At 34.1% G+C, this 57,671-nt stretch carries 62 protein-coding genes (2 of these 62 cut by a window edge); 32 read left to right on the forward strand and 30 right to left on the reverse strand.

Going from position 1 to position 57,671, the window contains the following annotated elements; genetic code table 11:
• The 12 genes from BKH41_RS00265 to nikR all read right to left on the reverse strand — a co-directional run.
• Positions 1-266: the start of an NADH-quinone oxidoreductase subunit G gene (locus tag BKH41_RS00265; protein WP_095296653.1), read on the reverse strand. It extends 2,155 nt beyond the left edge of the window; only the first 266 of its 2,421 coding nucleotides appear in the window; it begins with the start codon at positions 264-266; the stop codon falls past the left edge of the window.
• A complete protein-coding gene (locus tag BKH41_RS00270; RefSeq protein WP_095296381.1) occupies positions 259-2,556 on the reverse strand; it encodes a 2Fe-2S iron-sulfur cluster-binding protein in 2,298 nt (765 codons plus the stop codon). The genes BKH41_RS00265 and BKH41_RS00270 overlap by 8 nt, the downstream gene beginning before the upstream one ends.
• On the reverse strand, positions 2,517-4,442 hold the full coding sequence (locus BKH41_RS00275) for an FAD-dependent oxidoreductase (protein WP_095296383.1): 1,926 nt from the start codon (positions 4,440-4,442) through the stop codon (positions 2,517-2,519). Before BKH41_RS00275 ends, BKH41_RS00270 begins: the two co-directional genes overlap by 40 nt.
• A gap of 1 nt (position 4,443) precedes the next feature.
• Positions 4,444-4,674 (reverse strand): NADH-ubiquinone oxidoreductase subunit E family protein, encoded by a 231-nt coding sequence (locus BKH41_RS00280; protein ID WP_095296385.1) that lies wholly within the window; start codon positions 4,672-4,674, stop codon positions 4,444-4,446.
• Positions 4,671-5,900 (reverse strand): NADH dehydrogenase (quinone) subunit D, encoded by a 1,230-nt coding sequence (gene nuoD / locus BKH41_RS00285; protein WP_095296387.1) that lies wholly within the window; start codon positions 5,898-5,900, stop codon positions 4,671-4,673. The genes BKH41_RS00280 and nuoD overlap by 4 nt, the downstream gene beginning before the upstream one ends.
• Position 5,901: 1 nt before the next feature.
• A complete protein-coding gene (locus BKH41_RS00290) occupies positions 5,902-6,699 on the reverse strand; it encodes an NADH-quinone oxidoreductase subunit C (protein ID WP_095296389.1) in 798 nt (265 codons plus the stop codon).
• Between the two features lie 10 nt (positions 6,700-6,709).
• Positions 6,710-7,219 (reverse strand): NADH-quinone oxidoreductase subunit B, encoded by a 510-nt coding sequence (locus BKH41_RS00295; RefSeq protein WP_095296391.1) that lies wholly within the window; start codon positions 7,217-7,219, stop codon positions 6,710-6,712.
• Complete coding sequence (locus BKH41_RS00300) at positions 7,201-7,590, reverse strand: NAD(P)H-quinone oxidoreductase subunit 3 (protein ID WP_095296393.1); 390 nt, start codon at positions 7,588-7,590, stop codon at positions 7,201-7,203. Before BKH41_RS00300 ends, BKH41_RS00295 begins: the two co-directional genes overlap by 19 nt.
• Before the next feature lie 186 nt (positions 7,591-7,776).
• The gene (locus BKH41_RS00305) at positions 7,777-8,565 is read right to left on the reverse strand and encodes a histidinol-phosphatase HisJ (protein WP_095296395.1); all 789 of its coding nucleotides are present in this window, start codon (positions 8,563-8,565) and stop codon (positions 7,777-7,779) included.
• 4 nt (positions 8,566-8,569) lie between these two features.
• A complete protein-coding gene (rsfS, locus tag BKH41_RS00310; RefSeq protein ID WP_095296654.1) occupies positions 8,570-8,902 on the reverse strand; it encodes a ribosome silencing factor in 333 nt (110 codons plus the stop codon).
• A 14-nt stretch (positions 8,903-8,916) separates the two neighbouring features.
• The gene (gene nadD / locus BKH41_RS00315) at positions 8,917-9,483 is read right to left on the reverse strand and encodes a nicotinate (nicotinamide) nucleotide adenylyltransferase (RefSeq protein ID WP_095296655.1); all 567 of its coding nucleotides are present in this window, start codon (positions 9,481-9,483) and stop codon (positions 8,917-8,919) included.
• 4 nt (positions 9,484-9,487) lie between these two features.
• Positions 9,488-9,925, reverse strand: coding sequence for a nickel-responsive transcriptional regulator NikR (nikR, locus tag BKH41_RS00320; protein ID WP_095296397.1), 438 nt, complete (start codon positions 9,923-9,925; stop codon positions 9,488-9,490).
• A gap of 218 nt (positions 9,926-10,143) precedes the next feature.
• On the opposite strand from nikR, the gene exbB reads away from it, so the two are divergent.
• The 12 genes from exbB to crcB all read left to right on the forward strand — a co-directional run bounded on the left by exbB (position 10,144) and on the right by crcB (position 21,841).
• The gene (exbB, locus tag BKH41_RS00325) at positions 10,144-10,566 is read left to right on the forward strand and encodes a TonB-system energizer ExbB (RefSeq protein WP_095296398.1); all 423 of its coding nucleotides are present in this window, start codon (positions 10,144-10,146) and stop codon (positions 10,564-10,566) included.
• A complete protein-coding gene (gene exbD / locus BKH41_RS00330; RefSeq protein WP_095296400.1) occupies positions 10,563-10,946 on the forward strand; it encodes a TonB system transport protein ExbD in 384 nt (127 codons plus the stop codon). Before exbB ends, exbD begins: the two co-directional genes overlap by 4 nt.
• Positions 10,912-11,613 (forward strand): energy transducer TonB, encoded by a 702-nt coding sequence (locus BKH41_RS00335; RefSeq protein ID WP_180762679.1) that lies wholly within the window; start codon positions 10,912-10,914, stop codon positions 11,611-11,613. Before exbD ends, BKH41_RS00335 begins: the two co-directional genes overlap by 35 nt.
• Before the next feature lie 45 nt (positions 11,614-11,658).
• Positions 11,659-12,297 (forward strand): phosphatase PAP2 family protein, encoded by a 639-nt coding sequence (locus BKH41_RS00340; protein ID WP_095296402.1) that lies wholly within the window; start codon positions 11,659-11,661, stop codon positions 12,295-12,297.
• Positions 12,298-12,495: 198 nt separating this feature from the next.
• Positions 12,496-13,593 (forward strand): histidinol-phosphate transaminase, encoded by a 1,098-nt coding sequence (hisC, locus tag BKH41_RS00345; protein ID WP_095296404.1) that lies wholly within the window; start codon positions 12,496-12,498, stop codon positions 13,591-13,593.
• A gap of 60 nt (positions 13,594-13,653) precedes the next feature.
• Complete coding sequence (fliF, locus tag BKH41_RS00350) at positions 13,654-15,354, forward strand: flagellar basal-body MS-ring/collar protein FliF (RefSeq protein WP_095296406.1); 1,701 nt, start codon at positions 13,654-13,656, stop codon at positions 15,352-15,354.
• Positions 15,355-15,363: 9 nt separating this feature from the next.
• A complete protein-coding gene (gene fliG, locus BKH41_RS00355; RefSeq protein ID WP_095296408.1) occupies positions 15,364-16,395 on the forward strand; it encodes a flagellar motor switch protein FliG in 1,032 nt (343 codons plus the stop codon).
• Positions 16,388-17,200 carry a flagellar assembly protein FliH gene (fliH, locus tag BKH41_RS00360; protein WP_095296657.1) on the forward strand — a complete coding sequence of 271 codons (813 nt, stop codon included), beginning with the start codon at positions 16,388-16,390 and terminating at the stop codon, positions 17,198-17,200. Before fliG ends, fliH begins: the two co-directional genes overlap by 8 nt.
• Before the next feature lies 1 nt (position 17,201).
• Positions 17,202-19,073, forward strand: coding sequence for a 1-deoxy-D-xylulose-5-phosphate synthase (gene dxs / locus BKH41_RS00365; protein WP_095296409.1), 1,872 nt, complete (start codon positions 17,202-17,204; stop codon positions 19,071-19,073).
• 230 nt (positions 19,074-19,303) lie between these two features.
• On the forward strand, positions 19,304-20,722 hold the full coding sequence (locus BKH41_RS00370; protein WP_095296658.1) for an acetyl-CoA carboxylase subunit A: 1,419 nt from the start codon (positions 19,304-19,306) through the stop codon (positions 20,720-20,722).
• 21 nt (positions 20,723-20,743) lie between these two features.
• Complete coding sequence (locus BKH41_RS00375) at positions 20,744-21,442, forward strand: uroporphyrinogen-III synthase (RefSeq protein WP_095296411.1); 699 nt, start codon at positions 20,744-20,746, stop codon at positions 21,440-21,442.
• 18 nt (positions 21,443-21,460) lie between these two features.
• Positions 21,461-21,841, forward strand: a complete 381-nt coding sequence (gene crcB / locus BKH41_RS00380; protein ID WP_095296412.1) for a fluoride efflux transporter CrcB — start codon at positions 21,461-21,463, stop codon at positions 21,839-21,841.
• On the opposite strand, the gene BKH41_RS00385 is transcribed toward crcB, so the two are convergent.
• Complete coding sequence (locus BKH41_RS00385; RefSeq protein WP_095296414.1) at positions 21,834-22,544, reverse strand: EI24 domain-containing protein; 711 nt, start codon at positions 22,542-22,544, stop codon at positions 21,834-21,836. The two genes, crcB and BKH41_RS00385, sit on opposite strands and share 8 nt — an antisense overlap.
• Before the next feature lie 124 nt (positions 22,545-22,668).
• On the opposite strand from BKH41_RS00385, the gene BKH41_RS00390 reads away from it, so the two are divergent.
• The 6 genes from BKH41_RS00390 (at position 22,669) to BKH41_RS00415 (ending at position 27,280) form a co-directional block, all read left to right on the forward strand.
• On the forward strand, positions 22,669-23,502 hold the full coding sequence (locus BKH41_RS00390) for a peptidyl-prolyl cis-trans isomerase (protein ID WP_095296415.1): 834 nt from the start codon (positions 22,669-22,671) through the stop codon (positions 23,500-23,502).
• 11 nt (positions 23,503-23,513) lie between these two features.
• On the forward strand, positions 23,514-24,440 hold the full coding sequence (locus tag BKH41_RS00395; protein WP_095296417.1) for a class II fructose-bisphosphate aldolase: 927 nt from the start codon (positions 23,514-23,516) through the stop codon (positions 24,438-24,440).
• A 10-nt stretch (positions 24,441-24,450) separates the two neighbouring features.
• Entirely contained in the window at positions 24,451-25,014 is a 564-nt protein-coding gene (gene efp, locus BKH41_RS00400) for an elongation factor P (protein WP_095296418.1), read from the forward strand.
• A 224-nt stretch (positions 25,015-25,238) separates the two neighbouring features.
• On the forward strand, positions 25,239-26,219 hold the full coding sequence (locus BKH41_RS00405) for a phosphatidylglycerol lysyltransferase domain-containing protein (protein ID WP_095296420.1): 981 nt from the start codon (positions 25,239-25,241) through the stop codon (positions 26,217-26,219).
• Positions 26,219-26,650 (forward strand): GNAT family N-acetyltransferase, encoded by a 432-nt coding sequence (locus tag BKH41_RS00410; protein WP_095296421.1) that lies wholly within the window; start codon positions 26,219-26,221, stop codon positions 26,648-26,650. Before BKH41_RS00405 ends, BKH41_RS00410 begins: the two co-directional genes overlap by 1 nt.
• A 123-nt stretch (positions 26,651-26,773) precedes the next feature.
• Positions 26,774-27,280, forward strand: a complete 507-nt coding sequence (locus BKH41_RS00415; RefSeq protein ID WP_095296423.1) for a DUF302 domain-containing protein — start codon at positions 26,774-26,776, stop codon at positions 27,278-27,280.
• Positions 27,281-27,295: 15 nt separating this feature from the next.
• Here the strand turns inward: BKH41_RS00415 and BKH41_RS00420 are convergent, their stop codons facing one another.
• From BKH41_RS00420 to recA, 5 genes are read right to left on the reverse strand one after another with little or no spacing between them, the layout of a single operon-like run.
• Entirely contained in the window at positions 27,296-27,784 is a 489-nt protein-coding gene (locus tag BKH41_RS00420) for a shikimate kinase (RefSeq protein WP_095296425.1), read from the reverse strand.
• Positions 27,784-28,380: an AMIN domain-containing protein gene (locus BKH41_RS00425; protein ID WP_095296427.1), complete on the reverse strand. Its 597-nt coding sequence runs from the start codon at positions 28,378-28,380 to the stop codon at positions 27,784-27,786. The genes BKH41_RS00420 and BKH41_RS00425 overlap by 1 nt, the downstream gene beginning before the upstream one ends.
• Complete coding sequence (locus BKH41_RS00430) at positions 28,377-28,637, reverse strand: hypothetical protein (protein WP_095296429.1); 261 nt, start codon at positions 28,635-28,637, stop codon at positions 28,377-28,379. The genes BKH41_RS00425 and BKH41_RS00430 overlap by 4 nt, the downstream gene beginning before the upstream one ends.
• Positions 28,634-29,914 (reverse strand): phosphopyruvate hydratase, encoded by a 1,281-nt coding sequence (gene eno, locus BKH41_RS00435; RefSeq protein ID WP_095296431.1) that lies wholly within the window; start codon positions 29,912-29,914, stop codon positions 28,634-28,636. The genes BKH41_RS00430 and eno overlap by 4 nt, the downstream gene beginning before the upstream one ends.
• A 10-nt stretch (positions 29,915-29,924) precedes the next feature.
• Complete coding sequence (recA, locus tag BKH41_RS00440; protein ID WP_095296433.1) at positions 29,925-30,971, reverse strand: recombinase RecA; 1,047 nt, start codon at positions 30,969-30,971, stop codon at positions 29,925-29,927.
• Between the two features lie 334 nt (positions 30,972-31,305).
• Between recA and BKH41_RS00445 the strand changes: the two genes are divergently transcribed.
• A complete protein-coding gene (locus BKH41_RS00445; protein WP_343286799.1) occupies positions 31,306-32,058 on the forward strand; it encodes a DNA/RNA non-specific endonuclease in 753 nt (250 codons plus the stop codon).
• 201 nt (positions 32,059-32,259) lie between these two features.
• Here BKH41_RS00445 and BKH41_RS00450 read toward each other — a convergent pair whose 3' ends face one another.
• From BKH41_RS00450 to tsaD, 3 genes are all read right to left on the reverse strand, one after another.
• The gene (locus BKH41_RS00450) at positions 32,260-32,544 is read right to left on the reverse strand and encodes a hypothetical protein (RefSeq protein ID WP_095296435.1); all 285 of its coding nucleotides are present in this window, start codon (positions 32,542-32,544) and stop codon (positions 32,260-32,262) included.
• Between the two features lie 778 nt (positions 32,545-33,322).
• Positions 33,323-33,490 carry a hypothetical protein gene (locus tag BKH41_RS09700; protein ID WP_180762680.1) on the reverse strand — a complete coding sequence of 56 codons (168 nt, stop codon included), beginning with the start codon at positions 33,488-33,490 and terminating at the stop codon, positions 33,323-33,325.
• A gap of 173 nt (positions 33,491-33,663) precedes the next feature.
• Entirely contained in the window at positions 33,664-34,713 is a 1,050-nt protein-coding gene (gene tsaD, locus BKH41_RS00455) for a tRNA (adenosine(37)-N6)-threonylcarbamoyltransferase complex transferase subunit TsaD (RefSeq protein ID WP_095296437.1), read from the reverse strand.
• Positions 34,714-34,772: 59 nt separating this feature from the next.
• Here tsaD and BKH41_RS00460 point away from each other — a divergent pair, with 59 nt between their 5' ends.
• The 4 genes from BKH41_RS00460 (at position 34,773) to ciaB (ending at position 41,204) form a co-directional block, all read left to right on the forward strand.
• Positions 34,773-35,771, forward strand: coding sequence for an agmatine deiminase family protein (locus BKH41_RS00460; RefSeq protein WP_095296439.1), 999 nt, complete (start codon positions 34,773-34,775; stop codon positions 35,769-35,771).
• Positions 35,772-35,783: 12 nt separating this feature from the next.
• Positions 35,784-38,084: a carbamoyltransferase HypF gene (gene hypF, locus BKH41_RS00465; RefSeq protein WP_095296441.1), complete on the forward strand. Its 2,301-nt coding sequence runs from the start codon at positions 35,784-35,786 to the stop codon at positions 38,082-38,084.
• 95 nt (positions 38,085-38,179) lie between these two features.
• Positions 38,180-39,190, forward strand: coding sequence for a hydrogenase expression/formation protein HypE (gene hypE, locus BKH41_RS00470; RefSeq protein WP_095296443.1), 1,011 nt, complete (start codon positions 38,180-38,182; stop codon positions 39,188-39,190).
• A 154-nt stretch (positions 39,191-39,344) separates the two neighbouring features.
• Positions 39,345-41,204 (forward strand): invasion protein CiaB, encoded by a 1,860-nt coding sequence (ciaB, locus tag BKH41_RS00475; RefSeq protein ID WP_095296445.1) that lies wholly within the window; start codon positions 39,345-39,347, stop codon positions 41,202-41,204.
• Positions 41,205-41,235: 31 nt separating this feature from the next.
• On the opposite strand, the gene BKH41_RS00480 is transcribed toward ciaB, so the two are convergent.
• Genes BKH41_RS00480 through rplI form a run of 5 tightly spaced genes read right to left on the reverse strand, consistent with a single transcriptional unit; the run spans position 41,236 to position 45,491 of the window.
• Positions 41,236-42,231, reverse strand: coding sequence for a L,D-transpeptidase family protein (locus tag BKH41_RS00480; RefSeq protein ID WP_095296446.1), 996 nt, complete (start codon positions 42,229-42,231; stop codon positions 41,236-41,238).
• A gap of 20 nt (positions 42,232-42,251) precedes the next feature.
• The gene (era, locus tag BKH41_RS00485; protein WP_095296448.1) at positions 42,252-43,154 is read right to left on the reverse strand and encodes a GTPase Era; all 903 of its coding nucleotides are present in this window, start codon (positions 43,152-43,154) and stop codon (positions 42,252-42,254) included.
• Positions 43,154-44,494: an HslU--HslV peptidase ATPase subunit gene (gene hslU / locus BKH41_RS00490; RefSeq protein WP_095296449.1), complete on the reverse strand. Its 1,341-nt coding sequence runs from the start codon at positions 44,492-44,494 to the stop codon at positions 43,154-43,156. Before hslU ends, era begins: the two co-directional genes overlap by 1 nt.
• Entirely contained in the window at positions 44,491-45,036 is a 546-nt protein-coding gene (hslV, locus tag BKH41_RS00495; protein WP_095296660.1) for an ATP-dependent protease subunit HslV, read from the reverse strand. Before hslV ends, hslU begins: the two co-directional genes overlap by 4 nt.
• An 8-nt stretch (positions 45,037-45,044) precedes the next feature.
• A complete protein-coding gene (gene rplI / locus BKH41_RS00500) occupies positions 45,045-45,491 on the reverse strand; it encodes a 50S ribosomal protein L9 (protein ID WP_095296451.1) in 447 nt (148 codons plus the stop codon).
• 57 nt (positions 45,492-45,548) lie between these two features.
• Here rplI and BKH41_RS00505 point away from each other — a divergent pair, with 57 nt between their 5' ends.
• Positions 45,549-46,190 (forward strand): SprT family zinc-dependent metalloprotease, encoded by a 642-nt coding sequence (locus tag BKH41_RS00505; protein WP_095296452.1) that lies wholly within the window; start codon positions 45,549-45,551, stop codon positions 46,188-46,190.
• On the opposite strand, the gene BKH41_RS10190 is transcribed toward BKH41_RS00505, so the two are convergent.
• From BKH41_RS10190 to ispG, 4 genes are all read right to left on the reverse strand, one after another.
• Positions 46,170-47,306 carry an SEL1-like repeat protein gene (locus BKH41_RS10190; RefSeq protein ID WP_095296454.1) on the reverse strand — a complete coding sequence of 379 codons (1,137 nt, stop codon included), beginning with the start codon at positions 47,304-47,306 and terminating at the stop codon, positions 46,170-46,172. The genes BKH41_RS00505 and BKH41_RS10190 overlap by 21 nt on opposite strands.
• A gap of 69 nt (positions 47,307-47,375) precedes the next feature.
• Complete coding sequence (locus tag BKH41_RS00515) at positions 47,376-48,581, reverse strand: 2,3,4,5-tetrahydropyridine-2,6-carboxylate N-succinyltransferase (protein ID WP_095296455.1); 1,206 nt, start codon at positions 48,579-48,581, stop codon at positions 47,376-47,378.
• A 144-nt stretch (positions 48,582-48,725) separates the two neighbouring features.
• The gene (locus BKH41_RS00520) at positions 48,726-49,640 is read right to left on the reverse strand and encodes an AEC family transporter (protein ID WP_095296458.1); all 915 of its coding nucleotides are present in this window, start codon (positions 49,638-49,640) and stop codon (positions 48,726-48,728) included.
• 103 nt (positions 49,641-49,743) lie between these two features.
• Positions 49,744-50,817 carry a flavodoxin-dependent (E)-4-hydroxy-3-methylbut-2-enyl-diphosphate synthase gene (gene ispG, locus BKH41_RS00525; RefSeq protein WP_095296460.1) on the reverse strand — a complete coding sequence of 358 codons (1,074 nt, stop codon included), beginning with the start codon at positions 50,815-50,817 and terminating at the stop codon, positions 49,744-49,746.
• Positions 50,818-51,017: 200 nt separating this feature from the next.
• Between ispG and BKH41_RS00530 the strand changes: the two genes are divergently transcribed.
• The 8 genes in view from BKH41_RS00530 to BKH41_RS00565 are tightly spaced (at most 44 nt apart) and all read left to right on the forward strand, a layout consistent with a single transcriptional unit that may run on beyond the window.
• Entirely contained in the window at positions 51,018-53,162 is a 2,145-nt protein-coding gene (locus tag BKH41_RS00530; protein WP_095296462.1) for a WD40 repeat domain-containing protein, read from the forward strand.
• 3 nt (positions 53,163-53,165) lie between these two features.
• On the forward strand, positions 53,166-53,525 hold the full coding sequence (gene hypA / locus BKH41_RS00535; RefSeq protein ID WP_095296463.1) for a hydrogenase/urease nickel incorporation protein HypA: 360 nt from the start codon (positions 53,166-53,168) through the stop codon (positions 53,523-53,525).
• A 1-nt stretch (position 53,526) separates the two neighbouring features.
• The gene (mua, locus tag BKH41_RS00540) at positions 53,527-54,114 is read left to right on the forward strand and encodes a nickel-binding protein Mua (RefSeq protein ID WP_095296465.1); all 588 of its coding nucleotides are present in this window, start codon (positions 53,527-53,529) and stop codon (positions 54,112-54,114) included.
• Complete coding sequence (gene lpxB / locus BKH41_RS00545; RefSeq protein ID WP_095296467.1) at positions 54,115-55,182, forward strand: lipid-A-disaccharide synthase; 1,068 nt, start codon at positions 54,115-54,117, stop codon at positions 55,180-55,182. It abuts the gene before it with no gap.
• 44 nt (positions 55,183-55,226) lie between these two features.
• Positions 55,227-55,718 carry a transcription elongation factor GreA gene (gene greA, locus BKH41_RS00550; RefSeq protein WP_095296468.1) on the forward strand — a complete coding sequence of 164 codons (492 nt, stop codon included), beginning with the start codon at positions 55,227-55,229 and terminating at the stop codon, positions 55,716-55,718.
• Positions 55,715-56,146, forward strand: a complete 432-nt coding sequence (gene dut / locus BKH41_RS00555; protein ID WP_095296470.1) for a dUTP diphosphatase — start codon at positions 55,715-55,717, stop codon at positions 56,144-56,146. Before greA ends, dut begins: the two co-directional genes overlap by 4 nt.
• A 19-nt stretch (positions 56,147-56,165) precedes the next feature.
• Complete coding sequence (locus BKH41_RS00560; RefSeq protein WP_095296472.1) at positions 56,166-56,813, forward strand: hypothetical protein; 648 nt, start codon at positions 56,166-56,168, stop codon at positions 56,811-56,813.
• Positions 56,800-57,671: the 5' portion of a PQQ-like beta-propeller repeat protein gene (locus BKH41_RS00565; protein ID WP_257875354.1), read on the forward strand. Its footprint extends 154 nt past the window's final position; 872 of the gene's 1,026 nt are visible here — the first part of the coding sequence; its start codon is at positions 56,800-56,802; its stop codon lies off the right edge, out of view. Before BKH41_RS00560 ends, BKH41_RS00565 begins: the two co-directional genes overlap by 14 nt.

Consider the following 57,671-nt stretch of genomic DNA (forward strand, 5'->3'; position numbering starts at 1 on the left):
TCATAAGTTTGCATAATTGCCTTTCTTTCGGCCATTATTTCAGAGGTGTGTGTGAAAATAACAGAGTTATTTTTAACCTTTGAATTGCAGCTGTAAATGCGTTTTCCATCCATTTCGGCCATACACATTTTGCAAGCAACCGTGGGGGAGCAGCCTGTCAAATAACAAATCGCAGGAATATAGATACCATTATTCCTAGCTACTTCAAGAACGCTTTGTCCTTCTTGGCATTCTATTTCTTGATTGTCTATTTTTATTTTAATCATCTTCATTCCATTGTTTGAGGGTGATTTGTTGATAGGGGTATTTTTGGTTTGAAATTGAGAATTTTGCGCTTTCAAAAATGGCAATCATTCCCTTAAGATAATCTTGTTCGACAAAATCACATATGAATTCTTTGCCATCAAGTAAAAAGGAAACTTTTTGGTCAGAGGAAATCTTATTGGCAATTCTGAATTGCTTAGAACCTAAAATTTTGGGAGATCCAAACCCTAAAAAATTTCCTGAATTTTTAGGAATATATAAAACAGATCCATTGGTTTCGGGTAGAAACTCAATGGTTTTAAGTTGGGTAGGAGTCTTTGAAATAAAAGATTTTGGAGTTAGTTCATATCCTCGGATCTCATTGCCATTTTTGTCAAATTGATTGGGCAAATCATCATAGAGAATGTTTTTAAATCCTTTTTCTAAGGGGAGTTGGTGGGTAAGCTCCATCAAAAACGTCTCTTTCATGCCAAAATTTTGAGCAATATCACAAATATCATAACCCTCATAAGGGAGTGAGGGTGTGAGTGGCAACAAATGATAGTCTGTATTTACAAAAGTTGCTTCAAGTTGGGATAAAGCTGGGATAATAAAATCATTTTTTGGAGCAAAGTCAGGATTTTCATTGTATGCAATGTCATCAAAAAGAGGATTGAGAGAAAAATCTCCTTGCGCCCTATAACCGACAACACCATCATTCTCATATTCGTCTTGATCAAGATTGCATATCAGAGAAATACCCACAGCATTCCCGCTTGGCGAAAGGACGATAATTTTTAAATGGGTATGTTTTTCGAGTAATCCAAGCATATGGGCAATCTCTTCAGAATGTGGATGATAAAAAAGTTCGTGACCGACAAATAGCGCAGGATTTTTGGATTTTTCCAATATTTGGGCCAAGTTTTGGATTTCTTCTTCACCAGCATTGGATTCTGAGCTCAAATAACCAATATCTAGGTTTTGAATAAAATCAAAAATTTCTTTTTCAAATGGGACATTTTTTAAGAATTTAGCCATCATTAAGGCTACAACACCTAATTCTGTGCCAACTTCATATTGAATATAGTCGTGTTTTTTTAGACGTTCATCAGGAATAGGGTGCAAGCATACGTATTTGGTTTTTTTGGTTGTGATAGTTTTGATAAGATGGCTTTTTAACACCGGCATTTCATCAAAAATAAAACTTCCCATCGTGATACAGAAATCAATATTTTCAAGTATATTATTTGTGCTATAAACAGGTGCGCCTGAAGTCGATTTGAGTTTGGTGATAAAGTTTTGATAAACTCTCCCGTCTTCACAGTAAAGTTTGAGACCTAATTTATTTTTAAGATAGTTCAAAACAAATGCTTCTTCATTGGTAGTTTGTGTCCCAATCCTAATGGAGCGAGCTTTTTTGAAAGCTTGGATTGCTTGTTGCAGTGCAGAATCATTTTTTTCTAAAACGGGTGCATTGACAAAATGATGCCTGCCTGAATGGCAGAGCTGAGCAAACTCCATTTGTGTTGTACTCCTATAAATTTTTTTATTTTTTGAAATATGAGTGGCTTGATTTGTATTTTTGACTTCATAAACGATATAACATCCCAATGCACAATTCATACACGAGCTAGGTATTTTTTCAAGCTCCCACGCATTGGATTTGTATTGGAATCTTTGTGAAATCATTGCCCCAGTTGGGCATACACTGACGCATTCATCACAATCTTCACAATAGTTTTCTTCGTTTAGACCTATTTTTGATTGGTATCCTCCAGTGATTACTTTAAGATAATTGTTCCCTACAATCTGGTTGCAAGTTCTAGCACAGCGTTCGCATAAAATGCAAAGACTTTCATCATAGATTTTATTTTTAAAAGATAAAAAATCATCTTGCTTTTGTTTGGCACCAAAAGTTTGAAATGGAATTTTGGTTTCGAGCACCTTATCTTGAAGTTCGCATTCTCCACTTTTGTCACATACACCACATTCTAATGGATGATTGATGCATAAAAATTTCATAATTTCTTGGCGGTATTGTTGCAATCTTGGAGTATTGGTATAGATTTTAGCTCCTGTGATGGCAGGGCTTTTGCACGAGGCAATAATATTGCCATTACTTTCTTCCACGATACACATCCGACATGCTCCTACAGGAGAAAGCTTTGGCAGATGGCAAAGGGTAGGGATATAGATTTTGTTTTTTCTAGCAACATCAAGAATGCTTTCACCCTCATTGAAAGAAAATTTCTGATCATTAATATGTATTTCCATTATACCACCGCCATTGCGATGTAATAACATCGCATACATCTTTGAGCTTCCTTGAGAGCATCTTGATTGGAAAGACCGCGATTAACTTCAAGAAAGCTATGTTTTCTTTCTTCTGCAGCCACTATTTGGTTGTGTGCGCGTTGTACTCCCTTTATCCATCCCTGAATTTTTTCGTCTTTGTTGAATACGCCGATTTTTCTGAGATAGTCTTCCATTTTTTCTTCATCGCTTAAGCTTGTTTCTCCAGTTTGGATATAGCGTTTTACAACACTTGCGACGCGTTTGCCTTGCCCAACGGCATTTACAATCGTGAGGGGACCGCTCACGCAATCACCACAGCCAAATACACCTTTTTTACTTGTTTCAAAAGTGCCAATTTCAGTTTGGAGAGTTCCCCATTTGCTTATTTGAATTTTCCATTCTTTAGGGAGATAGGAAAAATCAGGAGTTTGAGAGATTGCAGGGATCAGGATATCGCATTGAATTTTTATTGGGGCTTGATCAATTTTGATAAGCTCTCCTTTGGGTGAAGAAGAGGTTTTTTTAAGTTCAAATTTTATAATTTCAAGAGAGGTTATTTGTCCGTCTTGAGAATGGATGCAATCAACTGCAGAAAGAAATTCAAATTTTACGCCTTCTTCAAGACTTTCGTGATATTCTTCTTTAGAAGTATTCTTAATGATAGTTTCTTCATCTCGCCGATATAGCATTGTTACAGATTTTGCTCCAAGTCTTACTGCACACCTTACGACATCCATTGAAGTGAATCCGCCGCCGACGCAAACAATATTTTTTCCCTTAATATTTGGTAATGTTCCGATGTTAAATTTTTGAGCTAGATTGACTTCGTCCATAAACTTGATTGCAGGGATATAGCCTTTCAATTCAGGATTTTCATCGGGAATACCAAGCGTTTTTGAAATTCTTGCTCCTGTTGCCAAAATAATTGCTTGATGAGATTTTTCAAGCGCTAGCATTGAATTTTCATCCATCGGGCTGGAGGTGTGGAATCTGACACCGATTTTTTTAAGCATATCGATATCGTGATTGTAGTGAGAAATAGGCATTCGATAATCAGGAACCCCCACAGCCACTTCTCCTCCCAAAACAGGCAAGGCTTCATACACATCTGCTTTTATACCCTCTAAAGCAAGATAATATGCTGCACTAAGTCCGCCCGGACCTGCACCGATGATGGCAACTTTTGAATTTAAATCAGTTTCTTTTGGAATTTTTGGGTGTTGGTAGGGTAGATGCATATCGTATTCATAATCTGCACCAATGCGTTTAAGCTCCATAATACTGATAGGCTCATCCAATACCAAACGCCGGCAAGCGCTTTCACAAGGATGCGGGCATACTCTCCCACATACTTGAGCCAAAGGCATAGAACTTCTTGTAGCACTCAAAGAATTTGCAAAGAGCATATCTCTCACGCCTTCTATATAGCCTGGTATATTGACGTGTGAAGGGCAAGCATCTGTGCAAGGTGCAGTAATTTTGGAAATATAATGTTGGGATTGAACTTGTTTTTTGGGATTTAAAAAAATTTCTTTTTTTGACTCTAGCATTTGCAAAATCGGCTTTGGAGTTGTTTTGCCGATTTCACATTTACTTGCTGCCATCATCAGATGGCACACTTCTTTTAAATGTAAAATATCTTCAGAAGAGGTATTAGAATTATTTTGGATTTTATCAAGCAATTCATAAAGAACTCTCCCGCCATATTTTCCAGGTGTGCATCTCCCGCACGCTTCAGCATAGCATTGATATTGAAAGGCATAATTTTTGAGCATATCTAAAATATCAGTATTTTCATCAAATACTACAGCTCCATCCCACCCCACGAATGCTTTGAGATTATCGGTCTGAAGATCGTGTGGAAAATCTTGAGTTGGAATGGAGTAGGGAATGAAAGGATACATTTTACTTCCTTTTTTTCACCACAAGGGTCCAATCAACCTGATTAAATCTGATTGAATTCATTAACTCGTCCCCACGACTCTTGATAAATTCTGCGCTTTTGGGAACATTTGAAAAATCCCCGACTTCAAAAATAAAAATTCCAACTTCTCCATTTTGGAGTTCTGAATCAATGATTTCACCCATACGATCGTAAAAATCATTTTTCAAATGCCTTAAATCAAATCTTTTCATCTATCCACCTCGCCAAAAACTGCATTTGTAGAGCCGATAATAGCAACAGCATCAGCTAAATAATGTCCGATGAGAAGATCTTGCAATGCCCCGATATGAAAAAAACTCGGAGCCTTGATTTTGACACGATGCGGATATGGATTTCCCTCAGAGTGGATAAAAAATCCCAATTCACCCTTGGGGGATTCTGTGGGGGCATAAACTTCGCCTTTAGGTGGTCTCATTCCTTGAGTAACCAAGACAAAATGTTGCATTAAAGCATAATTTTGCGTCATAATATCTTCTTTGGGCGAAGAAATATAATCAGGAACTTTCGCCATCAGTAAAGTGCTAGTTTGTGGGTATATTTTTATAAGTTGTTTTAAAATTTTAATAGATTCTCTGATTTCTTGCATATAAAGCCTATATCTTCCGTAGCAGTCCCCACTATCTGTGATTGGGATATTAAAATCCAATTCTCCATAAAGTTCATAGGGCTCTTCCTTGCGAATATCATAACAAATTCCTGTCGCTCGGAGCATAATCCCACTCATTCCCCAGTTTTTCGCCATTTCTTGAGAAACTTTTCCTACATTTTCTAGGCGCGCTTTCCAAATGCGGTTTTTATCAAGCAATCCCTCTATGAGTGCGACAGTTTCATAAGTTTCACGAATGAATTTTTCAAGATTGTTACACCAATTTTGAGGTAAATCCAATGGGGCGCCTCCAATACGTATGGCATTATGAGTCAGTCTTGCTCCACAATAGTCTTCCATCAGATCTAAGCCATATTCTCTTGTTTTAAAACAATATAAAAACATTGAAAGTGCGCCTACATCCATAGCATGGACGCCGATAAAGAATATATGAGAAATGATTCGATTGAGCTCTAAAAGCATTGTTCGAATAACTTGTGCTCTATCAGGTATCTCTATATCCAAAAGTGTTTCAACCGCGTGTGCAAAGGCATAATTATTGCTAGTAGCAGCTGTATAATCAAGCCTATCGGTTGTAGGCATAAATTCATTATAAATCATATTTTCAGCAAGCTTTTCAATCCCTCGATGTAGATAACCGATATCAGGGGTAGCTTTAATGATTTTTTCTCCTTCAAGTTCTAAAATAAGTCGGAGTTGTCCGTGCGAAGACGGGTGTTGCGGACCAAAATTTACAATCATTTTGTCATCATCTTGCTCGAAGATAATATTTTCAAATTGAGGTTTTAATCGAGTATAGGTTTGCACCATTTTAACGCCTTTCTTTGAGCATTTTTGGTTTTTTAGAATCAAGATTTTTGACAAATGCAGCTTTAGCTTGTTTTTGGGTATTGAGGTTGAAGTTATTTTGCGTACCTCTTTCTTTCTCAAATCCGATTCTAGCAAAATTAAACGTATCTTTTTCGTCAATCCTAGCACTGTCTCTTTGTTCAGGTCCAATGATACTGCGGTATTCTTTGCCAAAAATCTTATCGATTTCATACCACGAAGCGTTTTCATCACCTTTTAGAGGATAGGATTTTAAAAGAGGATGTCCTACCCAGTCTTGAGGCATTAAGATACGATTTAAATGTGGGTGATTTTCAAAAATGATACCAAGCATATCATAAGCTTCTCTTTCAGTCCATAAGGCACATCGAAACTCTCCACTTAAAGATTCGATGGTTTCATTCGGGGATAAAAAACATTTGATACGGATACGTCTTTTATCTGAGTTATTTGAATAGACAGAGTGAAATTGATAAAACATTTCAAAGCGATTGTCTATAGCGAGCATATCAATTGCACTCATTTCGCTAAGAATGTCATAGCCTAAGGATTTAAGCTTTTTTACAATAGGAAGTAAATCAGATTTTTGAATCCAAAACACGCCAGTTCCAAGTTCAATATAGGCTTGATGGATTTTATGCTCATAGGATAAATGATTATAGAGGACCTCATAAGATGTTCCCCAAACAGGAAGCTTAGAGGTTTGTTTGGGTTGATAAAATTTATCAGTATGATAAGCTTTTTTTTGAATATCTAAACCGATTTTTTGTTGCCTAACCATATTTATCCTTTTATATGAAACGCTTAGGCGTTGTTTTATTAAAGGCTTTTTGTTTGCGAATTTTTTTCTGCAACACCATTAGGGCATATTGAAGAGTTTCAGGACGAGGAGCACACCCAGGAAGATAAATATCTACCGGAATGATTCTATCCACTCCTTGTACAGTTGCATAGGTGTTGAACATACCGCCTGTATTTGCGCAACTTCCCATTGAGATAACCCATTTTGGTTCAGGCATTTGATCATAAAGTCTTCGAGTAAATTCTGCGTGTTTTTTTGTAACCGTTCCTGCTATGATCATTACATCTGATTGTCTTGGTGAAGCACGAAATATGGTTCCAAAGCGATCGAAATCAAATCTTGAACCACCAGTTGCCATCATCTCGATAGCGCAACAGGCAAGTCCATATGTGAGAGGCCATAGAGAATTGCTTCTACCCCAATTTAAAAGATTGTCTATGGTTGTTAATGCAATCGGTAGGCCTGAGTTTTTTAAGTAGTTTATTTCATGTTGTGCCACGATAAAGCTCCTCTTTTCCAAGCATAGATAAATCCGATTGTTAAGAAAGCTATAAAGCTTAGCATTTCAACAAAACCAAATACTCCTAAAGCCTTAAAATCTACCGCCCAAGGGAACATAAAAATAACTTCTACATCAAACAAAATGAAAAGCATTGCCATAATGTAGAATTGATGAGAAATTCTGTTTTGTTGTTTGATCGGCAAGGGACCGCATTCGTAAGCGGCAAGCTTGAGTTTTTCATTCTTTTTATCGGCTAATTTTCTACTGATAAATCGCTGAATCCTTAAGGTAGTGTTGAAAGCCAAAAAAGTGAAAATAAAGAGTATAAAGACACCAAAATAAGGGTGTTCTAACATAGAGTAGTTCATTTTTGTAAATTCCTAAAGGTTTAGAAGTCTATTTCATTTATTGAATTGTATTGTTAAAATGGTTAAAAATAGACAAAAAAATTGTTATTTCTTAGAAAAAATGAATTTTGTTACGAATTTAAACATCAAAAAAAGTATTTAAATTATTTAAATTCCATTGATTCGGAATGGGAATCAAACAAGATTTTAGAAAGAAAGGGAGTAGGGCAATTTATTTCTAAAAAATATAGCTTTTTGGTAGCCTGCTTCTTTGGCTATTTTGACGCAATCTTCATATCCGAAACCAACTTCATCAAGATTGTGGGCATCGCTCCCAAATGTGATTGGAATCCCAATTTTTTTGGCATATTTTAAAATTTCAAGGTTAGGGTATTGTTCCTTGATGGGTTTCCTTAATCCTGCTGCATTGATCTCAAGAACCATTTCCGAATCTTTAATGGATTGAAGTGTTTCTTGAAGGTAGGGTTTTATATTCGTGGAAGGCTTATGTCCAAATATTTTCAGCAAATCAAAATGCCCAACAATTTGAAAAAACTTGCTTTGAGCCATTTTTTTGATTGCATTCAAATAGTTTATCCAGCATTCTTCCAAGTTTTTTTTGGCATATTCACCCATAAATTCTGGATTATCAAAACCCCACTCATCAAGAAAATGAATTGATCCGATGAGATAGTCACTTTGGCATTCTAAAACACTTTTTTCAATCAAGTTTTTTTTACCTTCAATAAAATCCACTTCAAGTCCCAATAAAATTTCAATTTTTCCTTTGTATCTTTCCTTGGCATCTGCGATCATTTTGCAGTATGTTTCAAGTTCTTCTAATTTCATTCTGTATTTTTCATCAAATCGCATTGGAGCGTGACAAGAGAATCCATAGACGTTTATTCCTAGATCAATAGCCTTAAGGATATATTCGTCTATGGATCCTGAAGCATGGTTACATAAAAAAGTATGATTATGTAGATCGATTCTCATAATTTTAAAAGAATTTTTGCTTTTGAATTTGAGTTAAAAACTCTTCAAGATTGAATTTTTTTCGATGATTTTCCGTAAATATATGGATCATAATATCGCCTAAATCAGCTATTAGCCAATCCTCGCTTTCTTCATCCGTGCTGTAAAAAACCTCGCCAATGGGTTTGAGTTCAGTTTTGAGCATATCAAGCAAAGAGTGGGAATGTTTTCCTGCCATTGCCGTGGCTATTACAACTTGATCTACAATATAATCTTTATTTGTCAGATCAAATATTTCAATATCTTGAGCTTTTTTTTCATCAAGCAGTGTTGAGATTTTTTGAATCCTTTGGTTGATCTTAGACGTTGGTGTCAATGTAACTCCTTATATGATTTGATAACTTCTGTTTTGATATTTTCAGGTAGATCTTTGGAAAATTGATTAATAGAAAGGTTTTTTTTGATTTGACTTGAGGAAATTTTATATTTTAGATTTGGAAGCGAAATTTTTCGGAGGGTTTCTAAAGTTTGTGCTTCATATCCTTCGCGTTCAATGATCACAAATTCAACCAATTCTTTGAGTTCTTCATATCGATGCCATTTGTGCAGATTGGGTAAGTTGTCTTCGCCGATAATAAAATATATTTTTTTGGGATTGAATTTTTCTTTGATATTTAAAACGCTTCGAATGCTTGCGATAGGTTTTTTTTGAATTATTTCCATATTGCTGACTTCAACTTTAGTTAGGTTTTTATTGAGTTGTACCATCCATTCATAACGTTCTTCAGCACTAAACAAGCAAGGTTTTTTAAAAGGATTTTGATAGGCTACGATTACAATAAGCTTATCAATGTCTAATTTTTCAAGTGCTGTTTGAATGATTTGAAGATGAGCGGTATGGGGTGGATCAAAACTTCCTCCGTAAATAGCGATATTCATTCCCTTATTTGTCTTTGTCAAAACTTAATGTTTTTGTAAGTTTAGCAAATTTCACGCCTTTTAGTCCTCCAATCTCTAAGCTCAGTTTTTGAATTTCTGAAGGAGAGCCTTTGAGGATGATGGTTTCGAGGCAATTATGATTATCTATATGCACGTGAGTATTACATAAGATGGCAGCCGTATTATGGTGCTGTACATCAATCATTTTTTGATTGAGTTCTCTTTGATGGTGATCATAGACGATGACTAAAACTGCAATGCTAGAATCAAGGGTTTGATTTTCCCAGTTGTCTTCGACAAGTTTTTCACGAATCATATCTCTAACGAGTTCAGAACGTGAGGAATATCCATTTCTAATGATGCGGCTATCAAGCTCATCTAATAAGTTTTGTTGCAAGGATACTGAGAATCTTATAATGGAATCTTGTTCTTTTGGGTACATTTTTCATATCTTTTAATAAAATTTTCAAATTCTTGATTATGATTTTATCCAAAGTTTTATTTAAAAATCAAACATAGAATTTTAGGGCATAATAAGTCCAAAATGCCATAAAGGATAATTTTTATCATTTATTAATATTGAAAATTATTATTAAAGTGCTACAATAACACTTGAAAAAATAAATCAATTCAATAAAATTTTCTAAGGATTGGAGACAAATGGAGTTTCTTAAGTTACATATTGATCACATTGTATTTGCGGTTTTAGGGCTAATGAGTTTTTTAGCTGTTTGGCTAACAATAGAACGAATTCTTTTTTATTGGAAAATTGACATTAGTAAATATGAGGATCTTGATTTGCTTGATGTTGATTTGACAAAAAATCTTACGACGCTTTATATTATCTATTCAAATGCCCCTTATATAGGTCTTCTTGGAACTGTAGTTGGTATTATGATTACTTTCTATGATATGGGGTTAAGTGGTGGAATGGATGCAAAATCAATCATGGTAGGGCTTTCTTTGGCGTTAAAAGCAACGGCAATGGGTTTGCTTGTGGCTATTCCTGTGCTGATGATTTATAATGCTTTGTTGAGAAAAGCAGATGTGCTTTCAAATCGTTATAAGGCTTTGAAAAAATGAGAATTAAAAAAGGTGAAGGATTAAATATTGTTCCTTTCATTGATATTATGTTGGTGCTTTTGGCTATTGTTTTGAGCGTTTCAACTTTCATTGCGCAAGGAAAAATAGCCATTGATTTGCCTGAGGCCGATTCTGCGCAAAAGCAAAATAATGATGATAAAAAAGTGACCATTGTCGTGGATGCTAACAATACCATCTATGTCGATGACAAGCCTAATACGTTGGAAGAATTAAAAACCTTGATTGATAATACAGATTCAAAGACACTCGTTGAATTAAGAAGCGATAAAGATTCTAAGTTTGAAACTTTTGTGAAAATTATAGATTTACTTAAAGAAAAAAATCATGAAAATTTTGCTATTTCTACGAAAACAAATTGATTCTCCGAGTAAGATCGGATTTTTAATTGCCGTTTTGATTTATGCCGGTGCGTTTGCATTGGTTTTTGGCTCATTTAATAGTACTGAGCTCAAGCAAGATGGCACCAACACAGTAACGATGAGTTTGGCAAGTATCAATACTTCAGCAATGCACAAGGCTCATTCTACATCTGCTCCCAAACCCAAACCTAAACCTAAACCTAAACCTAAACCAAAGCCTAAGCCAAATAAGAAAAGTCTCAAACCTGTTAAAAAAGAGCCTGAAGTTAAACCAGAAGAAGATGTCAAAGAAACCACACAACAAGATTCTAAGGACAATGAAAAACAAGAATCTTCAAATACGACTTCAGAAGGTGCTCAAGCTGAAGCATTGGCTTATAACGAAGGAGTGAGTGATGAATTCTTGACAAAAATTCAGATGGCTATCAATAAGAAAAATAAATACCCTAGAATTGCTAGGATCAGAGGATTAGAAGGAGAGGTTCTTGTAGAGTTCATATTGAATGTTGATGGTACAATGCAAGGACTCAAAATTATTCAGAGTACAGCTGGAGATATTTTAAATAGTAATGCTCTCAAGGCAGTTTTAAGTGCTTCTAAAGATTTTCCTTTACCCAAACAAAAAGTCAGGATTAAAATTCCTATTGCCTATACTTTAAAGTCTTGATATTAATGTGTCTCTAAAAATTATAAAGCCATAAGGAGGGAATCGGTGAGTTTTAAAAAAATTTCTTTATTAATTGGAATTGGCTGTTTGTTATTCTTCTTGTTTTTGTTTGAACTTTTTTCCGTAATTTTAAAAACTTCTTGGATTGATAAATTTGATATATTTTGGATTGGATGCATTAGGGGTGAAACAACACCTGAGTGGGGTTCTATTCTATCATTTTTGACACATTTGGGTTCGGTTGAATTCGTAATTTTGATGACCCTACTCATTGGGGTAATATTTTTATACAAGAAGAAATTTGTTTTTGGTCTGTGGTTTGTGAGTACTATTGCGATAAGTTGCATTTTGCTCAAACTTTTAAAAGAATGGGTCAGACGTCCTCGTCCTGATATTGATGGCTGGCTTATCCACGCTTCTGGATTTAGCTATCCAAGCGGTCATTCTGTTGCTTCGAGTATTTTTTATGGTTTGCTCGCATTATTTTTTATCGCAGTTTTTCAAAAATTATATGCAAAGATTATTTTTGGAATTTTATGTCTTTTGTTTATTTTATTTATGATGTATGCTCGGGTTTATTTGGGGGTTCATTTTCCTTCAGATGTTCTTGGAGGTTTTTTGTTGGGGAACTCTTTAGCATTTTTTTCGATGGGATTTTATTTTTTATTTTTTAAAAAAATCTAAAAAATATTTTACCAGAGAAAAGATTCAAGGTTTTTTTATTGCTTCAAATATCGTTATAGATTCGATATATAGAGCGAAAATAATATCTTGGTTGCTCAATTAAATTTATAATCTTTTTTAAGACTATTAAATATTTTAAATTTTATGTGATTTTAGATACAATTTACGATAAAAAAGATTATTATTAAGAAGGCTTGAATGAAGTTTAATCGCGAATTAGATGAGTTGGTTGTTTATGAGGCAGGAAAGCCGATTGAACTTGTAGTGAGGGAATTTGGAATCAAGCCAATTGATATCATCAAATTGGGAAGCAATGAAAATCCTTACGGATGTTCGCCAAAAGTCAGTGCTATTATTTCTGAAAATTCAAAAATGGCAAGTTTTTATCCTGATGATTCGATGTTTGAGCTTAAAGAAAGATTGGCCAAAAGATACAACTTGCAATCAAATAATATTATTATCGGATCAGGAAGTGATCAAGTCATTGAGTTTTGCATTCGAGCCAAATGCACTAAGGGAAGCAAGGTGTTAATGGCGAAAACAACTTTTGCGATGTATGAGATTTATGCTAGACAAATTGGAGCTGAAATTATCAAGACCCCTAGCCATAGCCATGAAATTTTGGAATTTAAACAACTATATTCACAGCATAAACCTGATATTGTATTTTTATGTCTTCCCAATAATCCATTAGGAGAATGTTTAGATAAAAGTGACGTATTTGAGTTTATTTCTCAAACTGATCCTGATACGCTGATAATTATTGATGGAGCTTATCAAGAGTTTGCCAAAGCTAAGGATAAAAGTAAAGCTATTGATCCCAAAGAGCTTCTTGAGAGATTTGAGAATGTCATTTATTTGGGTACTTTTTCTAAAGCTTATGGATTAGGGGGGATGAGAGTCGGTTATGGTTTGGCTTCAAATGAAATTATCGAGGCTTTGCACAAAATCCGACCTCCTTTTAATATTGGGGTTTTGAGTTTGCTTGCTGCGATTGAAGCACTTAAAGATGAGGATTTTGTTGAAACTTGTATTAAATATACTTTTGAAGAAATGCTCAGGTATGAGAGTTTTGCATATGCACACGGCATTACATTTATTCCGTCTTGGACAAATTTTATCACTTATATTTTGGATGATAAATTTAGTGGAACTCAAGTAGCTGATTGGCTTTTGAGAAGGGGTGTGATTGTCAGAAATCTTAAGTCTTATGGAATCAATGCGATTAGAATTACGATTGGCACCGAAAAACAAAATGACAGGGTGTTTGAATTAATGAAAGAATTTTTGCAGTAAAAGTATGCGAATTTTTCAAATAAGCTCGATTAAAGCAGATTAAAGTTTAGAGGATAATTTTTGGACATCAAAGCTCTATTTCAACAGGTTGCGACACTTTTTGCCAAATTTAACAAAAAACAAAAAATTGTTATTGTTTCTGCTGTTGTTTTAACTGTAGCATTTATTGTGTTTTTATTGATTTTTCCAATAGGGGAAAAGAAATATGGCGATAATAGTTACGGGGTTTTGTTTGAAGGAATGAATGCTAGCGATAATGCTTTGATTTTACAATATTTGCAACAAAATCAAATTCCTTATAAAGTGCCTAAAGATGATACGATTTTGATTCCCAAAGATAGAGTTTATGAGGAAAGAATCGCATTAGCTTCACAAGGTATTCCCAAAACTAGTAAAGTTGGTTTTGAGATTTTTGATGTTAAAGATTTCGGAGCTACAGATTTTGATCAAAATATCAAATTCATTCGTGCTATAGAAGGGGAGCTTTCCAGAACGATTGAAAGTCTCAACCCCATTGAAAAGGCAAGTGTTCATATTGCCATTCCTAAAGATAGTGTTTTTGTCAGCAGGGAAGTTTTGCCTACTGCTTCAGTGATGTTAAAGATTAAAACAAATATGCGTTTATTGCCTGCCCAGATTGTTGGGATCAAAAATTTAGTCGCAGCTTCAGTCAGCAAACTTACTCCAGAAAATGTAAAACTTGTAAATGAAAATGGCGAACCTCTTGGAGAAGGAGATGATTTTAGCACATCTAAAGAACTTGCAGCGACCCAACTCAAATACAAACAAAATTTTGAAAATATCTTAGAGGGTAAAATCATCAATATCCTTTCTCCTATTGTCGGGGGCAGTGATAAAGTGGTTGCACGCGTGAATGCTGATTTTGATTTTAGCCAGAAAAAAAGTACTAAAGAAACCTATGATCCGAATAATGTTGTGCGTAGCGAACAAAATCTTGAGGAAAAGCGCGAAGGTGCCCAACCTAAACAAATTGGAGGAGTACCGGGGGCTGTGAGCAATATAGGTCCTGTTCAAGGGCTTGATGATAATAATCTAAAAGAGAAATATGAAAAATCTCAAAACACTACGAATTATGAAGTTGGTAAAACTGTTAGCGAGATTAAGGGAGAGTTTGGAGTTTTGGCACGTTTGAGTGCAGCTGTTGTGGTTGATGGGAGATATAAGAAAGTTACTGAAGGTGGTATGGATAAAGTCGAATATACTCCATTGAGCGAAGATGAAATGCAAAAAATTGATTCTTTGGTCAAGCAAGCTATTGGCTATAATCAAACTCGTGGTGATGATGTGACTGTGAGTAATTTTGAGTTTGATGCTAAAGCGGGTAACTATATCCCAATGAGTACATTTGAGAAAGTTTCTTCAAATGTTGAAAAATATTTGGGACCATTTATGCCACTTTTAAAATATTTGCTTGTGGTTGTGGTAATATTTATTTTTTACAAAAAAGTAATTTCTCCATTTGCTGAACGAATGCTTGAAATTCAAGAGAGCGAAGAAGATAAGGTTGAATCTTTGTTTGAGATTAATGATGAAGATGATACCGATCTCAATAAGTTCAGTGAAATTAGAAAGCGGGTGGAAGATCAGCTTGGTCTCAGTAGTAATTTTAGTGAAGATGAAGTAAAATATGATGTCTTACTTGAAAAAATTAAGACAAGCATTGAAGAGAAACCCGAAGAGATTGCTGCCTTGTTTAAGACATTGATTAAAGATGAGATAGCCCCTGAAGGAAGGGCATAGGAGCAGATAATGGCTACAAAACTTACTTCTAAGCAAAGGGCACAATACGATGAACTTTCGATGGCTGAAAAAATTGCAATTTTGCTCATTCAAGTTGGCGAAGAAACTACGAGTGAAGTCTTTCGACATTTAGACATAGAAAGCATTACTGAAATCAGTAAGCAAATAATGCAGCTTAATGGTACTGATAAGGCGATTGGTGGAGCTGTTCTTGAAGAATTTTATGCAATTTTTCAATCCAATCAATATATCAACAATGGCGGGTTGGATTATGCAAGAGAGCTTTTAAACAAAACTTTGGGTCCAGAAGAAGCTAAAAAGGTTTTAGACAGACTTGCCAAGAGTATGCAGTCTGCAAAAAATTTCTCTTATTTAATGAAAGTCAGGCCCCAGCAACTTGCTGATTTTATTGTCAATGAACATCCCCAGACGATTGCACTTATTTTGGCTCATATGGATTCTTCTAGCGCAGCAGAAACATTGGGATATTTTCAAGATGATATGCGTGCAGAAATTTCTATCAGGATGGCAAATCTTGGAGATATTTCGCCTAATGTAGTTAAGAGAGTTTCAACCGTTTTGGAAAATAAACTTGAATCTCTCACTAGCTATAAAGTTGAAGTCGGAGGACCTAGAGCGGTAGCTGAAATGTTTAATCGTTTGGGACAAAAAGCCGCCAAGGCTACCATCACTTATATTGAGCAGATTGATGAGCAACTTGCTAATGAAATCAAAGAAATGATGTTTACTTTTGAAGATATTGCAAAACTTGATAAAAATGCCATCAGAGAAATCCTTAAAATCGCTGATAAAAAAGATTTGATACTTGCACTTAAATCTTCTCCTGATGATCTGAAACAGAAATTTTTAGATAATATGAGTACGCGCGCTAGCGAGCAGTTTGTTGAAGAAATGCAGTTTTTAGGTGCAGTCAAAGTTAAAGATGTAGAAAGTGCACAAAGAAAAATAGTCGAAGTAGTTCAATCTCTTTCTGAACAAGGATTGATACAAATTGGAGAGGAGGAGGACGTTGTTGAGTAATTTTGAAGAGGAAAATTTGATTGCAAAATCTGAATTGCCTAAACATAATGTGCAAAAATATGAATTTAAATCAATTGCTAAAAACTCCGATCAAGATCTGAAAGAAAGTGTTCCTATCGAAAAGAATACTCCTCCTCAGGCTCAAGATCCTTCTTTTTCTGCACAGGAGACAAAAAAAAGCGGAGGTTCTTCGCTTGAGAAGGATTTGATTGAGCGTTTGCTTCAAAAGACAGATGAGTTATCAGGTAATCTTGCCAAGCTTCAGATTCAGTTTGAAAAACAACAGCTTGAAATTGAAGAAAGGGTAAATGTCGCAAGAAGCGATGCTTATAAAGACGGATTGAAAGAGGGAGAGGAAAAGGCAAAAAAAGAAATGCTCTTTGAGGTAGAAAAAGAAAAAACGACATTGATCCAATCCATTGTAACTCTTGATAAGGAAATGCAAAAATCACAAAAACATCTTGAAAAGCTCGAAAAAGAATTGAGTTCTATAGCTGTAGATATTGCTAAAGAAGTTATCATTAAAGAAGTGGAAACTAGTAGCCAAAAGGTTGCCCTTGCTTTAGCTAAAGAGCTTCTTTCAAGTATTGTTGATGCAACAGATATACATATTAAGGTCAATACGATTGATTATCCTTATTTGAATGAAAATCTCAAAGACTCACCTAAAATCAAAATTGAAGCTGATGATGCTATTGCCAAAGGAGGCGTGGTTATTACGTGTAGCACCGGCAATATTGATGGAAATTTGATGGCTCGTTACAGGACTCTTAAACAAAGCGTTTTAGACAATTTAAAGGCTTAAGATGAATTTTCTTGCTCCTCCAAAAAATCTTATTCTTTTGGATAAAGACATTCCTTATTTAAAAAAGCTTTGTGAAGATATACGCGGTAGAATTTTAGAAGTTGTTAGTGCTAATGGAGGTCATTTAAGTTCTACTTTGGGTGCTGTGGAATTGATTGTTGGAATGCATTCAGTATTTGATTGTATGGAAAATCCTTTTATTTATGATGTGAGTCATCAAGCATATGCACATAAGCTTATTACAGGAAGATGGAATGAATTTAGCACGCTTAGACAATTTGGAGGAATAAGCGGTTTTATTAAACCTTCTGAGTCTGTTTATGATTATTTTGTTGCAGGTCATAGTTCCACTTCTATTTCTATAGGAGTAGGTGTTGCTAAAGCATATGCCTTAGAGAATAAATCAGGTATGCCTATTGCATTAATCGGGGATGGAAGTATGAGTTCAGGATTGGTGTATGAAGCACTCAATGAACTTGGAGATAGAAAATATCCGATGATTATTCTTTTAAATGACAATGAAATGAGCATTGCTAAGCCGATTGGGGCAATCAGTAAATATCTTTCTCATTTGATTGCAAGTCCGATGTACCAGTCCTTAAAAGAGAGAATTAAAAAAATTTTGAGAAAAATGCCTGATAGCGCCTCTTACATTGCAAAACGCTTTGAAGAATCTTTTAAACTCATCACTCCAGGCATTTTATTTGAAGAAATGGGAATCAATTACATAGGTCCTATAAATGGGCACGATCTTGAAGAGATTATTTATTCTCTTAAGCTTGCCAAGGAATTTAAGGGTCCTGTTCTCATTCACGCTCAAACTATTAAAGGAAAAGGCTATGAAATAGCCGAAGGAAAATATGAAAAATGGCATGGTGTCGGTCCTTTTGATGTCGAGACAGGAAAATCTAAAAAATCATCTAGTATCAAAAGCCCTACAGAGATTTATTCTAAAGCTTTGTTGGAATTGGCCCAAGAGGATCAAAAAATCGTTGGAGTAACAGCTGCAATGCCTGGAGGTACGGGATTGGGTGTATTGATTGATAAATATCCCGATCGTTTTTGGGATGTCGCAATTGCTGAACAACACGCGGTTGCATCGATGGCAGCAATGGCGAAGGAGGGGTTTAAGCCTTTTGTTACGATTTATTCTACTTTTTTGCAACGTGCTTTTGATCAAATTGTCCATGATGTAGGGATTATGTCTTTGCCTGTAAAATTTGCCATTGATCGAGCTGGGATTGTCGGGGAAGATGGCGAAACACATCAAGGATTACTTGATATATCTTATCTACGTTCCGTTCCTAATATGGTTCTTTTTGCCCCACGTGACAATGTTTCATTGAAAAAAGCCGTTGCATTTGCTTCAAATTTTAATATTTCTCCGTGTGCTTTTCGTTATCCTAGAGGAAAATTTATTTTAGAAGAAGGCGTATTTGAGAATAAGGATTTTTTTATCGGTAAGTCTGAACTTTTGATTGATAATGGAGATATTCTTTTGGTAGGATATGGCAATGGTGTGGGTAGAGCATATGAAGTCTTAAAGCTTTTGAAAGAAAAAGGTATATCCTGTGCTTTGCTTGATTTGAGATTTCTCAAACCTTTGGATAGAGACTTAAAAGATATTTTACCAAAATATCAAATTATTTTTGTCTTTAGTGATAGCTACAAAATAAATGGCGTTGGATCTGCATTGCTTGAATATATGATGGAAGAAGATTTGAAATTGAGAATAGAGACTTTTGAAATTCCTGATAAATATATTCCTCACGGGAATACCGTTTTAATTGAAAAATCCGTTGGTTTAGATGTAGAAACCTTAACTATGAAAGTTTTGAACAGATTATCAAATCTATCGCAAAGACTCTCATAGCAACACTTTGATTTCTTTAAAAGAAATGAAAGCGTTGAAAAAACAAGAAATGCTATTGAAAAAAGTATAAATTGAATCCTGATTTTTTAACTGAAGCAATGGTATATGGGGCGGGAAGTGAGAATGAGTATGGAACACTTCTTTTAAAATAGATGGCAAATAAGTATTGGAATTTAATTTCTCTTGTCAGGTTATTTTTGCTAAAATCTAAACAAAAAGGATTTTGGGCGATGTTTAAAAAGATCTTAATTGCCAATCGGGGTGAAATAGCCGTTCGGATTATTCGCGCCTGTAATGATTTGCACGTCAAGAGCGTAGCGATTTATTCTGAAGCTGATAGGGATTCGTTGCATATTAAAATGGCAGATGAAGCTTATAAAGTAAGTGAAGAGCCGCTAAAGGGATATTTAGATCCCGATACTATTATTAAAATTGCCAAAGAAAGTAGTGCAGAAGCCATTCATCCAGGCTATGGGTTTTTGAGTGAAAATGCTGATTTTGCCAAAAAGGTTTTGGAAGCAGGTCTTGTATTTATAGGGCCAAGCCCAGAAGTGATTGCAAAAATGGGGGATAAAAATCAAGCACGAGCCTTGATGAGTGAAAATGGTATCCCAATCGTTCCAGGGACAAAGGTACTCAATCAGAACACTCAAGAGGAAATCAAGGGTTTTGCCGATAAAATTGGATATCCTGTTATTCTTAAAGCAAGTGCAGGTGGGGGAGGCAGGGGAATACGCGTAGTCTTTGAAGAAAAAGATTTGATGGATAGTTTTGAGGCTTGCAAACGTGAAGCTAAGGCATTTTTTAAAAATGAAGATATTTTTATGGAAAAATACATTCAGAATCCTCGCCATATCGAGTTTCAAATACTTGGTGATAACTATGGGAACGTCATTCATTTACTTGAGAGAGATTGTTCTATCCAACGCCGCCATCAAAAGCTCTTAGAAATTGCTCCAAGCCCTTTAATGGGAGAGGATTTACGTCGTAGAATGGGTGCTGCAGCTGTTATGGCAGCTAAAGTTTCGGGGTATAGTAATGCTGGAACAGTAGAATTTTTGCTTGATGAAACAAATAATTTTTATTTTATGGAGATGAATACTCGTATTCAAGTTGAACACGGTGTTACTGAAGAAATCACAGGATTAGATCTAGTTGCTAGACAAATCAGGATTGCAAGCGGAGAATTGCTTGAATTGCTTCAGAGTGACATCAAACCACAAGGTTTTGCTATTGAAGCAAGAATTAATGCCGAAGATGCAAGCAGAGATTTTGCTCCAAATCCAGGACGAATTATTGGATATTATCCTGCTTTGGGACCTTTTGTGAGAATAGACAGCTGTATTTATAAGGATTATGTCATTCCGCCTCATTATGATTCGATGGTGGCAAAGGTGATTGTGCGTGCCAGCAGTTATTCTCTGGCTGTTAATAAGATGATTCGGGCATTGGGTGAATTTAAGGTTGAGGGCATCAAGACAACTACGGAATTTTTGCTCAATATTTGCAGAGAGAAGAATTTTGGACGCGGCGATTTTGATACTTCCTATATAGAAACTCATCTTCAACATTTGATCCCTCAGGAGGTGAAAGATGAAATTTTTGTGGCTGTTGCGAACGCGATCGGTTTCAAATATGGATTGGAATGATTCATTTTGTGAGGTAGAGTGATGCGAGAGATTGTTTTGATCAATTCTAAAGAGAATCCCAAAGTAAAAACTTTAATTGTAAATAAGATTGAGCTTTTGCCTATTAGAAAATCTATTATAGAGCAACATATTGATTTAAATAAAATTCAAAAGAGCGTGGATGCCTTGATTTTTACCTCAAAATATGCTTTTAAATCTTTACTGAAAAATATGCAGGAATACCCAGAATTAGAAGTTTTTAGACAGATACCAGCATTTGTAATTGGAGAAAATACGGCTCAAAAACTAAAAGAAGCTTGCTTTGGTGTAGAATATATCGGTCTAGATTCTCATGGAGCTGGTTTTTCAAGTGAAATTATTCCTTTGCTTAAAAACAGAAAACCTTTATATTTTCGTGCTAAAAAGATTGTTTCAGGGTTGGATGTGAAGCTTTGGGAGGCAAAAATTAAACTCAAACAAGTCATTGCTTATGAAAATAAAACTAGTATCATAGATAAAACTTTTAAACCACTGCCAAAATCTATCCTGATTTTTACTGCTCCAAGTCATTATTTGGCTTTTAAACAGAACTTTGGTTGGGATGGAAGCTATAGTGCGGTGGCTATCGGGATGACTACTTTTGGGGTTTTTGATAGTGAGGTGGAAGGATTTGTAAGCCCAACTCAAAGCATAGATAGTTGTATAGAATTTGCCAAAGAATTGGCATTAAAACTTCCTTAAGGATTAGAAAGGGTAAAAATGGATTTTGTTTTAGCTGCGATGGGTGGAGCGATAGGCAGTGTCTTAAGGTATTTTCTTTCTAAAGTGCTACCTTTAAAATTTTTGGTGTGGGGTACATTTCCTTTGGGGACTTTTACCGTTAATCTCATCGGTAGTTTTTTGATAGGGTTTGCAAGTTTTTTAGTCGCTCAAAAGATTTTAGGGAATGATTTTAGAGTATTTTTTATCATCGGGATTTTGGGAGGATTTACAACTTTTTCGTCTTTTGGGATGGATACGTTCAATATGCTTGCTCAAAAAGAATTTTTAAAAGCTGTTTTTTATATTTTAAGCACAAATATTTTGGGTTTTATTCTCGTTGGGACAGGGTGGTTTTTGTCCAAAACGTTTTTTAATTAGCGTTTTGTTTGATTTCAAGCAAATATCTTGCGATGATGATTGTTTGCAATAAGGTCGCAAGAAAATTAAAAATAGGAATAAGGGAAAACAGGTATGCTATTGCTGTTATTTGATAGTTTTTAGCTTTGTGTTCGGACAGAATCAAGCGATAGTCTGATTTTTCAAAGATAGAACTGCCCACATCAAATAGCATCGTATTTTTGAAAAAGAAAAAGTGAGGAATCAAGACAGCAAAAATTCCTATGAATGGAACAAAATATAAAGGAGTTAGAATTATGGCAAATAAAAGGAAGTAACCGAAAGATTTACTAAAATAGCCCATTGATGAAAGGATATTTCCAAAAGAATCAATTTGAAGGTCGCGATAGTATTTTTTGTGAAGATAGCTGATTACGATTGGGGTATAAAAGATTGAGACAAAGACATTTCCGATAAGCGTGAGGATAATCATCAAGAATGCAAGCAAAATGTACAAAAGAGACTTGATAAATAGATTCCCTATGCCCACAAAAAAGCCTTTATTATCTGATAAATTTTGCCAATTTGTCGGTAGCAAGTGTTTGAGCCACTCAAAAATGTCTTCGTTGAAATAAAATAGTAAAGTTCCCCAAAATAAAACCCCAATAAGCACAGGGAAGATGTTTAAAATCAACATTTTTAAACTGAAAAAGTCTTCCCAGCTTTTTTTAATGATGGCTAGCATTGTTTTTCCTTGATAATTTTTATATAAAAATTTATCTTTTATTGACTTTATTTAAGTTTAAAAGGTAAAATTACGGAATGTGTTGCTTAAATGGCGCCAAATTTAAATATATGGAGATTTGAGAATGAAAAAAAGTATAGTAAGCTTGATTCTTGCAAGCACTATGTGTGTTGGATTTGCAGGAGCTAAAACCCTTGCCACAGTTGATGGTATAGCGATTACAGAGAAAGATTTTGATATGATCAAACAAAGAGTGCCTAATTTCAATTTTAACGATCTTGATAAAAATCAACAAAAAGCTTTGGTGGAGCAAGCTATCAATAATATTTTGATTGAAAAAGAGGCTAAAAAGGAAAAAATTCAAAATTCAGCTGATTTTAAATCTGCAGTTGATGCATTTGAAAAACAACTTTTAGTAGAGCTTTGGGCAAAGAAACAAGCAGAAGTGATAGGAAAAACTAAAATTCCCGACGCGGAATTAAAAAAATATTACGATGAACATAAACAAGATTTTGTTCAACAAGAAGCCCATGCTCGTCATATTCTTGTAAAGACTGAAGAACAAGCCAAGAAAATTATCTCTGAATTAAATAAAACCCCTAAGGCAAAGGTAGAAGCTAAATTTATCGAATTAGCAAATAAAGAATCTATTGATCCAAATACTAAGAATACTCAAAATGGTGGAGATTTGGGAAATTTTCAAAAAAATCGTATGGATCCTGAATTCGCTAAGGCCACTTTTGATTTGAAACCAGGAACTTATACAAAAACACCTATTAAAACTCAATTCGGCTACCATATTATTTATCTAATTAAGAAAAACGATCCTGTTACTCCTACGTTTGATCAGGCAAAACGAACCATTGAGGATATTTTGAAAAATAAAGAATTCGAAGAAAGAATGAAAAATAAAATCAATGAATTAAAGAAGAGCGCAAAAATCAATATTGCTAGCTAAAAGGATCTTATATGTTGGTTGTCGGTAGCGATATTTTACAAAAGGCACACAAAGAAGGATATGGAGTAGGGGCTTTTAATTTTGTAAATTTTGAAATGTTAAACGCAATTTTTGAAGCTGCCGATGAAGCCTCCTCCCCCCTTATTATTCAAGCAAGTGAAGGTGCAATTAAATATATGGGCATTGATATGGTTGTGGGGATGGCTAAAATAATGTCAAATCGTTATTCTCATATTCCTGTAGCCCTACACTTGGATCACGGAACGACCTTTGAAAGTTGTCAGAAGGCGATTGAAGCTGGTTTTACCTCAGTAATGATTGATGCTTCTCATCACCCTTTTGAGGAAAATCTAGAGTTAACAGCCAAAGTTGTGGAAGCAGCCCATAAAGAAGGTGTAAGCGTTGAAGCCGAATTAGGTAGGCTGATGGGCATTGAAGATAATATTTCTGTAGATGAAAAAGATGCTGTTTTGGTAAATCCCAAAGAGGCAGAGATTTTTGTCAGAGAATCAAAAGTTGATTATCTTGCTCCAGCTATTGGTACGAGTCACGGGGCATTTAAGTTCAAAGGTGAGCCAAAATTAGATTTTAAACGTCTCCAAGAAGTCAAAAGATTGACAAATATTCCTTTGGTATTGCACGGGGCTAGCGCAATACCCGATTATGTGCGGGAATCTTTTTTGAATAGTGGTGGAGATCTTAAGGGAAGCAAAGGCGTACCTTTTGAATTTTTACAAGAGTCGATTAAGGGTGGGATTAATAAAGTCAATACTGATACAGATTTGAGAATTGCCTTTATGGCAGAAGTCAGACGTGTTGCTAACGAAGATAAAACTCAATTTGACTTGAGAAAATTTTTTACTCCAGGTATGCAAGCTATCAAAAAAGTTGTTCTTGAAAGAATGCATTTACTGGGCAGTGCTAATAAAATAAGTTAGAGGAGAATATATGGCAATTGGGATGAGCGAATTAAAAAAAGGTTTGAAAATAGAGATAGAAAACGTTCCTTATAGAATTGTCGAATATCAACACGTCAAACCTGGAAAAGGAGCTGCATTTGTCCGTGCAAAAATAAAATCATTCTTAGATGGCAAAGTGATTGAAAAAACTTTTCATGCTGGCGATAAGTGTGAAGAACCCAATTTGATTGAAAAAACAATGCAGTATCTTTATCACGATGGAGACACTTATCAATTTATGGATACTGAAACTTATGAACAAATTGCTTTGAATGATAATCAAGTTGGAGATGTTTCAAAATGGATGCTTGATGGGATGAGTGTTCAGATTCTTTTTCATAATAATAAAGCCATTTCTGTCGATGTTCCTCAGATTGTCGAACTCAAAATTGTCGAGACCGCCCCAAATTTTAAGGGTGATACTTCTAGTGCAAGTAAAAAGCCTGCAACTTTGGAGACCGGAGCTGTTGTGCAGATTCCTTTCCATATTCTTGAAGGCGAAGTGATTAGAGTCAATACTGAAACTTCAGAGTATGTAGAAAAAGTTAAATAGTTTATATATTTTTCTTTTTAATTATTGATTATAATATTATTCTGTGCTACAGAGAATTTTCAATTTTATCCGGAATTTGAAACTCAAAAATTTATTGAATTTTGTATTAAAAACTTGCTAATTTTCTTTAATCTCAAAGATTGAAAAATAATTTAAAATTTGTAGTCAAATATCAAAATTTAAGAGTATAATTCGCGCCAAATTTTAAATAAGGCTCTTTGATTATGGCAACAATAAATATTTTAGATTATAAATTAAAACCTTTTGTTATTGAAACAAAAGGAATTATGGAAGACTATTTGTGTAAGACTCAAGTTGATGTGAGTGATTATTCTTTTGCTGCCAATTATATTTGGCTTTCAAGAACAAGCGGTTTTTATGAAATCATTGAGGATACATTTTGTTTGTTTGTGATGACGGGAGGCGAACTTTCGATGCTTTTACCTCCGCTTGGCAACCCTAAGCATTGTTACAATGCAATTCCAAAATGTTTTGATATTATGAATGAAAATAATTCATCAAATTATTATTCTAAAATCGAATATGTTTGTGATGAATTTTTGGAGGATTTTATCACTTCTAGTAACGAAGGAGAAGTTATATTCTCATCTTTGGAAAATTATGTAATCGAAAAAAAGCTTGTTGATTATATATATAAAACAAATGATTTGATTGAGCTTAAGGGTAATTCTTATCACGCTAAGCGAAATGAAATCAATAAGTTTAAAAAGGCATATCCGGATTTTAAAATAGAAGCTCTTGACCCAGAAGCTCATTTGATTCCAATCAATCAGCTTTTTAATAAGTGGGTAAGCGATAGAATAAAATATATGCCCAAGGAAGAAGTGGATATTTTTATGGACGGCATTTATCAAGAGAGGTTTGCCATAAAAAGAGTATTGCAAGATTATGATGCTTTGGGATTGGTAGGTTTGGTTATTTATATCGGCGAGGAATTGAAAGGTTTCACAGTGGGTGAACAAGTTAGGGAAGATACGGCAAGTGTATTGATTGAAAAGACGGATTTTGAAGTACTTGGTTGCGCACAATTCATTTTTAGAGAATTTTGTAAGGTATTGAAAGATAAATATAATGCAGAATATATTAATGTCGGAGATGATATGGGATTTGAAAATCTCAAAAAGGTAAAAATGTCTTATCGTCCTGATAAGTTGGTTCCAAAATATACAATTTATCAAAAATAATGATTGAAAACGCCGCATTAACTGATATAGACACGCTATGTAATATTGAAAACCAGGTATTTATGCCTTGGGAGGGAAGATTTTCAAAACGTGTTTTTTTCTATCATCTGCATTATGGAGATAGAATTTTTATATTGCGAAAAAATGGGGAAATAGTCGGCTATTTATTGGTCTTGACTCATTCAAAAAGTTTAAGAATCTACTCCTTGGCTGTTTTGCCTAAATTTCAAGGAAAGGGCTATGGAGAAATTTTATGTCGTTATGGAATTGATATGGCGCGAGCAAAAAAGAAAGATTTTATTTATTTAGAAGTGCGATCTAGAAATCAAAAAGCTATTGCTCTTTATGAAAAATTGGGATTTGTGTCGAAAAAAGTTTTACCTTCATATTATGTTGAAGAGGATGGTTTGAGAATGGAAAATAGACTCTGAGATGATTATGCATCAAAAAAGTGAGAACTAGAAGCAAATATGTTGGTGCAATTTGGTTTTTAGAGTTTGAGTATTGAATAATTTTTATTAGAATGTTCCTATCACTTATAAGGAGATTGAAATATGAAAAAAATTGCAATCATTGCATTTTTATTAACAAGCTTTGCTTTTTCCCATCAAACACAAGAGGTGTATAAAATGAAAGATTTACAAGTCAAACCGGCTAGTATTGCTAAATATGATCCTAAATATTTGAGTTTACAAGTCAGTGATTATGATTTTCAAACCACTTTAAATCGCGCTAAAGATATGATTAAACAACAAAAGATGAAGCTTTTTGTTATTCTAGATCATTCTCAGGCTGCAACAGAGTTTGATCAGAGTTTGCCCCCTACGAGTGTGATTGTGTTTGGGAATCCTGCAGCAGGAACGGCTAAAATGAAAGAATATCCAAATCTGGCCATTGAGTTACCAATGAAAATTTTGGTTTATGAAAGAGATAAAAAGGTATTTGTAGGTTTTGTGAGACCTAGTTTTAATGCTAAAGCATTAGGATTGCCTGCTAATGATGCTTTCATAAAAAATACAGAAAAAGCTTATGAAAATTTTGTAGAGCATATTATTCATTAGTAATTTGTAAAAGTCTTAGGGAATGTATTTTAAGATTTCTGAGACGACTTTATCTATAGGCTGATCTGCATTGATAATTATATCTGCAGATTTGGCGTATAAAGTTTGACGATTTTTATAAATTTCGTAAGCTTCTGAGATGTTTTTTAAAAGAGGTCTAGAATCCAATTCGGTTTGAGTGAGTCGTTTTTGAATTTTTTCAAAATCTATTTTAAGATAAAATACTTTTCCCATACCTCTTACGGGATTGAAAATAGGCATTCCCCCTCCGGTAGCTATAATTGCATTCTGAATATTTTTTTCTACCCATTGTATAAAATCCGCTTCAAGTTTTCGGAAATACTCTTCTCCATAGTTTTCAAAAATATTTTTAATGCTTTGAGAATTTTGAGCAGCAATCAGCATATCTGTATCAATGAGATAACTTTTAGTATATCTTGCTAAATGTGTGCCGACTGTTGTTTTTCCACTTCCCATAAAACCTATTAAAACAATGTTTTTCATTATTTTAAGCTTACGACATAGTATTGATCTTCTTTTTTTACCTGATATTGGTATTGACCATCTAGCGTGATTACAATCCGATAAAAAGTATTATGGGTACCGACGGATATTTTAGTGAAATACCTTTTATTTATATCAATATTCTGATTGATGTTGGGTTCTTTTCTATCCATATCAATGATGAGACGATAGGGGGTGGGGAGAATAAAAGTTCTTTGAATTTTATAAGAAGTGTGGATATAAAGCTTATTTTGTTTGGTAAAAAATTCAAAAGGTGGAATGCTGTAATAATTCGTTTCTTCAGAGACAATTGCATTTTTTTGACTGAGTCTTAGGGGGTAGTGCCAATCAATGCTTTGGTCGATATCCAAAGTTTTTGTATCTAAAGAGCCATCGATATTTTCATAAGTGATTGTTACACTTTTAAGAATCCTAGCTGTAGTGGGTAATTTGAAATCAAAGGCTTCAAAGTAGTCTTTAGCATTTTTTGTTGCGTCATGAGAGCTTTCTTTGGGAGTCAAGAGAGGCTCAAAAGGATTATCTCTAGCAATGAGAGCATAGAATAAAAAAAACAAAACAGTAAAAATTTTCTTCATGGCTCAAGTCCTTTTAACTCAAAAAGTTGCTTTTGTAATTTGGCATTTTCATATTGGAGTGTTTGAACGCTTTCTTGAAGGGAAGTGCGTTTATCTTTGACTGAAATCAGAACTTCAATGGAATTGGTTCCAAAAAGAAGATAGCCTGTATAAGCGCCGATAACCATCAATATTAAAAAACTGATGATAATGGCACGATTGACATAAATAGTCCGTACAAGCTTGGCGTATTTAGTGGATTCTTTATCTTCTATCATTTGGTTTTAAAAAGTTCTTTGCCTATATATTCAGTGTTTGCGAGTTCGCTTTCAATCTGAAGCAAACGGTTGTATTTGGCGATTCTTTCACTTCTAGCAGTTGATCCCGTTTTGATTTCACCGGTATTGAGGGCTACTCCAAAATCAGCGATAAAAGTATCTTCACTCTCTCCACTTCGATGACTCATAATGCATTTGTAATTATTCCTTTGAGCTAAGCGTACAGTTTGCATAGTTTCACTTATGGTTCCGATTTGATTGGGTTTAATGAGGATAGCATTTGCAATATTTTGTTCAATGCCGTGCTTTAAAATGGATTTATTTGTAACAAACAAATCATCTCCTACAAGTTGAATTTTATCTCCGAGTTTTTGAGTGAGATATTTCCATCCCTCCCAATCATCCTCACTCAATCCATCTTCAATGGAGATGATAGGATATTTACTCACAAGTTCTTCATAGTAAGATACAAGTTCGTGTGAAGTCAATTTTCTTCCTTCTCCGATCAGATTGTAAATGCCATTATCTTCAGAAAATTCACTGCTAGCTACATCAAGTGCGAGGGATATGTCTGAACCGGGTTTGTATCCGGCTTTTTCAATGGCTTTTAAAATAATCTCAATTGGCTCTGCGTTGTTTTTAAGATTGGGGGCAAAACCTCCTTCATCTCCTATACTTGTGATATGTGAGGAATTTTTCAAAATATTTTTGAGATGGTGATAAACTTCTGCACTTGCTCTTAGGGCATCTTTAAAAGTGTCAAATCCAAGAGGCATAATCATATACTCTTGAAAATCCACGGTATTATCAGCGTGAGATCCTCCGTTAATAATATTGAGCATTGGCACAGGAATAGTAAGCGCATTGGCTCCTCCAAGGTAACGATAAAGAGGAATATTAAGAGAGCTTGCCGCTGCGCGAGCTACTGCCATAGATACTCCAAGTGTTGCATTTGCTCCAAGATTGGAATAATTGCTTGTGCCATCAAGAGTCTTGAGTAAGGAATCAATATGGCTTTGGTCAAACGGGGTGCTACCGATAAGCGCATCTGAAATGGTTGTGTCAATGTTTTCGCAAGCTTTTAAGACGCCCTTTCCCAAAAATCGGGTTTTATCGCCATCACGAAGTTCAAGAGCCTCTCTCTTGCCTGTGCTAGCTCCACTTGGAACGATGGCAGATTCTGCAGTGCCATCACTAAGAACAACCGTTGCTTTTATAGTTGGATTTCCTCTGCTGTCCATCACTTCTTGAGAATAAATATTTTCTATATAAATCATCTGATTTTCCTTATTCGTTCATTTCATCAAGCGGTTCATCTGGAAGAGGCATAATTTCTTCCGCAGATCCAATTTGTTCTTTTATTTTGCTTGTAATTTCATCTGCAAGTGCTTTATCATCTTTGAGTAAGATTTTGGCATTTTCTCTTCCTTGTCCTAATTTCTTATCTCCATAGCTGAGCCAAGCACCACTTTTATCAATGATATCAAGTTTGATACCATAATCAATGATTTCACCCTCACGGCTAATACCTTCGCCAAACATAATATCAAATTCAGCTTCTCTAAAAGGTGGCGCAACTTTATTTTTAACAACTTTAGCTTTAGCTCGATTGCCGATTTGTTGATCATTTTGTTTAAGAGTAGCGATACGACGGATGTCGATTCTTATACTTGCATAGAATTTTAATGCATTTCCTCCAGTTGTGGTTTCTGGGCTTCCATATCCCATTGTTCCTATTTTCATACGGATTTGATTGATAAAAATCAGCGTAGCATTCATTTTGTGTAGAATCCCCGTGATTTTTCGTAAAGCGTGGCTCATCAACCTTGCTTGTAATCCGACGTGTTGATCCCCCATATCGCCGTCTATTTCAGCTTTTGGAGTGAGAGCAGCAACAGAGTCAATGACAATGAGATCAATAGCGCCACTTCGAGTTAAGGTTTCTAAGATCTCAAGAGCTTGTTCGCCATTATCGGGCTGGGAAACAAGAAGATTTTCAGTATCTACACCTAATCTTTTTGCGTAATAGACATCAAGAGCATGTTCAGCATCGATAAAAGCACAAATACCCCCATTCTTCTGGCATTCTGCTACAATTTGAAGACTTAGTGTCGTCTTGCCACTAGATTCGGGTCCATAAATTTCGATAATCCTGCCTTTAGGTATGCCTCCAATGCCTAAAGCCATATCCAAACCTAAAGACCCCGTAGAAATAGAGTCGATTTTTTCAATTTGCTTATCCCCTAATCTTACAAGTGCCCCCTTACCAAAGGCTTTATCAATCTGCTTGAGTGCGAGATCAATCGCTTTTTGTTTTTTTTCATCTATTGCCATCAATTTCCTTTTTTAGTGCCAAAATAATGTATATTTTATCAAAGTCTTGACTAAAACAAACTTATATTTCCAAAAACGTGTTTAAGAATTAAGACCGTCAAATTGAATCAGATAATTTTTACTGATAACTTTTGTTTGAATTCATTTGCAATAAAATCTATCTTATTTTGACTTTATCTCCAATTAAAAACAGAACGTTTCAACCTCAGGTACAAAATATTTATTGATGGCATTGGTATATCTTAATACAAGGATAAAAATCATTTTTGAGCTCCTTGATTTTCGACTTTGATTTCATCCTAATTAACAATCAAATGCAACAAAGGAAATTTCAATGAAAATTAAAACTTTAAGTTTTGTCTTGCCACTATTGATTATATTTTTTTGCGGATGTGCAACCTCTAATCAACATCAAACCCAAATGCTTCCTGAAAGTCAAGTCCTTCCGGTAAAAACTATGGATAAAGTTTATTCTCACTATAAACTCTATCCTGCTTTTTCTAAATATTTTACGAAAGAAAATTGTTCTTTGGTGATGGATAAATACTATTACATAAATTGCTATAGTTATGATTATAAAGGGACTAAAGCAGTGGCCTATAAAATAGAGTCGAAGATACTAAATATGGGAACTGCAGGCAAAAGACCTGCATTTAAGTCAGATCCCCAAATTCCCCAAGCTTATAGAACTAAAACGCAAGATTACACAAGAAGTGGTTATGATAGAGGGCATACCTTATCAAATCAATCAATGAATGCAACTTTGCAAGCTCAAGCATCTACATTTTTGATGAGCAACATTACGCCTCAAAACCCTCAAATTAATCAAAGAGTTTGGAGAAAAGCTGAAGATAGAGAAAGATTTTTGGCAAAACAAAAAGGAAGTGCTGAAGTGCTTAATATTGTGTTTTATGCCAAAGATAAATCTAAGATTCAGTATATTAAAAATGGCATTGCCATTCCAGAACTCTATGTTAAAGTGATTGAAGCTGGAGATGTTAAGGAATGCTATGAATACCCTAATCATAAAGTAGAAGATGAAAGACTCGAATCTTATAGGGCAGATTGTGAAAGATTTGTAAAATGAGAACATCAAGAACATTTGAATAGGCAAATATCCATTCCTATTAAGCAGGCTTTAAATTTAAAAGTTTCGTTGCAATGGGGAATATTTTGTTTATAAAACATATCAAGATCAATAAAAGGGATTCCCAAATCTTTTGAAGATTTGACCCAAAAGTGGATTTACCTACACCGTTTGTGCCTGTAATGATAATCAGATAAGGATTCAATAATCTCTCCCTTTAACCAAATCGAGCTTAGCATATTCTTCAGGGGTTAATTCCCTTAAGATTTCATTTTTCATTGATTTGCTATTAGGATCTAAAAAGTAACATTTCCCATCAGGCTGCAGTAAGAGGTTGTATTTATCAGATATTGTTTCATCGTAATAAATAGCATTATATCCTTCTTTGAGTAATTGCAGTCTTGGATTGGTTCTTTCTGCGGCTTCAAGAATTTCATCGTAAGTATATTGTTTAACAGGTTGTGTGTCTTTCATTGCAAGATTCATTTTATCCCTTTGTGTAAAAACTTCTTTTAGTCTTGTAAATTATAATATATTGGATGATTTGATTTTATTCGCTTGTGTTTGATTGAGCATCATTGCTAATATCTAAAAGCTTTGATAACGCTTGAATTTAAACTCAATTCTCTGTTCTTTGATTGCATTAGTTTTAGTTAAATTTTCAATATTTTGTAAATACTGCTGTTTTTGTTCGGATTGGTTTTTAGCTGTTAATATTATTTTATCACCTCAAATTCTCTATTCATTTAAACACTTAACTTTTCTGTGTCATTGTCAATCCATACACTTTTGAGCGCATTAATTATTTCTGTTGTAAAAAATATTTTTTGAATATTATTTGAGTAAAACTATAAAAATAAATTTTAAAAAATTAAGTAAAATTATATCTGAGGTTACTGTCCTTAGAGGGTAGCAACCTCAGATATAAATCTAAACAGCCCTAAAAAGATGTTTCTGATGGAGTTTCTTGGATTGTTCACGATAATTCTAAGGTTCATTGTAGCATTTTGATTTACTGATTGGTTTTTTCTTTCTTTCTAAATCTCAATTTTCTCATCTCTTAATTTATCAATAACTTCAGCAATCTGCATTGCTTTGAGAGTTCCTTCATTGAATTTAATACCTTCCATTGCAGAATAAAAATTATTATTAGATATTAGAGTTCTACTATATACGAAATTTTTAAAGGTTTCTCGATTTTAAAAATAGAAGGCATCTTTCAAATAAGTCTGATAATTTTTTTATTTGGAACGTTTTGTTTGAGTTATTTAATATAATCTTTATATTTTAAAAAAGATTCTTTGCCATTTTCTCCAAAAAGATATTGGTTGTAATCAAGAAGTTGATTGAGGGCTTGAAGCCTGCCAGTTATATAATGAACTTCATCGTTTCTTTCCCTTCCTGTACCTGAATGAAAACATAATAGCGTCATTAACCTTTTTCTTGCTCAAACTCTTCTTTGAAGCAGTTTTTATATTTTTAAAACACGAGTTGTCTGAGTCAGGACACCATTTCCCTCACCTTCTTCTTTAATTTGTTGGTATTTTCATATAATGAGTCTATATGTTTTATTAAAAGCAATAAACATCATTTCAAAGAGGTGATCTAAGGTTGAAATTCGTTTTCTTCACTTTTTGGGAAAGCTTGGAGAGTGAAAATATCTGCAAAGTTTTTTTGATAGTATTTTTCCAATGCCGCTCTTCCTATCATTGCGGCATTATCAGAACAAAATTCCAAAGGTGCTAACAATAGATTGCACTTAAATGAATCGCACAAAGACAAGATTTTATCCCTAAGATATAAATTTGCACTCGCACCCCCTACGATACAAAAATTTTCAACGGGGTTATTTTGTTTTTGTTTTTTCTGAAAATATTTGCTGACATTTTTAATCAAATGTTCGCATGCACTTTGTTGAAAGCCTGCACAAATTTTGGCTATAAAAGACTCTTGCGTGACATCTTCGCCTTGTTCTTGAGCCTGAAGGATAGAAAGCCTTACAGCATTTTTAAGCCCTGAAAAACTGAAAGCCAAATCAGGAGAGTGTTTGAGTGGCAATGGGAAAGGAAAGGCAAGATTTTTGGGGCAAAGCGAGGCGTATTTTTCCACAATAGGACCTCCAGGATACCCTAAAGACAGCATTTTGGCTACCTTGTCAAAACTTTCTCCAAAACTGTCATCCATACTTTTGGCTACAATAGACATTTCAGAAGCATTTTTGGCTTCAATGATGAGTGTATGTCCTCCTGAAACTAATAAGACACTCAAAGGAAATGAAGTTTTTGGATGGTTGATAAAAAGGGAATAGATATGTCCCTTAAGATGATTGACACTGATAAGTGGTATTTTTAGAAAAAAAGACAGAGCTTTAGCCATCATCAATCCCTCTATAAGTGTGATATTAAGTCCAGGTTGGGTGGTTACTGCAACGGCTTTAATATTTTTGAAGCTACCTCCTAAAAAAGATTTTGCTTTTGTTAGGATTTGTGGGAGTGCTTCTGCGTGTAAACGCGAAGCAATTTCAGGAACAACGCCGCCATATGGGCTATGAATGCTTTCTTGAGATATTTTAGAATGAAAAAGGAGTTTTGCGGTTTTAATTTCAGTAAGGGCTATAGAGCTATCATCACAACTGCTTTCTATGCTTAAAATCATATTTTTCCGTTTTAGTAGTAAAATTTTAATAAAATTATAGCTAAATATAAGGGACAAAAATGAGAAGAATGAAGGCTGAATGGGAAAAACAGAGTGCAGTATTAATGGCATTTCCACATATAAAAAGTGACTGGGCACCCTATCTAGAGGATGCAAGGGAAAATTTTTTATGCATTATTTCCCAAATTACGCGCTTTGAAGATGTTATTTTATGTATAGATTCTGAAGATATTGAAGGAAAAGAGATATTGCAAAGACTGAGATGCCCGCGTATTAAGATCGTTAAAGTTCCAATTAATGATACTTGGGCAAGAGATTTCGGACCTATTAGCATTGATGAAGATGGAGTGCTAAAATTGCTTGATTTTAGCTTCAATGGATGGGGATTGAAGTTTATTTGTGATGATGATAATCAAATCAATACAAGGCTTTTAAAAATTGGTATTTTTAAAACGAAAATGCAAACATTAACTATGGTTCTTGAAGGTGGAAGTATTGATACGGATGGGCAAGGAAGGGTACTTACAAATACTCAATGTTTGCTTTCGTCCAATCGAAATCCTCATATGGATCAATCCCAGATTGAAGAATACTTAAAAAATGCACTTGGAGCAGAAGAAATTTTATGGCTCCATCACGGGTATTTAAGAGGAGATGATACCGATAGCCATATCGATACACTTGCAAGATTTCTTAATCCTCATAGCATTGCTTATGTCAAATGCGAGGATAAGAATGATGAACATTATGAAGAGTTACGAAAAATGGAAGAAGAACTTCGCGCCCTTAGAACAAAAAAAGGAGAACCTTATCACCTCGTGCCACTTCCTCTTCCAAATGCTATCTATGAGGGAAATGAAAGATTGCCTGCAACTTATGCTAATTTTTTATTTATCAATGGCGCATTGCTTGTTCCTGTTTATGGAGACAATAAGGATGTTGAAGTACTTGAAATCTTACGCTTGGAATGTCCTGATAGAGAAGTGATAGGTATTGATTGTTCCACACTTATCAGACAGCATGGAAGCCTTCATTGCGTAACTATGCAAATTTATTAGCGGTTGAACTAGTTGAGTGCTAAATATATAAAAATCTTTGTAAATGGAATTGTACAAGGTGTGGGATTTCGCCCTTTTGTTTATCGCATAGCTCAAGATTTAGGATTAAAAGGTTTGGTAAGGAATGTGGGTGGGGGTGTTGAGATTGTCTTAGATGCTAAAAATTCGGAAGAATTTATCCATATGATGAAATTACAAGTTCCAGATTGCGCAAGAATTGATTGCATTCAAATAAGTATTTATGAGGGCTTGGAAGATTTTAAAGGCTTTGAGATTTTAGAAAGTCAAGAAAATGCATTTGGACTTGAAAGCAAAATTCCTAAAGATATGGCAATTTGCAAAGATTGTCTTAAAGAGATGTTTGATAAAAAAAACAGGCATTATCATTATGCTTTTACTACTTGCACAAACTGTGGTCCAAGATACAGTATTATTGCTTCGCTTCCTTATGATCGTAAAAATACCTCAATGGCTCCTTTTAAAATGTGCCAAGAATGCCAAAGGGAATATGATAATCCTAATGATAGACGCTTTGGAGCCCAACCAAATTCTTGCCCAAAATGTGCTATTTCAATAAAATTCCATAGAGCGGAGCATATTTATGAAAACAACCCTATCAAAGAATGTATTCGGGCGATTTTGAATGGTGAAATTGTTGCGATTAAGGGCATAGGTGGGTTTGCCTTGGTATGCGATGGAAGAAATAGCGCAGCAATTAAGAGGCTTAGAGACAAAAAAAATCGCCCTAAAAAACCTTTTGCACTGATGGTTAAAAACACCCAAATGGCTTTAAAATTTGTGGATTTAAATACACAAGAGATTGATGCTTTAGAGTCTAAAAGTGCTCCAATTATTCTAGGGAAAGCAAAAAAAAATAATATACTTTCTCCATATATTGCCCCCTCTTTGCATACGTTTGGTGTTATCTTGCCTTATAGTGGTATCCATCATTTGCTTTTTGAATCGCTTGATTTTCCCATTGTCTTTACGAGTGCAAATTTAAGTGGAGAACCTATTATTGCCTCTTTTATAGAACTGAAAGAAAAATTAGGGAATGTGTTTGAAAGTGCGCTTGATTTTGAACGTGAAATTATTCATCCTATTGATGATAGTGTAGTAGCATTTCTTGGAAAAGAGATGAGAGTGATGCGTCTAGGGCGTTCATTTGCTCCTTTGGATTTAGAAATCATAGCAAATAGTCACAGAGAAAATAGAATTAAAACTACCCTGTGTATTGGTTTGGGAGCAGAGCAAAAATCTACTTTGACTTATGCTATCAATGGAAAATACTTAATTTCTCCTTTTATAGGAGATTTGAACAATCCTGCGAGTATGCGTAGATACGAAGAAATTTTTGAGTTTTTTAAAGAAATATATTCCTTAAAACCTGATATTTTGATTCACGACCTACACCCTGATTATCACTCAAGTGTATTTAGTGCTAAAAAATCTTTAGAATTTCGTTGTAGAAGTATTTCTATACAGCATCATCGCGCTCATTTTTGTGCTGCTTTTGCCGAAGCAATGCTTCAAGATTCATCTATTGATCCTCAAAGCAAAATGTTAGGAATTATTTGGGATGGAACGGGGTTGGGCGATGATGGAAATATATGGGGTGGGGAAATATTTTTGGGGAATCTTACGGGTATTTTACGGATAGGTCATTTTGAAACTTTGCCTCTAATTGGAGGAGAAGGGGCAATAAAGAGCATATATAAAATTGGCTATGGTTTGGCTTTGAAATATGGCTTGAAAGCTTTGAAAGATCGATTTGAACAAGAATTAGACAAACAAGAGAGAGTAATTTTGAAAATGATGTTTGAAAAAAATATCAATACGCTTCATACTAGCTCTGTAGGTAGATTATTTGATGGGGTTGCAAGTCTGTGTGGGCTTCTTGATGAAAGCAGCTATGAAGGGGAGGCGGGAATGCTGATAGAAAGTCTTGTACAAAATTGTGTTTTAAAAGAAAATGAAAAGAAAAAATATGAATTTGAAATTAAAAATGGGATTGTTCGATATGATCTGATGTTTTTAGAGATGCAACAAGATATCTTAAAAGGGCATATTGATAAAATTGCTAAAAAATTCATCAATACTTTGGCTCAAATTGCATTTGCCTTGAGCGAAAATTATCCTGAATACAAGGTAATTTTTAGTGGTGGGGTATTTCAAAACAGAGTTTTATGTGATACGATAGCAACGCTTTTTGAAAAAAAAGGAAAGAAATTTTATATGCATAAAATCTTGCCTCCAAATGATGGGTGCATTTCTTTTGGGCAAGCTGTTTATGCTCAATATAATGCTTTATAAGCAAATTAAGCTTACTAGAAATTTGTATGCCAAAATTTTGAAAATAAAGCTTGATTTAGTTGTGTTGCATAAAAAATGAATGTGAAAGGATTTGAATGAAACGAATTACCTTGGCACAAGGCAATGGTGGCAGAGAAACAAATGAATTGATAGAAAAAGTGTTTGAAAAATATTTGGGAAATTTTATTTTAGGGCAGGGTGAGGATGCTGGTACTTTTGATGTTTCAGGAGTACAAAAATATTGTGTGAGTACAGATTCTTATGTGGTAAATCCGATATTTTTTGCAGGGGCAGACATTGGCAAACTCAGTATCTGTGGCAGTAGTAATGATGTGGCGATGATGGGAGCCAAACCAAAGTATATGAGTGCAGGGTTTATTTTAGAAGAAGGGTTTGCAATCTGTGATCTTGAAAAAATCCTTCAATCAATGGCAAAAGAACTCGAATATACTCAAATTAAGCTAATTTCTGCAGATACTAAGGTTGTGCCTAAAGGCAATGTAGATAAAATTTTTATCAACACAACTGCAATTGGCGAAATTCAAAAAGAAGGGATTTCTGCTAAAAACCTTAAAAGTGGGGATATAATTATTTTAAGCTCGCGCATTGGGAGTCACGGGTGTGTGATTTTTTGTTCGCGTAGTGAGATTGATTTACACTCTGACTTAAAAAGCGATTGTAAGCAGCTTTATCCTATGCTTGAGGATATTTTTAAAAGTAAAATTCCTATCAATGCATTAAGAGACGCTACAAGAGGCGGACTTGCAGCAGTCTTAAATGAGTGGGCAAATGCTTCGGGGGTGGAGATTATTATAGAAGAAGATAAGATCCCAATTTCAAAAGAAGTCAAAGGAGTTTGTGAAATTTTAGGACTTGAGCCGTATTCTTTAGCAAATGAAGGGGCTTGTGTGCTTTGCGTAGAGGCTTGCTATGCTCAAGAAGTTTGTGAAATCTTAAAGAAACATCCAGATGGAAAAGAAGTTGCGATTATTGGTAGTGTAGAAGCAGAAAATGTAAAAACTCCTAGAGTGATTTTACAAAACTCTTGGGGAACAAAAAGATATTTGGATTACCCACAAGGGGAGCTTTTGCCTAGAATCTGTTGAAATTTTGCAAGTGTCTGTGTCCTTTGAATAAGCTTTATGACAAACAATTTAATGGGTTCAACCTGTTGGATATGTAGTCATACTTTGCTTAAACGTTCATATTTGATGATTATAATTATTTATTAAAAATTTAGAGCGAATAAGGAGAATATCTATGCAGGGAATTCAAAATATCTCTGAAAAATTTCAAAAAGACTTAAAATTTTTTTATGCTCTTATTCAAAAACAATCCTATGAAATTCAAAAAATTTATAAAATTTTTGATAATGAAGACAATAAAGAAAATGAAAAATATTTGAAAATCCTGACTCAATTATGCAATCGCATAGGATTGGAACCTGAAAAATCTGTGCTAATGGCATTGTGTGACAGAATCGCCAATCTCAAGGAAGGACCTATCGTGCAGATCCTCAAGAAATACCAAAAAACAAATTCTGAAATTTTAATCGCCAGAAGACTTTTGCTTAATTTTGTCAGTAATTTTTATGCCAAAAGACATTGGGAACTTCTTGTTCAAGTCCAAAAACAGGAGCTTTTTAACGAATTTTATCGGGAACTTCTGCTAGGGGTGCATAAAATAGGCTTGACAATGAATAATTTTTTTGAAAGTTGGCAAGATATTTTGATTGATGGTATTAATAAAAATATGCAAAAACTTTATGGAGAGGAAAAAGCACTTAAACTTCTAGCTCCAAGTATGGACACTGAAGAATCTCAAGGGAAGTTGATTTGTTCAGATAGGAGTTATTCAATTCCAGAGAAACTTGGGGATAAGTTTATCTCCGTTCCATATGCAAATGCTTTTGATATTGAGATTAAAGAGATTGTGAAAGCAATTGAGAAACTTCTTTTAAATCTTCAAAAACACAAGGATGAGATTTATCATAAACAAAAATCTTATATTGATTATTTCACAGCTTTAAAAAATGCATTTTCCCAAAAGGATAAAAATAGATTAATTCAAAGTTGGAGAGAAGTAGATATGGCTTGGATGGATATAGATACACCCTTTCAAGTTGGACATCCTCTTGAATACTATGAAGACAGGTATCGGCATTCTGTTGCGCCTGAATGGGATCTTAGAATTAGCAATCCTGATAAAATAGCTGATAACAGGGTAGCTTTGAGTGTGGATTCTATGTTTGCAGCTTATGGTTCTAAATTAGGTATTCAAGATAGTCTTCAATCTTTTGTGCAAAAATCTCTTCAGCGTGTTAAAATTTATAATGGCTTGCCTGCGCTTTATTATGGAGCGGATATGAATGGGCTTTTTTCGGCACAGGTTGTTCCTAATGATGAAGTGGTTTCAGAAAAATTTGGCAAAAAAATATTTGCTTTTGGCGATAATATTATTCAGTCAGCTCGAAGTAAGCCGAAAATGAAGTTAAGCTATGAGACTTTTGAGGAATCTTATTTACAGGAAGCTCGAAAAATTTTATTTGAGAATGAAAAATTATGGCATTTAGTCTATGACATCACAACAAATGGACATGAATTTGGTCATATTCTCTGGATAGAAGAGGATACTCAAAGATTGATGAATTGTGATGGAGAATTCAAAAATATTGAAGAATTTAAAGCAACTTGTGGTGGATTGGTGGCATTCTTTGAAAGTTTGCACACTCAAGAAGAGTTTGAAGCTGTTATGAGCGATACAATTCGCAGAAGTGTGGGATTGATGGCTTGGAGAGAGCAAGAAGAAGTTTTGCCTTATTATTGTGAGGGATTGATCCATTTATATGGAGCTTTTGAAAGCGGTGTCCTTAAATTTGATCCAAATGACAAACCTGTTTTAAAGATACATAAAAATAAATATGAAGATTTGAAATCTTGGTATATAGAGACTTATAAAACTTTGGCAAAGCATTACATAGAGAAATTAAATGCCTATGAATGGCTTAAAAAATTTGTGTCAAAGACAGAAAAAGATTATCGTTCAAACTTGCCCTTCGCAGATATTTTTATCGAATGGTATTGGAAAAGATATCAAGAAATTGGACAAGAAGTTTTGTAATATTGAAATAACCTTGAATCAAATTATTGATTTATTTTTCTGTCAAAATAAGTAGCTTATCATTGTTGAGTTCTATATATAGTTCTTTTTTACTATTGGAAGTATAGGTTGGCTGATTATTTTTATATGCAGAATAATCTTGTGAAAAACTGACTCGAAATAAATTTTTTCCATCCTCATTGGGATAGGGAGAAATGTCTATATTTGAAAATAAGATTGTTTTTTCTTCTTGTTTGGAAAAAACGCGTTTTTTGTAATCTACAAAAGCTTTGAATTTCATTCCATCATAACGAACAAAATTGTCGCTGTAAAATGCCAAATAACTATTTAAATCATTTTTTATCCACGCATCTCTCCATCCGTATAAGCTACTTAAAATAGTTGCTAATTCTTCTTTGGTAACAAGTTTGAGGTTATTCTCATAAGTAATGAGGAGTGATTTTTTGTTTTTAATGAGTTTGTCGTATTCACTAAGCACCTGATTTTCAATTGCAATGCATCCTTTGGTATTAAGCTCTTCCCTGTTTCCATTTAGTGGAAATCCGTGAATCCAAATCCCATACCCTGTTTTTTTTCGCACTTTATCATAAGTGTTAGGATAGCTAGTGGCAAATGCCATCGGTCCATAATATTGATTTAGTCCGCTTAATCTCTGGGTAATATCATAGACGCCTATAGGAGTAGTGAGATCGCCTTCTATTTTTTTATTTCCCTTGCCTGATCCTACCAATGCACTTGTTTGTTTGATTTTTGTTAAATGCCCTTCTTTGACTTCATATAAAGTCAAATCTGGGATCGATTTATTAGAAACAAATAAAAAATCTATATTTTCATAATAACCATAATCTGTATCTTTATTTTTTAGAACAGCCATCCAAAAATCTTTTTGGATCAAATAATTTTCTAGCATAGCTTGTGTTGTTTGTATGCCTTTGGTGCGATAAGTCTGAATAATCTTAACAGCTTGAGTATCCATTCCATAAAGCATACAAGATGCGACCAAACTAATACTTAAAATAAACCTCATACATTTACTCCTCTTACGCTTTAGTCTTCAAAATCATATCCAAATTTTTTGAGATTTTCTTTTTCTTTGCTCCAAGATTTCTGAACAAAAACATTTAACTGTAAAAAAATTTTCTTTTTGCCTAAAAGTTCCATTTTTTGTCTTGCTTGTTTTCCAATTCTTTTGATTGTTTGCCCATTTTTTCCAATTACCATACTTTTTTGACTTTCTTTTTCTACAAAAATTTTTGCCGATATTTTATCAAGATTTTCTCCTTCAATGAATTTTTCTATTTTTACTTCGCTTTCATAAGGAATTTCATCGCTTAGATTATTAAATACGCTTTCTCGAATCATTTCTTTGTAGATATATTTAGTATTTTCATCTGTTAAGATTTCAGTGTCAAAAAATGGCGGAGAATACGGTAAATGCTTACTGACTTCAGCAAGAAAATTTTCTAGATTGAGCGATTTTTGCGAGCTTAATGGAATCAGAGATAAAAATTTTTCATCATATTTTTGATACTCTTTGATTTTTTTTAAAATTTCTTTTTGGGTTACTGTATCAATTTTGCTTAAAATCAAAATATGGGGCCTATCTGTAAGCTCCAAAAATTCCTCATAATATTTTGTTTCATCGTGAATACAAGCCATAAATACACATAAATCGCAGTTCGAAATGGCCTTTAAAGCTTCTTTGAGCATAAATTGATTCAATAATTTTTCTTGGCGATGTAATCCGGGCGTATCCACAAATATGATCTGAGAATTTCTACCATTTTTATCTGAAAATGGCACGATTAAATTCATTTTTTTTCTGGTTGCATTAGCTTTATGGGAAACCAATGCAATATCTTGGCTTAAAAGCTTATTTAAAAGAGTGCTTTTTCCACAATTAGGACGTCCTACAACAGCAACAAATCCAGCTTTAAAGCCATCGTGCATTAGAGAATATACCTTGCCAAATCTACATTTTCAACCAAATCACTCAATTTTTCACTGACAAGTTGTTCGGTGATATGAATCGTTTGATCTTTGTAGTCATCGGCGTTAAAACTGATATCTTCTAAAACTCGCTCTATAGTAGTATGAAGCCTTCTAGCTCCAATATCTTCAGTTTTTTGATTTGCATTATAAGAAAGCCTAGCGAGCTCTCTTAAGGCTTTGTCTTCAAATTCTATATTAACTCCTTCTGTTTGGAGTAGGGCTTGGTATTGTTTGACGATAGAAGTTTTAGTTCGGGTTAAGATTTGATACATTGTTTCATCATCTAAGCTGTCAAGCTCAACTCTTAAAGGGAATCTCCCTTGAAGTTCAGGAATGAGATCGCTGGGTTTGCTTAAATGAAAGGCTCCTGCTGCGATAAAAAGAATATGATCGGTTTTAACCTGTCCGTATTTGGTATTTACAATACTCCCTTCCACAATCGGTAAAAGATCTCTTTGAACACCTTCTTTACTAGGGTCTTGTCTAGATCCTTCTTTTGATCCGACAGCCACCTTATCAATTTCATCAATGAAAATCACTCCTGATTCTTGGGCGCGTTTGAGCCCTTCTATTTTAATCATCTCAAAATCAAGAATTGCTTCGGATGCATCCTGTTTTAGGGCTTCTTTAGCCTCTTTAATGTCCATTTCTTTTTTGATTTTTTCTTGTTCTTTATTTAAAACTTTAATGATGCTTTCTTGAACTTTGATGATTTCAGGGGGCATATTATTGTCGGAGTCCATTATTTTTCTATTCAATTCGATTTGAACTTTGAAATTATCCATTTCACCATTTTTAACCTTTTGCTTCATTTTTTCAAAACTACTTTCATATTCTTGTTTTTTTGTTTCACTTACGCCACTAGGGAGAGGAGGCAAAAGCCTTTGAGTGATCTTTTCAATGATAAAATCTTCTATTTTTTCTTTAGAAATTTCTTTATGTTCATTTTCGACCAAATTGATACTCATAAGAACCAAATCTCTAACCATTGATTCAACATCTCTACCAACAAAGCCCACTTCTGTGTATTTGCTTGCTTCTACCTTAATAAAAGGAAGTCCCATAATTTTAGCCATACGTCTTGCAATTTCAGTTTTTCCCACACCTGTAGAACCGATCATTAAAATATTTTTAGGCGTTACTTCCTCTTGAATATCTACAGGAAGACAAAGTCTTCTGTATCGATTTCTCAAAGCGATAGCAACGGCTTTTTTAGCTTCTTTTTGACCGATAATATATTCATCAAGATACCGGACGATTTCTTTTGGGGTCATATTCAGTTTATCTTGAGTATTCATTCAAGCTCCAGAATTTTGATATTTGTATTTGTGTAAATGCAAAGATCGCCAGCTATTTTCAAGGATTCTTCCACGATGTTTTTGGGAGCGAGAGTGCTGAATTTGTCTAATGCTCTGGCCGAACTTAAAGCGTAATTTCCTCCACTACCGATTGCAGCTATTTTACCATCTTCGGGTTCTACGACATCTCCGGTTCCACTGAGAATATAGATAGAATCCTTATTTAATACAATCATCATTGCTTCAAGTTTTCTTAAGTATTTATCCTTTCTCCATTCTTTGCTGAATTCAAGCACGCTTCTGACTAAGTCTCCCTTTCTTCCCTCTAATATTCTTTCAAACATATCAAATAATGAAAATGCATCCGCAGTACTGCCTGCAAAACCGCTTAAAATTTTTCCGTGATAAAGAGTGCGAATTTTGGTTGCATTGGCTTTCAAAACACAATTTCCGAATGTCACTTGCCCATCTCCTCCGATAACGGCATACTTTTTTCCCTCAAACTCTCCTCTATAACTCAATATGGTTGTTGCTTCAAACATTTTGATTCTCACTCTGCCATAACATCAATTTTAAGTACCCCTGAAATTCCCTGACCTAATTTGATTTCAATTTCATAAATACCTGTGCTTTTAATGGGTGCCTTTAGCTCTATATTTTTTTTATCTAAACCTAATCGATGGGATTTTTCAAGAGCTTCAAGTATTTCTTCTTTTGTAATAGCTCCAAAGAGAGAACCATTGGCGCCGACTTTTTTTGTTATTTTTAGAGTGATATCTTCCAAGGTTTTGACAAGTTGTTTTCTTTCTGCCATTTCTAGAGCTTCTTTTTCGGATTTTTTTCTTTGATCTGCTTTATATTTATTGATAACTTCGTTGGTAGCGTGTTTAGCTTTACCTTTGGCGATCAAGAAGTTTTGTCCGTAGCCATCTTTGACTTCGTGGATTTCTCCGGTTTTACCTAAACCTTTCACATCCTCCATCAATAAAATTTTCATTTTGATCCTTATTTTCGATAATATTGCTTAAAATTTTATCAGAAAAGAGTAAGGCTTATGGAATTTTTGGAAATAAAAAATTGCGTTGTAATCAAAAAAGCAAAATGCAAAAATTCCAGAATCAGTGTAAAACAAGATGGAAGCGTTATTGTAAGTGTTCCTTATTTTTATACAAAAGAACAATCTTTAAAAATTCTTGAGAGTCATTACGAATGGATAAAAAAAAGTCTTGAAAAAATAAAGCTTAGTCATTTGGAGGTGCAGGATTTTTTTGCCACCCATCCTAATGAAATTTTATTTTTTGGAAAATGGATAAAATATTCTTCGCAAATCAATGTAGAGTATCTCAAAAAAGAGCTTTTAAATTATCTTCGGACGCGAACAACTAAACTTGCAGCGCAAATGGATCTTAAGTATAATAAAATCTCAGTGCGAGGAAGTAAAACAAGATTAGGGAGTTGTTCTTATCAAAATAATCTGAGTTTTTCACTTTTATTGGTTTTTGCTTCTGAGAGATTGATTGATTATGTAATCATTCACGAATTGTCTCATATTGTACATAAGAATCATTCGAAAAATTTTTGGAGTTTGGTGGAAAAGTTTTGCCCACAACATAAAGAAAAAAGGCGCGAACTTCATAAGAATATAAAATTTTATATTCCAATGTTAGAAAAAATTCTATCTTCGCCCCTCATTTGAATCAGAATTTTTTGGAAGAAAAAAATTCTTATTTTCAATTTTAGGGTAGAGAAGTTGTTGTTTGAAAATTCTGTAATTATCACAACCTAATTGCAATCCATTGTCGCAAACATAAGCAAATAGATCTAAAGCCCTTTGAGAGTCTTGCGTTACGCCAAGACCTCTTTGGTACAAGACTCCCAGATTATTACAACTTCCAAGCATTCCTCCATCGCAAGCGATTTGAAAATATTTTGCAGCATAAAAAAAGCTTACAGGGGCACCTGATTTTCCATTGGCATACATCCAGCCAAGATTTGCACAGCCTGAGATATCCCCAGCATTACAAGCTAAATAATTTAAATCTACAAGACCAAGTTTTGCTCTATCTGCTCCATAGACATTATTTGTGTTTGACATCAACCCAAGATTGTAACAAGCCATATCGCTTCCTGCTTCACAAGCGAATTTATAGTATTGCAAGGCTTTAAAATAATCTTTTTGAACGCCTTCGCCATTGGCATACATCCAAGCTAAATTATTACACGCCAAAACATCTCCACCTTGACAACCCGTCATATAAAGCTCAGCTGCTTTTTCTTTGTTATTGAGGTCGGCTTTTTTCTGATAATCATAGATCATTGCTAAGTTTGAACAAGCCGTTGCATCTCCCCCACTACATCCCATTTCATAATAACGTGTGGCTTTTTGAATGTCGGTTTGAATACCTACGCCATTCATATACATTGTCCCAACAGCAAAGCAACCGGCAGGATTACCCTGATCGCAAGACTGTGAAAATAATTTAAATGCAGTTTTATAATCTCCTTCTTTGGCAGTCTTAATACCTGCTTCTAGTATGCCTTCAACGACATCTGGAGGGGTAAGATGATCTGTTATAGGGGTTGGTTTTTGAGTTATGGGTGTATCAGGTTCAGGATTAGGAGCCAAAATAGGGGGTGGGGTTTGATTTTCTTGAGAAGAAGGCTTTGATTGTTCGGAATTTTGAGGTTTTTGATCCGTATTTTGATTTTCGCTTTGAGAAACAGGAGACTCAGATTCTTGAGCGTCAGCCGCATAAATGATATTTACCCCTATAAGTAGGGCAATCAAAAGACAGTTTTTAATCCTACGCATTATTTTTTGGACTCCTGTATTTTTGAACTAAAGATTTTTAGAAATCAAACTAGCAAAAATCATACCAAGTTAATGCAACGCATCGTTTAATTCTATTTTTCTGGCACTTCTAAAGGCAATCATTTTTCCACTTGTACTTTCTTGTCTGAAATGTACTCCATTTTTTCCGGAAAGTTCTTTGCCTTTATAAAGATTATTAGGATGGATTGAAAAATCTGGATTGATTTGAGCTATTTTTTTGGCTTCGGTTTCACTGATTTCAAAAATTGTTCCTGCTAGCACCGCGATTCCCCCATCGACAATACAACCATCCCCAAGACTGATTCCTGTGGAACTATTCACACCTAAAAGACAATTTTTTCCAATACTGATAGGCGCGGAATTTCCCCCGCTAAGAACGCCAAGAATGCTCGCGCCACCGCCAATATCCGTGCCTTCTCCAATAATGACAGAAGAAGAAATTCTACCCTCATTCATACAAGCACCAAGTGCGCCGGCATTAAAATTTACATAGCTTGCTCCAGGCATTTGAGTGTAGCCTCCTGTACCAAGATAGGCTCCAAATCTAGTTTTAGCCGTATCTAAAATTCTTATGTTGTCATATTGAGGGATTACTTGCATCAAATAGCGTGGGAATTTATCGACAAAATCAATGTGGGGGTAGATTCCTCGCATTTTTAAAGCAATTTCATTTTCTCTAAGCCACTCCAATTCATAGGGTTTATTCCCGCTCCAAGCGACATTTTGTAAAAGTCCAAAAATCCCATCTAAAATCAAGCTTCTGAGTTTTGCTTTTCCCAAAGAAAGAGCAAGGAGTTTTAAATAGGCGGTTTCGACACTTTCGCATTTAGTGTCTTTATAAATCACGGCAAAACGAAATAAGAATTCCCCGTTTTTGTCTCTGAGACGATTTTCATCTAATGCTTTTTTGAGTTCAAGAACAACTTGAATATTTTTATGAATCATTTTGTTTTGAATCGCTTCGTTTAAAAATGGTGTATAAAGCTCCAAAGATTTATAAATGAAATCTTCATCAATCCCATAGACGCATTCATTTTCATTGGAAATAATTTGTGCAGACGGGGTAATAGCATTCATAAACACAGCATATGAACCTAGATTTTCGTTTGTCCAGTTTAAAATCGGATAGGTTGCACAAAGCGTTTTTTTTGATTTTTCTCCAATATCAACTTTTGCAATACCAAAACCCAACGGGGTTTTGTAAGCAGAAGATTTTTGATAATTATCGACGAAAGTCTTAAATTTGTCTGTCATTTTTATTTCTCCCAAAGAATATCAAGTGTTTTGTAATGTTATTTATAGTGTTATTTGTTTGAATATTCAATAAAATATGATTGCATATGCTTCATTTTATTTAAAATATGGCTTAAACAGATTGATATGATTTTGATATAAAACTTATAAATAAGTCAGTCGCAACCACATCGGTATAGTCAATGCGCTGGCAAATATTCCAAATGCCACAGAGCTTACAGCTATTTTGTTGTTCAATCCTGCCCTCATAATCACAGCTGCTGAGCTAATTAATGGAGGCATTGCTGATTCTAAGAGTGCCATTCTCCAAGTATCATTTATTGCAACTCCGCTTAATTTGATGAATAAGAATACTAAAGCAGGGACGATAAGCATTCCCCAAGATAAGACGAAAAAAGTGTTTTTCCACTCAGTCTTAATATCCCCAATGCTGATTTGAACACCTATAGCAAATAAGGCTACTGGTGTTGCACAAGCTCCAAGTTGCCTGATGGGAATAAAAATCCATTCTTCGATTGAAAAAGGCATAAATTTAAAAACCAACCCTACAATCAAAGCCAAGAAAAGCGGATTTTGAGATAATCTCATTGTGATTGCTCTAATACTGAAAACTCCCTTGCCTCCCAAACTCATAATCAAGGGTGTAAGCGTTGCCAATGGGATGGCTGTACATATTTGGTCGTATAAAATCGCTTTATTTGCATATTCTTGACCCAATGCACCTTGTACTAGGGGAACGCCCAAAAACAGAGTATTTCCCAAAGTAGTCAAAAATGCCATTGCAATCGTAGTATTCTTGTCTCTTTTTAGTATTCTTTTGGCAAAAAAATACATTGCGCCCCCACCAATCAGAGAACAACTTAATGCTATCAACATAATAAGGATCAGCTTGACATCAAGTTCAACGTGATAAATACCTGTAAAGATTTGTGCAGGCAGGGCAAAATTGAGCAAAAATCCCAAAAGAATCCCGCTTTGTTTATTGCCAACCATACGCATCGTTTTTGCAAAATAGCCCAATCCGATAAACGCAAAGACCCCATACAAAGCTAATAGCATTTTAAAACCTTTTAAAAAATTTAAAAGTGGATTGTATTCCTCTAAAGCTTTTTAAATCTTAAAAAATCTTTATAAATAAAATATTAAAATTTTTCATATCGTTTTATTCTTGTGTTTGGCGTTCAAGTGCAAGTTGTTCGACTTCTTTGATGAAGACTTCCAATATTTTATCTTCAGGTAATTTACATAAAATTTCGCCGTTTTTAATGATAAGCCCATCGTGATTGCCAAAGGCAATGGCAATATCGGCGTGCTTAGCTTCTCCGATTGCATTAACGGCACATCCCATCACGCTGACGTTTAGGGGTGTTTTGATATGAGAAAGTCTTTTTTCTACTTCTTTAACCGCATCGACTAAATTTGCTTCAATTCTGCCGCAAGTTGGACACGATATAATCGTAATTCCATCTTTTTGCCTCCCGCTATAACGTAAAATTGCTTTTGCAACTTTAATTTCCTCTTCAAGTTCTCCTGTAATAGAAACTCTCATTGTATCCCCAATTCCATCCATCAATAAATTTCCTAAGGCCATTGAACTTTTGATCATTGAATGAAAAATTGTCCCAGCTTCAGTGACTCCTAGATGAAACGGATAATTAACCAAAGGTCTGAGCATTTTGTATGCTTCAATCGTACGTTCTACATCGCTTGCTTTGAGGGATATTTTAATGTTTTCAAACCCAAAGTCTTCTAATAATTTGATATTGTAAAGAGCAGACTCTACCATACCCTTTGGCGTAGGCCCATATTTTTTCTCAAACTGCTTTTCTAAACTTCCGCTATTGACGCCTATGCGTATGGGGATTTGTTTTTGATTGCAAGCATCTGCAACTGCTTTGATTCTGTCTTTTGTCCCTATATTTCCGGGGTTGATACGAATGGCATCCACACTTTGTGCAGCAATAAGTGCAAATTTATATCGAAAATGGATATCTGCTACGATTGGCAGAGGAGAAACTTTTTTGAGCTCTGCTAAAGCATTAGCATCTTTTTCATCACTTACAGCTACTCGAACAATATCGGCTCCTGCAAAGTGGAGTCTATCTATTTGTTTTTTAGTGGCATCTATATCTGCAGTTTTTGTAAAAGTCATACTCTGAACGCTGATAGGAGCATCTCCGCCAATGGGAACATTTCCTACAAAAATTTGTTTAGTGGGGTATCGAGGATTCAACATTGTTTTTCCTTAGATTTTGAAAATATTATAAGCAATATTACGTTTTAATTTATTATTTAATTTAAAATTAAATTTGATAAGGATATAACGCTAAACTATGCTATAATTATACACAAAATTTTCACTCTATATTAAGGTAGCTTCACAACAAAGAACGCTTAATCAAAATCTTTAAATTTGTATTCAAAGCTGGGGTGCTTGTGCTTAAAGTTCGAAACAAAATTAATCTAATCGGTAATGCTCTTGATATTGTTTTTAATAACGGCGAATATTTGCTGGTAGATCACAACTATAGAGTGTATAAATTTTCACTGAAAGAATTTATGTTTTCTTTCAGTAAGCAAGTTGCTAAAAACATTCCTCCACATCATCGTTATTCTAAAGCTATCGGCTGTTCTGCGGATGGTTATATAATTGCTCCTAAGAATAAAAGCTCAATCGGTCGAATTTATAAGCTTGAAAATAACCATATTTTCTTAGCAACTCGTTTGAGATGGCATCAAGCTGATATCAGTGTTTCAAAATTTTCTGAAGATTCCAGATATCTTGCTACGGGCGGGGAGGATGGGAGAGTTTTTATTTACACTCATCCCAATCATAGACTCAACACTTTTTTGCCTCGAAAACCCGATTATATCTCTTCAATTGTTTTTAGCAAAAGTTCAGAAAAAATTTGCTATGCCTCTTATGATTTAACTTTAACGATTTATGATTTAAAAACAGATTCTCAGATGTTTGTCATAAAGACGCCCAGTGTTGTCGAAGATATGACTTTTTTCAATAGGGATCAAAAGATTTTTTATGTTTGCAAAAATGGTGAAGCAGGGATTTTTGACATTGTTTTAAATAAAAATGAATTTGCATCTTGTTTTTCTTCGTGGCCTACAAAAATGATGCTTAATATTGATGAAAATTATGCTTATATAGGCACGCGCGATGATATTTTGTATATCCATCATCTTAAAGACAATACGGTTTTTTCTTCTATAAAGCTTTCATCAAAGGGGGTGACTTGTATCAAAGGATATGAGAATTGGATTTTTATCTGTTTTGCCAATGGGAATATTCAGATTATTGACAGGTTTTATAAAATGGATGAATTTTTGACTTTATTGAATCAAAATGAATTCAAACAAGCCAAAGTTTTTGCCGAAAAGCACAATATTTTGCTTAAAACCTTGCAGGTCTATACAAAAATCAAGAATTTAAGCTGGCAAAAAATTCTCAAAGATGTTATGCAGCTTTTAAACAAAGGGGAAACTCAAAAGATTCTTAATATTACAGATCCTTATTTTGAGGATCCCCAAAAAGAAGAGGAAATAAAACAATATATTCTTGAACAACCTTTCATTCAACAATTTTTGCACGAATTTGAAAATGGGAATTATGGCGCGGCTTGTGAAATTGCTTCAAAACATCCTTGTGTCAAAGATTTCAAAGAATATAAAAAAATAGAGGAATATTTTGAAAATGTTTGTGATATCTCAAAATATTTGGTTTTTCAAGATCCTTTAATTGCAAAGGAAAAAATTCAAAAACTTTTGGAACCTTTTAAAAATATATCCGAAAAAAAAATAGATGTAATGACAATTTTAAATAATTGGGATAAATATTTCTTGGCTGAAAAATACAGCAAAGAAGAAGATTTTCAAAATTATTTTATGCTTGCCCAGCAATGTCCGTTTTTGAAAAAAAGCAAGACATATCAAAAAATGTATTTAAAATGTGAAAATCTTACTTATAAAGTTCAAAACTTCATCTCAAGTAAAGACTATGCAAAAGCCCAAGAATATTTAGATTTTTTACTTGGTGCAGAACCTTTTAAGGAATTTGTGATAAAAAATCAAAATTTTCTCAATAATATAGAACTTTTTTACGAGAAATGCAAAGCAAAAAATTATGCCGAATGTTATAAAATGCTTGAATTATATCCCGAAATGGGGGCATCTGAAGAGGCAATAAAGCTTTATGAAGAAATTTTTAATATTTTTGAAGAAGCCAAAAACACTGCTCAGAAAGGCGACACGGTTCAAACATATACTAAAATACAAAAATTTTTTTCCGTGTCAAGTTGGAGAAATAAAGTTAATATCACAATGAAGATAGCCTATTTGTATGAAATGCACGAAGCTCTAGGAAAGAAAGATTTGCAAATTGATTGGGAAAAAAGCATTAATCAATATGTATTGAGATATGGCAAAGATGATGAGATTAGGGATTTTTGTAAACTAGAAGAAACATTTCAGTATTTTCTGGATAATATTGCAGAAACTTCTAAAAAAAGGCCTAATGAAAATATTAACCATATACAAAGTATTATTTTCATAAAGAATACTGAAGGTTAAAATATGCACGAATACTCCGTAGTTTCCTCTCTTATCGAACTTTGCGAAGAACACGCCCGTAAAAATAATGCTTTTAAAATTGAAAAAATAGTCGTTGGCATTGGTGAAAGGAGTGGTATGGATAAAAGCTTGTTTTTAAGTGCTTTTGAAACCTTCAGGGAAGAATCATCTGTTTGTAAGGATGCAGTTTTAGATATCATAGAAGAAAAAGTTGAACTTGAATGTAAAGATTGTAATTTTCGCTTTACTCCACAAAATATTGATTATGGTATATGTCCGCATTGTAAAGGGAAGAATCTAGATATTATTAAAGGGCGGGAAATGAATCTTTTGTCTTTAGAAATGATTGGAGAAACCGATTAAAATGGAAGATAAGCAAATTTTTCAAGATTTTATTGAAAAAAGTTCCGACATCAAGGAAAGTTGGGAAATAGCACAGCTCTTTGAAGAGGAAAGAGAGAAATTTAAACAAGAAATATTTTCTTATAAACAAGATATTTTGCAGGCAAAAAAAACATTAAAAAAAATGCGTCTTCAAATCGCAGATTCTAAAGATAAGATTGAAAAGTTTGAAGAGTTGAAAAACCAAAAAATTAGCGAAATTGAAGCAATTAAACAAGATCTTTTCAAACAAAAAATCAAAAAAAATATTTCTAAACTGAATCACGAAAAATATCAAATCATCAATGAAAAAAAAGAAGAAATACTCCCCAAACCTTTAGAGACTGTTGATATTTATCTCAAGGATGGATCGGTGGCCAAAGCCCGACCTGCAAAAAGAATTTTTACTGATAATTTATATAAAAAATACCGCGTTATTTTGAAAGAAAATAAAATACTCAAAGAACAAATTTTAGAATTCGAGTTGGAAAATTCAAAACTCAAAATCGAACTAAGAGATTTTTATGCAGAAGACATTTTAAAATCAAACCGATCTTCAAGGGAAGATTGAATGCAAAAAATTCTTATCAGCGCTCTTGAGCCTAGTTCAAACATACATTTAAGAGAACTCAAAAAATATTTGAAAAACGTTGAATTCATAGGTATTTTTGAAGAAGACTTGGGAAATCCAATTTATAGTCCGAAAGAATTTGCAATTATGGGTTTTGGAGATATTTTGGGAAAAATAAGTTTTTTTTACAATGCCAATAAAAAAATGGCTGATTTAGCAATGCAGGCAGATATGGCACTTTTGATGGATGCTTCTTCGTTTAATATTCCTTTGGCAAAAAACATCAAGCGTTTGGATTCTAAAAAACCCATTATTTACTATATTTTACCTCAAGTTTGGGCGTGGAAAAGCTGGAGGGCAAAAAAGATTGAATACTATTGCGATAAGCTTGGAGCTATATTGCCTTTTGAGACTTCATTTTATAAGAATAAAGTCTCTTATGTCGGTCATCCTTTGCTAGATGAAATCCATTATCAAAAACAAAGCATCGCGGGGGAGGGGATTGTATTTATGCCTGGAAGCAGAAGAGGGGAAATCAAAAGAATATTCCCGATTTTTGCACAAGTTGCAAAAAAACTTATCGATAAAAAAAAGATTTTAATTGTTCCTCAATGTTTTGAAAATATGAATTTAGAATCAATTTATGGGGAAGAAATCAACCTTTTTGAAATCTCTTTCAATGCACATCAAAGTCTTTATGAAGCAGAATTTGCTTTTATTTGTAGTGGCACTGCAACCCTTGAAGCCGCTCTTATAGGAACTCCTTTTGTGTTGGCTTATAGGGCTAGAAAACTTGATTTTGCCATTGCAAAGTTTTTCGTAAAACTTTCCTATATAGGACTTGCAAATATTTTTTATAATGCTTTAAATGGTGAAAATCCTGGGAGAGGAAAAACAAAACTCCATCAAGAGTTTATCCAAGATGAACTCAGTGTTAAAAATCTTTTGGAGGCATATGATAAAACCGATAAAGAAAAATTTTTGATAGAATCCGATAAGATAAGACGATATTTAAAACACGGCAGTGCTAAAAATATTGCGGAATGGATAAAATTAACGTTAAATTAAATTCCAATTTTATATGATTATGGTTTTAGTTTAGGAGATAGTAAATGAATAAAGAGCCTATGAGCCAATACGGGTATGAGAAAATTTGCACCGAACTTAAAAATCTTAAAGAAGTTGAACGTCCCAATATTGTCAAAGAAATTGACATCGCTAGACAGCACGGAGATTTGAAAGAGAATGCTGAATACCACGCTGCAAAAGAAAAACAGCTTTTTATAGAAGCTAGAATCAATGATTTAACTCAAATATTAAATAATGCCCAAGTTATAGATCCTGCCACTCTTGCTCATCACAAAGTAAGCTTTGGGAGTACTGTGAAAATTTTAAATCTTGATAATAATAAAGAATTTTCTTATACAATTGTTGGGAGTGTGGAGAGTGATCCTACTAGAGGGTTAATATCGTTTGGTTCTCCCATTGCCAAGAGCCTAATAGGAAAAGAAAAAGGCGATGAAGTCAGTATCAAATTCCCTTCAGGGGAAAGTGATTTTGAAATATTGGAAATATCTTATCAAAAAATCGAGTTTGAAAAATGAAAGTAAAAATTAAAAAACTACACCCTGATGCTATCATTCCAAAATATCACACTCAAGGAGCAGCAGGCTTTGATTTTTGCGCTCTTGAAAACTCCATTATTTTAGCCGGAAAAATTGGGTTGATTAAAACTGGGCTAAGTGTATCGATGGAAGAAGGATATGAACTTCAAATCAGACCTAGAAGTGGTTTGGCATTAAAACATTGTGTGAGTGTTCTAAATTCTCCCGGAACTATCGATAGTGACTACAGAGGCGAAATTATGATTATTTTAATCAACCATTCAGACGTTGATTTTGTAATTTCTGCAGGAGATAGGATTGCTCAAGGCGTTATCAATAAAATTTATCAAGCCGAATTCATTGAAGTAGAAGAACTTGAATGCACAACAAGAGGGAGTGGCGGATTTGGAAGCAGTGGTATAAAATAAGTTATGGAGGAGAAAATCTATGGGAATTAAAAATAACATAAAACAGATACAAGAAGAGTTTAAGGGAGATGAGAAAATTTTGGAAAATGCCTTTAAACTTGAAAGGTTGTATTATAAATATAAATATTTATTGTTAGTCGCTGTAATCATTTTAATTGTTTGGTTGGGGTATTATAATTTTTCCAAATATGAAGCTCAAAAGCACGCACAAAAAACAACTGCCATTTATAATGAATTATTAAAAAATCCTCAAAATCAAGCTCTTTTAGATGAATTGAAAGCAAGTTCTACGGATTTATATGACCTTTATATGTATGCTCAAGCTTTAAAAAACAATGATGAAAAAATCCTTGAATCTTTAAAAAACTCCAAAAATCCAATTATTAAAACTTTGGCAGATTACCAATATGCCTCTTATTCCAAAAATCTCATCGAGCTAGAAAAAACAAATGTAACTCCAATGAAAGATTTTTCTATTTTGCAGGAGGCTTATTTACTTTATGGTCAAAACAAAATTCCTCAAGCAAAAGCTTTGCTAAATCAGATAGAAAGAACATCTTCTGTTTTTCAGATTGCTTCTATCTTAAAACATTATGGAGTTTGGATGTCCCAATCAAAGGATGATTCAGATAAAAAATCTACAGAGGATAAAAGTGAAAAACAATAAAAACGTTTATTTTATACTTGCAGCAATAATCTTTTTTGTCGGATGCAGTTCAAAAAAATATTTTGAACCTCCAAGAATTGCTGGTTCAATTAAATTTGACCATGAACTTAAAAATAAAATAGATGCTTCAAACCGGTTTGGAGCTGTCTTAAACAACGGAACCGTGATTGATGCAGATGGAATTACTTATTTAAAAATCAACAAAAAATCTGTATTCCTCAATGAAACTAACGATTACTATATCATTGCCCAAGATTGTCACAATATAGAGTTGATCAATAAAAGTACTCAAAAGTCAATAATCATTCCAACAGCGACTTGTCCTCTTGGGGCTTCTATAAAAAATGATTTGCTAGGAATCATTCTTGCTGATAATTCGGCAAATATCTATGACATTAACACAAAAAATATTCTTTTTTCTCAAAAAGGTACGTCTAGTCTTGCGATTAATTCTTTAGTAGCTGCCCCGGTTTTTTTAGATACATTAGTTGTATTTCCAACTCTTGATGGAAGACTTTTGGTCGTAGATGTCAAGAATTTTGTCCCAGTTAGAAATATTATTATTAATAGTGAAAAATTTTTTAATAATGTAACTTATTTGGTTGCAGATGGTGAAAATATGTTTGCTGCAACAGGAAAAAGACTAGTCTCAATCATCTCCGGACAAGAATTTAGCTATGATGGAGATATTATAGATATTTTGTATAACGGTCAATATGTTTATATTTTAACGCTTGAGGGACAAATTATTCAAATGGATAAAACGCTTCGGGAGGTCAATAAAATAAAATTGCCCTTCGCATCTTTAAATGCCATTGTTATTGTCGGGAATAAACTTTATACTATTGAAAAACGTGG

This window comes from Helicobacter sp. 12S02232-10, from assembly GCF_002272895.1.
Lineage (GTDB): Bacteria > Campylobacterota > Campylobacteria > Campylobacterales > Helicobacteraceae > Helicobacter_J.

Coding starts and splice junctions, on each gene's coding strand:
- greA (WP_095296468.1), top strand. CDS start 55,227: ATGAATAAAGAGCCTATGAGCCAATACGGGTATGAGAAAATTTGCACC.
- ciaB (WP_095296445.1), top strand. CDS start 39,345: ATGCAGGGAATTCAAAATATCTCTGAAAAATTTCAAAAAGACTTAAAA.
- eno (WP_095296431.1), bottom strand. CDS start 29,914: ATGATTTATATAGAAAATATTTATTCTCAAGAAGTGATGGACAGCAGA.
- nuoD (WP_095296387.1), bottom strand. CDS start 5,900: ATGGTGCAAACCTATACTCGATTAAAACCTCAATTTGAAAATATTATC.
- BKH41_RS00520 (WP_095296458.1), bottom strand. CDS start 49,640: ATGCTATTAGCTTTGTATGGGGTCTTTGCGTTTATCGGATTGGGCTAT.
- dut (WP_095296470.1), top strand. CDS start 55,715: ATGAAAGTAAAAATTAAAAAACTACACCCTGATGCTATCATTCCAAAA.
- BKH41_RS00280 (WP_095296385.1), bottom strand. CDS start 4,674: ATGAAAAGATTTGATTTAAGGCATTTGAAAAATGATTTTTACGATCGT.
- BKH41_RS00515 (WP_095296455.1), bottom strand. CDS start 48,581: ATGACAGACAAATTTAAGACTTTCGTCGATAATTATCAAAAATCTTCT.
- recA (WP_095296433.1), bottom strand. CDS start 30,971: ATGGCAATAGATGAAAAAAAACAAAAAGCGATTGATCTCGCACTCAAG.
- hslU (WP_095296449.1), bottom strand. CDS start 44,494: ATGAATACTCAAGATAAACTGAATATGACCCCAAAAGAAATCGTCCGG.
- BKH41_RS00505 (WP_095296452.1), top strand. CDS start 45,549: ATGGAATTTTTGGAAATAAAAAATTGCGTTGTAATCAAAAAAGCAAAA.
- era (WP_095296448.1), bottom strand. CDS start 43,154: ATGCACGATGGCTTTAAAGCTGGATTTGTTGCTGTTGTAGGACGTCCT.
- BKH41_RS00305 (WP_095296395.1), bottom strand. CDS start 8,565: ATGAGAATCGATCTACATAATCATACTTTTTTATGTAACCATGCTTCA.
- nikR (WP_095296397.1), bottom strand. CDS start 9,925: ATGTACCCAAAAGAACAAGATTCCATTATAAGATTCTCAGTATCCTTG.
- BKH41_RS00290 (WP_095296389.1), bottom strand. CDS start 6,699: ATGGTTAGGCAACAAAAAATCGGTTTAGATATTCAAAAAAAAGCTTAT.
- BKH41_RS00415 (WP_095296423.1), top strand. CDS start 26,774: ATGAAAAAAATTGCAATCATTGCATTTTTATTAACAAGCTTTGCTTTT.
- exbD (WP_095296400.1), top strand. CDS start 10,563: ATGAGAATTAAAAAAGGTGAAGGATTAAATATTGTTCCTTTCATTGAT.
- hslV (WP_095296660.1), bottom strand. CDS start 45,036: ATGTTTGAAGCAACAACCATATTGAGTTATAGAGGAGAGTTTGAGGGA.
- BKH41_RS00370 (WP_095296658.1), top strand. CDS start 19,304: ATGTTTAAAAAGATCTTAATTGCCAATCGGGGTGAAATAGCCGTTCGG.
- BKH41_RS00425 (WP_095296427.1), bottom strand. CDS start 28,380: ATGAAGAAAATTTTTACTGTTTTGTTTTTTTTATTCTATGCTCTCATT.
- BKH41_RS10190 (WP_095296454.1), bottom strand. CDS start 47,306: ATGCGTAGGATTAAAAACTGTCTTTTGATTGCCCTACTTATAGGGGTA.
- fliG (WP_095296408.1), top strand. CDS start 15,364: ATGGCTACAAAACTTACTTCTAAGCAAAGGGCACAATACGATGAACTT.
- BKH41_RS00450 (WP_095296435.1), bottom strand. CDS start 32,544: ATGAATCTTGCAATGAAAGACACACAACCTGTTAAACAATATACTTAC.
- BKH41_RS00300 (WP_095296393.1), bottom strand. CDS start 7,590: ATGAACTACTCTATGTTAGAACACCCTTATTTTGGTGTCTTTATACTC.
- BKH41_RS00395 (WP_095296417.1), top strand. CDS start 23,514: ATGTTGGTTGTCGGTAGCGATATTTTACAAAAGGCACACAAAGAAGGA.
- nadD (WP_095296655.1), bottom strand. CDS start 9,483: ATGAATATCGCTATTTACGGAGGAAGTTTTGATCCACCCCATACCGCT.
- hisC (WP_095296404.1), top strand. CDS start 12,496: ATGAAGTTTAATCGCGAATTAGATGAGTTGGTTGTTTATGAGGCAGGA.
- BKH41_RS00420 (WP_095296425.1), bottom strand. CDS start 27,784: ATGAAAAACATTGTTTTAATAGGTTTTATGGGAAGTGGAAAAACAACA.
- hypE (WP_095296443.1), top strand. CDS start 38,180: ATGAAACGAATTACCTTGGCACAAGGCAATGGTGGCAGAGAAACAAAT.
- BKH41_RS00430 (WP_095296429.1), bottom strand. CDS start 28,637: ATGATAGAAGATAAAGAATCCACTAAATACGCCAAGCTTGTACGGACT.
- tsaD (WP_095296437.1), bottom strand. CDS start 34,713: ATGATTTTAAGCATAGAAAGCAGTTGTGATGATAGCTCTATAGCCCTT.
- BKH41_RS00375 (WP_095296411.1), top strand. CDS start 20,744: ATGCGAGAGATTGTTTTGATCAATTCTAAAGAGAATCCCAAAGTAAAA.
- lpxB (WP_095296467.1), top strand. CDS start 54,115: ATGCAAAAAATTCTTATCAGCGCTCTTGAGCCTAGTTCAAACATACAT.
- BKH41_RS00445 (WP_343286799.1), top strand. CDS start 31,306: ATGAAAATTAAAACTTTAAGTTTTGTCTTGCCACTATTGATTATATTT.
- rplI (WP_095296451.1), bottom strand. CDS start 45,491: ATGAAAATTTTATTGATGGAGGATGTGAAAGGTTTAGGTAAAACCGGA.
- BKH41_RS09700 (WP_180762680.1), bottom strand. CDS start 33,490: ATGACGCTATTATGTTTTCATTCAGGTACAGGAAGGGAAAGAAACGAT.
- BKH41_RS00480 (WP_095296446.1), bottom strand. CDS start 42,231: ATGAGGTTTATTTTAAGTATTAGTTTGGTCGCATCTTGTATGCTTTAT.
- crcB (WP_095296412.1), top strand. CDS start 21,461: ATGGATTTTGTTTTAGCTGCGATGGGTGGAGCGATAGGCAGTGTCTTA.
- BKH41_RS00385 (WP_095296414.1), bottom strand. CDS start 22,544: ATGCTAGCCATCATTAAAAAAAGCTGGGAAGACTTTTTCAGTTTAAAA.
- ispG (WP_095296460.1), bottom strand. CDS start 50,817: ATGTTGAATCCTCGATACCCCACTAAACAAATTTTTGTAGGAAATGTT.
- dxs (WP_095296409.1), top strand. CDS start 17,202: ATGAATTTTCTTGCTCCTCCAAAAAATCTTATTCTTTTGGATAAAGAC.
- BKH41_RS00410 (WP_095296421.1), top strand. CDS start 26,219: ATGATTGAAAACGCCGCATTAACTGATATAGACACGCTATGTAATATT.
- BKH41_RS00270 (WP_095296381.1), bottom strand. CDS start 2,556: ATGTATGCGATGTTATTACATCGCAATGGCGGTGGTATAATGGAAATA.
- BKH41_RS00405 (WP_095296420.1), top strand. CDS start 25,239: ATGGCAACAATAAATATTTTAGATTATAAATTAAAACCTTTTGTTATT.
- BKH41_RS00560 (WP_095296472.1), top strand. CDS start 56,166: ATGGGAATTAAAAATAACATAAAACAGATACAAGAAGAGTTTAAGGGA.
- BKH41_RS00460 (WP_095296439.1), top strand. CDS start 34,773: ATGAGAAGAATGAAGGCTGAATGGGAAAAACAGAGTGCAGTATTAATG.
- efp (WP_095296418.1), top strand. CDS start 24,451: ATGGCAATTGGGATGAGCGAATTAAAAAAAGGTTTGAAAATAGAGATA.
- hypA (WP_095296463.1), top strand. CDS start 53,166: ATGCACGAATACTCCGTAGTTTCCTCTCTTATCGAACTTTGCGAAGAA.
- mua (WP_095296465.1), top strand. CDS start 53,527: ATGGAAGATAAGCAAATTTTTCAAGATTTTATTGAAAAAAGTTCCGAC.
- BKH41_RS00390 (WP_095296415.1), top strand. CDS start 22,669: ATGAAAAAAAGTATAGTAAGCTTGATTCTTGCAAGCACTATGTGTGTT.
- BKH41_RS00335 (WP_180762679.1), top strand. CDS start 10,912: ATGAAAATTTTGCTATTTCTACGAAAACAAATTGATTCTCCGAGTAAG.
- exbB (WP_095296398.1), top strand. CDS start 10,144: ATGGAGTTTCTTAAGTTACATATTGATCACATTGTATTTGCGGTTTTA.
- BKH41_RS00275 (WP_095296383.1), bottom strand. CDS start 4,442: ATGTATCCTTTCATTCCCTACTCCATTCCAACTCAAGATTTTCCACAC.